We start from the raw sequence: 55915 nt of genomic DNA on the forward strand, positions 1-55915 counted from the left end.
CCGCGCCCCCTTGTCCGCACTCGGCCCCGCACGCCACCCCTCCATGACCGTGATCCGCCCGCCCTCCGCCTCGAAGACCCTGCCCGTCACCCCCGCACTCGCCGCCGAACCCAGCCACACGACCAGCGGGGAGACGTTCTCCGGCGCCATGGCGTCGAAGCCGGCTTCGGGGACCGCCATCGACTCCGCGAAGGTGCGTTCCGTCATGCGGGTACGGGCCGCAGGGGCGATCGCGTTGACCTGCACGCCATAGCGGGCCAGCTCGGCCGCCGCCACCAGGGTCAGGCCGACGACGCCCGCCTTCGCGGCGCTGTAGTTGCCCTGCCCGAGCGAGCCCAACAGCCCTGCCCCGCTGCTCGTGTTGACGATCCGGGCGCTCGGCGTACGCCCCGCCTTCGCCTCCGCTCGCCAGTGCGCGGCCGCATGCTTGAGAGGGAGGAAGTGCCCCTTGAGATGGACGCGTACGACGGCGTCCCAGTCGTCCTCGTCGAGGTTGACCAGCATCCGGTCACGCAGGAAGCCGGCGTTGTTGACGAGGGTGTCGAGCCGACCGTACGCCTCGAGCGCGGTCGCAATCAGGGACGCCGCCCCGGCACTGGTCGCGATGTCGCCCCCGTGCGCGACGGCCTCACCGCCCGCCGCACGGATCTCGTCGACCACTTGGTGGGCGGGGTTCCCGACGGCCCCCCGCCCGGCCTGACGTTCGGCACCCCCTTCCCGGGTCAGGCTGTCCCCGGCCCCCGGCCGAGCGCGGCCGCCCTCGCCCACCTGCCCAACCTCACGGACACCACCCACCGGCCCGCCCTCACCCACACCGGCCGCCTCCCCGGCCAGGCGGTCGTCGGCCGCCCTCCGCCCCGGGCCGTCGGCATCCACCCGCCGTACCGAGGCCTCCTCCCCCGACGTGCCGTCGAGCCCGACGCCGAGGTCGTTCACCACGACCTTCGCCCCCTCCGCCGCGAACGCGAGCGCATGCGCGCGTCCGAGCCCCCGGCCCCCGCCGGTGACGACGACGACCCGTCCCTCACAGATCCGGCTCATGTCATGCCTCCTTTCATGACTCCTTGTTGACCGTGGCGGCGTCCAGGAACGCGGGCCGCTCGCCCCCGCCGTGCACGAGCAGGCTCGCCCCGCTGATGTAGGCGGCGGCGTCGGAGGCGAGGAAGACGGCGGCCCCGCCGACGTCGGCGGGGTCGGCGAGGCGGCCGAGCGGGACGGTGCGGGAGACGGCCGCGATGCCGTCGTCACCTCCGTAGTGGAGAGACGACTGCTCCGTGCGGACCATGCCGACGATCAGTGTGTTGACGCGGACCTCCGGGGCCCACTCCACCGCCATCGAGCGGGCCAGGCTCTCCAGCCCGGCCTTCGCGGCCCCGTACGCCGCCGACCCGGGCGAGGGGCGGCCGCCGCTGACGCTGCCGATCATCACGACCGAGCCCCGCGCACGCTTCAGGTGTTCGTACGCGGCCAGGGACGCCGTCATCGGCGCGACGAGGTTCAGCTCGATCACGCGCGCGTGCCGCTCGGCACCCGTGTCCGTCAACCGCCGGTACGGTGTGCCACCCGCGTTGTTGACGAGCACGTCGAGGCGGGGCAGGGCCGCGAAGAAGGACCGTACGGCTTCCGGGTCGCGCAGATCCAGTGCCCTGAACTCGGTCCGGGCGACCGGGACTTCGGGCGGTCTGCGGGCGCAGACCACCACATGTGCGCCGGCCTCGGCGAAGGCCCGCGCTATCCCGGCACCGACACCCCGCGTGCCCCCTGTGACGACCACGACCTTCCCGTCCAGCCCCATGCACGGCTACCCTTCACCTAACAAACGTTTGGTGGAAAGGTAGCTGATGCGGCCATGGGTGTCTCCACCTCGTCCCCGGAAAAGGGGCCCGGAACAGACGGAATCGCCGTCATCACGGTCGACTTCCCGCCCGTGAACGCCCTTCCGGTGAAGGGCTGGTTCGCCCTGGCCGACGCCGTGCGCGCGGCGGGCCGTGACCCGGAGATCCGGTGTGTCGTCCTGACGGCCCAGGGGCGCGGGTTCAACGCGGGCGTGGACATCAAGGAGATACAGCGGGACGGGCCCAGCGCACTGATCGGCGCCAACCACGCCTGCGCGGAGGCCTTCGCCGCGGTGTACGACTGCGCGGTACCCGTCGTCGCGGCCGTGCAGGGCCACTGTCTGGGCGGCGGTATCGGCCTGGTGGGCAACGCGGACGCGATCGTGGCGAGCGACGACGCCACGTTCGGGCTGCCCGAGCTGGACCGCGGAGCGCTGGGCGCGGCCACCCATCTGTCCCGGCTCGTCCCCCACCATCTGATGCGCGCCCTGTACTACACCTCGCGCACGGCGACCGCGGCCGAGCTGCACGCGCACGGCTCGGTGTGGCGGGTCGTGCCGCGCGAGCGCCTGACCGCCGCCGCGCTCGGGTTGGCCCGCGAGATCGCCGCCAAGGACGGGCAGCTGCTGCGGCTGGCCAAGGCCGCGATCAACGGCATCGATCCGGTCGACGTGCGCCGCAGCTACCGCTTCGAGCAGGGCTTCACCTTCGAGGCCGACCTGAGCGGGGTGGCCGACCGGGTCCGTGGCAGGTTCGGAAGGGACGGTGGCTGAGTGAGCGACAAGACGACGACCGCGGAGCAGGTCGTGTCCCGGCTGCGCAGCGGCATGACCCTGGGCATCGGCGGCTGGGGCTCGCGCCGCAAGCCGATGGCCCTGGTGCGCGCCCTGCTGCGCTCCGACGTCACCGACCTCACGATCGTTTCCTACGGCGGCCCCGACGTCGGCATGCTCGCCGCCGCCGGACGTGTCCGGAAACTCGTCACCCCGTTCGTCACCCTCGACTCGATTCCGTTGGAACCGCACTACCGCGCGGCCCGCGAACGCGGCGCCTTCGACCTCATGGAGATCGACGAGGCCATGTTCATGTGGGGCCTGCACGCCGCGGCGAACCGGCTGCCGTTCCTGCCGGTGCGGGCCGGGATCGGTTCGGACGTCATGCGGGTCAACCCGGGCCTGCGGACGGTGACGTCGCCGTACGACGACGGCGAGACCTTCGTGGCCATGCCCGCCCTGCGACTGGACGCGGCCCTGGTCCACGTCAACCGCGCCGACCGGCAGGGCAACGGTCAGTACCTGGGCCCCGACCCCTACTTCGACGACCTTTTCTGCGAGGCCGCGGACACGGCGTACGTCTCGTGCGAACGGATCGTCGACACGGCCGAGCTGACGAAGGAGGCCGCGCCCCAGACCCTGCTGATCAAACGGCACACGGTGAGCGGTGTGGTCGAGGCCCCGGGGGGCGCGCACTTCACCTCCTGCGCGCCCGACTACGCCCGGGACGAGCACGTCCAGCGGGAGTACGCGACCACGCCCTGGGAGGACTTCAGGGCACGGTTCCTCGACGGGGACGAGCAGGCGTACCAGTCGGCCGTTCAGGCCTGGCACAAGGAGCAGCCATGAAAGGCGTCACCCGCGCCGAGTACTGCGTGATCGCCTGCGCGGAAGCCTGGCGGGGCAACGGAGAGGTGCTGGCCAGCCCCATGGGTGTCATACCGTCCATCGGTGCGCGGCTCGCCCGCCGTACCTTCTCGCCGGACCTGCTGCTGACGGACGGCGAGGCGACGCTCGTCCGCCCGGACGGGACGGCCGAGGGCTGGCTGCCGTACCGGCAACACCTCACCCTGGTCACCGGCGGCCGACGGCACGTCATGATGGGCGCGAGCCAGATCGACCGGTTCGGCAACCAGAACATCTCCTGCATCGGCGACTGGGAGCGGCCGGCACGGCAGCTGCTCGGGGTGCGGGGCTCGCCGGTCAACACGCTCAACAATCCGACCAGTTACTGGATCCCCAGGCACTCCCGACGGGTGTTCGTCGAGCGGGTCGACATGGTCTGCGGTGTCGGCTACGACCGCGCGGGCGACGCCCGCTACCATCGCATCCCCCGGGTCGTCTCCGACCTCGGCGTCTTCGACTTCGCCACGCCCGACCACTCGATGCGGCTGGTCTCGCTCCACCCGGGCGTCACGCCCGAGCAGGTCCGGGAGGCGACCGCCTTCGAGCTGTCCCTCCCGGACGAGGTGCCGCAGACCCGCGAACCCACCGCCGAGGAGCTGCGGCTCATCCGCGAGGTGATCGACCCGGGGAACACGCGCGCGCGAGAGGTCGGTGCGTGATGGAGACGGCACTGACCCGGCTGGTCGGGGTCCGCCATCCGATCGTGCAGACCGGGATGGGCTGGGTGGCGGGACCGCGGCTGGTCTCGGCGACGGCGAACGCGGGCGCGCTGGGCATCCTGGCGTCCGCGACGATGACGGTCGACCGGCTGCGTGCGGCGATACGCGAGGTCAGGTCCCGTACGGACGCGCCGTTCGGGGTGAATCTGCGGGCGGACGCCTCGGACGCCGGCGACCGGGTCCGCGTCATGATCGAGGAGGGTGTGCGCGTCGCCTCCTTCGCCCTCGCGCCGTCCCGGGAGCTGATCGCCGAGCTCAAGGACGCGGGTGTGGTCGTCATCCCCTCGATCGGCGCCCGGCGGCATGCCGAGAAGGTCGCGGCGTGGGGCGCGGACGCGGTGATCGTGCAGGGCGGGGAGGGCGGCGGCCACACCGGGGAGGTGGCGACGACCGTGCTGCTGCCGCAAGTGGTCGACGCCGTGGAGATACCGGTCGTGGCGGCCGGCGGCTTCTTCGACGGGCGGGGGCTGGTCGCGGCGCTCGCCTACGGGGCGGCGGGCGTCGCCATGGGCACGCGGTTCCTGCTCACCTCGGACTCGACGGTGCCGGATGCGGTGAAGGAGCGGTATCTGGCGGCGACCGTACGGGATGTCACGGTCACCCGGGCGGTCGACGGGCTGCCGCACCGCATGCTGCGTACGGAGCTGGTGGCCGAGCTGGAGAACGCCGGCCGCGTGAGCGCGCTGTTCCACGCCCTGCGGCGGGCGGCGGGCTTCCGCAGACTGTCCGGACTGACCTGGGCGCAACTGGTCCGAGACGGCCTGTCCCTGCGGCACGGCAAGGACCTGACCTGGAGCCGGCTCCTGCTCGCGGCCAACACCCCGATGCTGCTCAAGTCGGCGATGGTGGACGGCCGTACAGATCTCGGAGTGATGGCCTCCGGGCAGGTCGCCGGGCTGATCGACGACCTGCCGTCGTGCGCGGAGCTGGTGGAGCGGATCATGAAGGAGGCCGAGGAGGCGCGGCAACGACTGACTGGCCTCTGGACAGCACCCTAAGGGGCGCGGGGAACTGCGCGACCAGCCACAACGGCGCCGCAGACGACCAACGACACATCGCGGCACTTTCGTAGTCGCGGCCCTCCCAGTGGAGCGCCCGTCACAGCCTCTCAATGATCGTCACGTTGGCCTGTCCCCCGCCCTCGCACATCGTCTGCAACCCGAACCGCCCACCCGTGCGCTCCAGTTCGTGCAGCAAGGTCGTCATGAGCTTCACTCCCGTGGCCCCCAGCGGATGCCCCAGAGCGATCGCACCCCCGTTGACATTGACCTTCTCCGGATCCGCACCGGTCTCCTTCAGCCAGGCCAGCACCACCGGCGCGAAGGCCTCGTTGATCTCGACGAGATCGATGTCGTCGATCGACAGGCCGGTCTTCTTCAGGGCGTGGGCGGTGGCGGGAATCGGGGCGGTGAGCATGCGGATGGGATCCTCACCGCGCACCGAGAGGTGGTGCACCCGGGCCCGGGGCGTGAGCCCATGCTCGCGCACGGCCCGCTCCGAGGCCAGCAGCATCGCCGCCGCGCCGTCGGAGACCTGCGAGGAACAGGCGGCGGTGATCGTGCCGCCGTCGATGACCGGCTTCAGCCCGGCCATCTTCTCCAGTGAGGTGTCCCGGCGCGGCCCCTCGTCGACGGCGACCTGCCCGTACGGCACGAGTTCCCGCTCGAAGCGCCCCTCGTCGATGGCCCGCAGCGCCCGCCGGTGCGAGCGCAGCGCGAACTCCTCCTGGTCCTGCCGGCTGATCCCCCACTTCGCGGCGATCATCTCGGCGCCGGCGAACTGGTTCACCGGCTTCTCCCCGTACCGAGCCCGCCAGCCCTCGCTGCCCGCGAAGGGACCCGCAGTCAATCCGAGCGGCTCGGCGGCCTGCCGCGTGGCGAAGGCGATGGGGATCATCGACATGTTCTGCACGCCCCCCGCGACCACCAGGTCCTGGGTGCCGGACAGCACGCCCTGCGCCGCGAAGTGCACGGCCTGCTGCGAGGACCCGCACTGCCGGTCGACGGTCACGCCGGGCACCTCCTCGGGCAGCCCGGCGGCCAGCCAGCAGGTGCGCGCTATGTCCCCGGCCTGCGGCCCCACGGCGTCCAGGCAGCCGAAGACGACGTCCTCGACGGCGGCCGGATCCACGCCCGCGCGCGAGACGAGTTCCCTGAGCACATGTGCGCCCAGATCGGCCGGATGGGCCTGGCTGAGCCCTCCTCCGCGCCGACCCACGGGCGTACGGACCGCTTCGACGATGTAGGCCTCGGCCATGGCAACTCCCTCGCAGATAAGGGCACCTCAACGACTATTCACGTACGGCGATCCCGTCCAGCACCATCGACAGGTACTGCCGGGCGATCTCCTCGGGGCTGTGCTGTCCGCCGGGCCGGTACCAGGACGCGGCGACCCACACCGTGTCCCGCACGAACCGGTAGGTGAGCCGGACGTCGAGGTCGGACCGGAAGACCCCGGCCGCGACTCCGCGCTCCAGCGTGGACAGCCAGGCCTTCTCGAACCCGCGCTGTGACTCGGCGAGGAACGAGAACCGCTCCTGCGCCACCAGCTGTTTGTTCTCCTTCTGGTAGATCGCGACGGCGGCGCGGTGCCGGTCGATCTCCCGGAACGACTCCGTGACCAGGGCTTCGAGGGTCTCGCGGGGTCCCAGTTCGGCGCCCAGGACGGCGTCGTAGCCGCCCCAGAGCTCGTCGAGGAAGGTCCGCAGGATCTCCTCCAGCATCGACTCCTTGGAGTCGAAGTGGTAGTAGAGGCTGCCCGCGAGCATGCCCGCGTGGTCCGCGATCTTGCGTACGGTCGTGGCGTTGTAGCCCTGCTCGGCGAAGACCTCGGCGGCGGTGTCGAGGAGTTCGCGGCGCCTGGCGGCCTGAGCGGCGGCGGTCGCGGGCTTTCCGGCGGCGGTCACCTGGGGCTTCTTCTTGGTCGGCACGGGTCCATTGTCGTCCTAGGGGTGCCTGCTGCTGACGGAGACGATCTCTCCGGTCATGTACGACGAGTAGCCCGACGCCAGGAACACGATCACGTTGGCCACCTCCCAGGGCTCGGCGTACCGCCCGAAGGCCTCGCGGGCGGTGAGTTCCTCCAGCAGTTCCGGGGTCGTCACCTTGGCGAGGTGGGGGTGCATGGCCAGGCTCGGCGCCACGGCGTTCACCCGTACCCCGTACTCGGCGGCCTCCACCGCCGCGCACCGGGTCAGCGCCATCACCCCCGCCTTCGCGGCCGCGTAGTGCGCCTGCCCGGCCTGGGCGCGCCAGCCGGCGACGGAGGCGTTGTTGACGATCACGCCGCCGGTGTCCCGCATGCGGCGGAGGGCGGCGCGGGTGCACCGGAAGGTGCCGTTCAGGGTCACGTCGAGGACCTTCGACCACTGCTCGTCGGTCATGTCGACGAGCGGCGATGTCCCGCCGAGGCCCGCGTTGTTGACGACCACGTCGAGCCGGCCGTGCTCGTGCCGGGCCGTGTCGAACAGCGCCTGTACCTGCGTCTCGTCGGTGACATCGCACACCGCGGACGTCACCGCGCCCCCGAACTGCCGGGCCAGCTCCGCCTCGTACTCCTTCAGCCGCCGCGCGTGCGCATCGCTGATCAGCACGCGGGCGCCCTCCTCCAGCAGGCGGCGGGCGGTCGCGCCGCCGATGCCCGCGCCGGCCGCCGCGGTGATGACGGCGGTGCGTCCGGCGAGCAGCCCGTGACCGGGAACGTACGTCGGCGCCTCGACGTTTGTCATGGCAGCACGCTAACCTACCAAACACTTGTTAGGGAAGACCGTTCAGGGCCCCGTCAGGGAAGTTCAGGAAGTTCAGGGACCCGTCAGGGAGGGAGGGCGACCGTGGATCTGACCCACTCCGCCGCCGACGAGGCGTTCCGCGCCGAGGCCCGCGCCTGGCTCCACGCGCGTGTGCCGCCCGATCCGCTCCCTTCCCTGGAGACCGAGGAAGGCTTCGCGGCGCACCGGGCCTGGGAGGCCGAACTGGCCGCGGACCGCTGGTCGGTGGTGAACTGGCCGGCGCGGTACGGCGGCCGGGACGCCACGCCGGTGCAGTGGCTGCTGTTCGAGGAGGAGTACTACGCGGCCGGCGCGCCGGGACGCGTCAACCAGAACGGCATCAGCCTCCTCGCCCCCACCCTCGTCGAGCACGGGACGGAGGAGCAACGCGCGCGCGTGCTTCCGCCGATGGCCACCGGCGAGGTGATCTGGGCGCAGGCCTGGTCGGAGCCGGAGGCGGGCTCGGACCTGGCGTCCCTGCGGTCCAGGGCGGTGCGCGTGGACGGCGGCTGGCTGCTGAGCGGCCAGAAGACCTGGTCGTCCCGGGCCGCCTTCGCCGACCGTGCGTTCGGCCTGTTCCGCAGCGACCCGGACGCCCCGAAGGCCCACCAGGGCCTGACCTATCTGATGTTCGACCTGCGCGCCCCCGGCGTCACGGTCCGCCCCGTCGCCCGCCTCGACGGCAAGCCCGCCTTCGCCGAGCTGTTCCTGGACGAGGTGTTCGTGCCGGACACGGACGTGATCGGCGAACCGGGCCAGGGCTGGCGGATCGCGATGTCGACGGCGGGCAACGAACGCGGGCTGATGCTGCGCTCCCCCGGCCGTTTCCTCGCGAGCGCGGAGCGCCTGCTGGGCCTCTGGCAGGACCGGGGCAGCCCGCAGGACACGAGGAACCGCGTGGCGGACGCCCTGATCGGCGCCCGCGCCTACCAGCTCTTCACCTACGCCGCCGCCTCCCGCTTCCTCGACGGCGAGCCGATCGGCCCGGAGTCCAGCCTGAACAAGGTCTTCTGGTCGGAGTACGACATCGCCCTGCACGAGACGGCACTCGATCTCCTGGGCGGCGAAGGCGAGTTGGCGGACACCGACTGGTCCGAGCGGTACGTCTTCTCCCTGGCGGGTCCCATCTACGCCGGCACCAACGAGATCCAGCGCGACATCATCGCCGAGCGCCTGCTCGGCCTGCCGAAGGGGCGACGCTGATGAGGTTCCTCCTCGACGCCGAGCAGCGGGCCTTCGCCGGATCGCTGGACGCGATGCTGACGGCGGCGGACACACCGGCGGCCGTACGGGACTGGAGCCGGGGCGAGCATGCCAGGGGCCGTGCGCTGTGGTCCCGTATCGCCGACGCGGGCGTGTTCGCGCTGGCGGTTCCGGAGGCGTACGAGGGGCTGGGTCCCCGGCCCGTCGAACTCGCCGTCGCCTTCGTGGAGTTCGGGCGGCATGCGGTACCGGGCCCCTTGGTGGAGGCGGTCACGGCGGCGGCGCTGCTCGCCGGTCTACCGGACCCCGGTCCGGCCAAGCGGCTCCTGCCGGCGCTGGCCGCGGGCGAGACGATGACGACGCTGGCGTGGACGGCACCGTACGCCCCGGACGCCGCACCGTACGCCCTGGACGGCGACGCTGCCACCCACCACTTGGCTCTCTCCTCTCATGGCCTGCGCCTCTCCCCCGGTCATGGCCCCGTACGCCCCTCTCTCGACCCGGCCCGCCGCCTCACCCCCCTCGCGCCAGGCGGCGAGCTGCTCAGCCCGGACCCGCCCGCCGCCCGCGCCCTCGCGCTCGCCCGTCTCGCCACCGCCGCCCAGGCCCTCGGTGTCGGACTCGCGCTCCTGGACAGGACGGTGGCCTACGTCAAGCAACGCACCCAGTTCGGCGCCCCCATAGGCTCGTTCCAGGCGGTCAAGCACCGGCTGGCCGACGCGAAGGTGGCCCTGGAGTTCGCCCGGCCGCTCATCTTCGGGGCCGCGCTCACCATGGCCCCCGCCGATGTCGCCGCCGCCAAGGTCACGGCCTGCGAGGCCGCGTACACCACCGCCCGCACCGCGCTCCAGCTCCACGGCGCGATCGGCTACACGGCGGAGTACGACCTGTCGCTGTGGCTGACCAAGGCGCGGGCCCTGCGTACCGCCTGGGGCGGTCCGGACGTCTGCAGGGCCGACGTGCTCAGTGGTGATCGCCGCTGGTGAGCTCGCGGTACTCCTCCACCGTCGGCTTGGCGATCCGCGTCCGCGGCCCGAACATGGCCTGCGCCAGCCTGGCCCGCACCCGCTGCGCCGGGGCGACGCGGCGCCGGACACCGTTCGCGTCGACGCGCGGGCCGACCTCGTAGGGCGGAGGCTGCTCGTGCTGGGTGAGGGTGAACAGCGACGCCTGCGAGAGGGGTTCGTGGACCTCGGTGTACTCGCCGTGCGGGAGCCGTTTGATGGTGCCCGTCTCCCGGCCGTGCAGCACCTTGTTCCGGTCCCTGCGCTGCAGCCCGAGACAGACGCGCTTGGTCACCAGGAAGGTGACGACCGGCACGACGAAGACCGCGATCCGTACGAACCAGGTGATCACGTTGATCGACAGATGCAGATGCGTGGCCACGATGTCGTTGCCGCCGCCGATCAGCAGCACCGCGTACAGGCTCAGCCAGGCCGCGCCCAGTCCGGTGCGCACGGGCATGTTGCGCGGCCGGTCGAGGATGTGGTGCTCGCGTCTGTCGCCGGTGACCCACGCCTCCAGGAAGGGATACAGGCCGATCGCGAGCAGGATCAGCGGGAAGAGCGAGAAGGGGATGAAGACGCCCGGTACCAGGGTGTGGCCCCAGGCGCTGATCTCCCATCCCGGCATCACCCGGATCAGCCCCTCGGAGAAGCCCAGGTACCAGTCGGGCTGGGCGCCCGTGGTCACCAGGTCGGGGCGGTAGGGCCCGAACGCCCACACGGGGTTGATGCTGGCGACGCCGCCCATGATCGTCAGCACACCGAAGACGAGGAAGAAGAAGCCGCCCGCCTTGGCCATGTACACCGGCAGGAAGGGCATGCCGACGACCGTCTTCTGGTCGCGGCCGGGGCCCGGGTACTGCGTGTGCTTGTGGTAGAAGACCAGGATCAGATGGGCGACGACCAGGCCGAGCATGATCCCGGGCAGCAGCAGGATGTGGATCGGGTAGAGCCGCGCGATGAAGTCCTCCCCCGGGAACTCCCCGCCGAAGAGGAAGAAGGCGACATACGTCCCCACGACGGGGATGGACAGGATCGCGCCGTGAGCGAAGCGCAGGCCCGTGCCGGAGAGCAGGTCGTCGGGGAGGGAGTAGCCGGTCAGGCCGGTGATGATGCCGAGCATCAGCAGGGTCCAGCCGAACACCCAGTTGAGCTCGCGCGGCTTGCGGAAGGCGCCGGTGAAGAACACCCGCATCATGTGCACGAGCATGCCGGTGACGAAGACCAGCGCCGACCAGTGGTGGATCTGCCGGATGAGCAGCCCGCCGCGCACCTCGAAGCTGATGTCGAGCGTGGACTCGTAGGCCCTGGTCATGAGGACACCGTTGAGGGGCTCGTAGGACCCGTGGTAGACGACCTCGTTGGTGCTCGGGTCGAAGAACAGGGTCAGGTAGACGCCGGTCAGGATCAGGATGAGGAAGCTGTAGAGGCAGACCTCGCCCAGCATGAAGGACCAGTGGTCCGGGAAGACCTTGCGCATGTTGGCCTTGGCCAGCGCGAAGATCCCGAGCCGCCCGTCGGCCCAGACAGCGATCTTCTCGCCCTTGCCGGGAGCCTGGCTGCGCACGGCTCCCGCCCCGTCGTTCCCCGATCGTGCGCCGTCCATACGTCGTCGCCTCCCCGTCGGATCAACCACAGGGTGACATGGCCGTACGGGCCGAGCCAACGGTGCGGGCGACCGGGTGAGCGACTGCCGCGAGCGTGGCTGAGCCGCTAACCCCGCACGATTCCCTGCGCCCGAGCCGCCACCAGCCACTTCGGGAACTCGCCGACCAGGCGGTCGTACAACTCGGCGTCGGACACCTTCCGCGGCTCCGCACCGGCGTGGAAGAACCCGGCGTTGTCGACGACCCGCTTGTCCGGCACGGACAGCTCGTCGAGCTTGCGCAGGTAGTCGAACTGCCTGCTCGTCGGATCCCCGAACCCGATGAACTGCCAGAACAGCGGCAGCCGTGCGGCCTTGCACAGGTATCGTTCCGCGGCGAGCTTGTTGATCGGCCCGCCGTCGGTCTGGAAGACCACCAGGGCGGGATCCCGCGACCCGCTGTCCAGGTAGTGGTCGATGACGGCGTCCATCGCCAGGTGGTAGCTGGTCTTGCCCATGTGACCGAGTCCGGCCACGATCCGCTCGATCCGCCCCTGGTGGTCCGCCAGCGCGATCTCGGTCTCGGCGTCGACGTCGGTGGAGAAGAACACCACCGGCACGGTGCCGTCGTCGTCGAGGTGCGCCGACAGCCCGAGCACCCGGTCGGCGAGCGCCTGCACGCTGCCGTCCTTGTAGTACGGCTTCATCGAACCGGAGTAGTCGACCACCAGATAGACCGCGGCCCGCACCCCGTCCAGCCCGTGCCGGTGAAGCGAGACCCCGGCGCTCTTGTACAGGCTGACCAGCGCGGGCGCGGTCTCCTCGACCTTGCTGAGACTGATCGCGGCCATATGGTGTCCCCCTCGTGCTTCTGCTGGTCGCCGAGATTACGGCACCATTGGCCCCGCCTGTCCCTCCGTCCACCCGTGTTCGCTATTTTGTTCGCCGCCGTCCCCACCGGCTCACCGTCCGTCCAGTCCCCTTCGAGGAGCCGGCTGCCGTGGAACCCGAGTCCACCGAGTCCACCGTCACCACCTGCTATCGCCATCCCAAGGTGGAGTCCCACGTCCGCTGCACCCGCTGCGACCGGTACATCTGCCCGGACTGCATGCGGGAGGCGGCCGTCGGCCACCAGTGCGTGGAGTGCGTGAAGGAGGGCGCGCGGTCGGTGCGGCAGGCCCGTACGGTCGTCGGGGGCCGGATCTCGGCGACGCCGCTCGTGACCTCCGTGCTCATCGGGCTCAACATCCTCGCCTACGTGGCCGAGGTGGTGCGTCCGGAGATCCTGGACCGGTTCGCCATGCTGGGCGCCCGGCTGGTCGGGCCGGACGGCGCCTACTACGTCTACGCGGCGGGGTACCCGTCGGACTTCCACGCCGAGGGCGTCGTCGCCGGGCAGTGGGACCGGCTGCTGACCAGCGGCTTCCTCCACTCGCCGCCGACCGAGGGCACGTTCGGGCTGCTGCACATCGTGATGAACATGCTCTCGCTGTGGCAGCTCGGCCGGGTCGTGGAGCCCATGCTGGGCCGGGCCCGGTACCTCGCGCTCTACCTGCTGTCGATGCTGGGCGGCTCGGTGCTCATACTGCTGCTCACCGACCCGCACACGGAAACGGTCGGCGCGTCGGGCGCGATCTTCGGTCTCGGCGCCGCCTACTACGTCCTGGCCCGCCGGGTCGGCGCCGACATGCGCTCCGTCAACCGCTTCATGGCGTTCCTGCTTCTGTGGCTGTTGCTCTCCGCCGGCCTCACGTCCTGGCAGGGCCACCTCGGCGGCCTGCTGACGGGAGCCGCGGTGACGCTCGCCTACGCATACGTCCCGCGCGGCCCGCGCCAGGCCCTGGTCCAGGCGGCCGCCTGCGTGGGCGTGCTGCTGGTGCTGGCGATGGTCGCGTTCGCCAAAGTCTCGGAACTGACCGGCGCGGGGATGGGCCAGTGAGACGTAGACGTACCGGCATCCTGCTCTTCGCGGCCGTCCCCGTCGTCATCACGGCGGCGGCCTACTTCCTCGCTCCCACGGACTCCGCCGACAGCCCGGCGAAGCCACCCGTCTCCGCCGAACAGCAGGCCCGCCAGGACGCCAAGAGCCGGGCCGAGCAGGAGCGCGCCGAGGACGACAAGCTGATCGCGAGCCTGCCGCCGGGGCTCTCCGCGCCGGCCGCCAAGGAGCTGGCCCAGCAGATCGTGGCCAGCGCCGAGAACTCGACCCTGAACTGGCGCGGCGCCTACGGCTACATCGAGGACATCGGCGACGGCCAGGGCTACACGGCCGGCATCATCGGCTTCTGCTCCGGCACCCACGACATGCTCACCCTGGTCGAGAACTACACCAAGGCCCACCCGGACAACGGTCTCGCCAAGTACCTCCCCGCGCTGCGCAAGATCGACGGCACCGACTCCCACGAGGGCCTCGACCCCGGATTCACCGCCGCCTGGAAGGCCGAGGCGAAGGTCGCCGCATTCCGCGCGGCGCAGGACACCGAACGCGACCGCGTGTACTTCAACCCCGCGGTCCGGCTCGCCAAGCTCGACGGACTGGGCACACTGGGCCAGTTCGTCTACTACGACGCGATGGTCTTCCACGGCCCGGGCACCAACGCCACCAGCTTCTACGGCCTGCGCGAACGCGCCCTGCGCGAGGCGAACTCCCCGTCCGAGGGCGGCTCGGAGAAGGCGTACCTGGACGTCTTCCTCGACGTCCGCAAGAAGGCGATGCGGGAGAAGAAGAAGGACATCGACACCACACGCATCGACACCGCCCAGCGCCGTTTCCTCTACGACGGCAACCTCAAGCTCGCCACTCCCCTGGTGTGGCAGGTGTACGGGGAGACGTACAAGGTGCCCTAGTCGCCCTGAGTCAGACGTACGAGACAAAAGCCGCCTCCGCCCTCCATTGACGAAACATCGCGCCTCATCGACGTTAATCACCCCAAGGGGGAACAACGTCAATCAAGGGGGACGCCATGGCAACCGATACGGCCGAACCGGCCGCCGCCGGTTCGGGGTTCGGGCCCTACCAAGTCGGACCGGAGGTGCAGGCGGGCCTCGTCCAGCTGGCGGGCAAGGGGCCGAAGGCGGTGCAGTACACCGAGGTCGACGGACAGCCCGTGTTCGAGGGAGACATCATCCTCGACCTCATCGAGTCCAAGCAGGTCTCCGCCGAGCACGCGGTGGCGCTCGAGGAGAACGGGGTCATCATCCCCGGCCAGCAGTTCCGCTGGGTGAACGGCCTCGTGCCCTACGAGATCGACCCCACCCTGCCCGACCAGGCCCGCGTCACCGGCGCCATCGACCACTGGCAGCGCAACACCCGCATCCGCTTCGTGCAGCGCACAGCCCAGAACCAGGCTCAGTTCCCGGACTTCATCCGGTTCGTCCCCGGCGGCGGCTGCAGTTCGGCCGTGGGCCGGCGGGGCAACGTCCAGCAGATCACGCTGGGCCAGGGCTGCGAACTCGGCGCCGCCATCCATGAGATCGGGCACGCCGTCGGGCTCTGGCACGAGCAGAGCCGGGAGGACCGGGACCAGTTCGTCACCATCAACTGGGCCAACATCCAGCAGGGCATGGCCCACAACTTCAACCAGCACATCACCGACGGCGACGACGTCGGCGCGTACGACTACCACTCGATCATGCACTATCCGCGCTGGGCGTTCTCCAACAACGGCCAGGACACCATCGTGCCCCGGCAGAACGTCGAGATCGGCCAGCGGGTGGGGCTCAGCCCCGGCGACTGTCTCGCCGTACGCACGATGTACGCGAACCTGGAGTCGCCGGCACGCTTCTCCGGTGTGCAGTTCACCGGACGGGTCGCGGCCGGGCAGATCGGGCGCTGGTTCACGCACAGCTGGCCGGCGCACTGGTACGTCCACTGGACGGTCGTGCCGACCGCGCCCGTGGTGGACGGGGACGCGCAGATCGAGTCATGGGTCCAGGTGACCCGGCAGTCGGGTGGACTGCTCAAGTACTTCCTCAACATCCGCAATCTGACCGGCTCTCCGGTCGACATCCAGGCCCGCTACGACGTGCTGGGCTGGGGCGCCAACGCGACCTGACGGGTCCGGGAAACAGGGGGAACCATGCAATCGATGGGAATGCCGGGCGAGTCCGTGCCGGCAGGGTGGGCCGACGCGGTGGACGCCGGTCCGGCACCGAGCCTGAGCGGGGCGCCGGGCGCGCCGGCGGGAACGGTCGTCACCGGGACCGGCAGCGGCATCGGCGGGCCCGAGTTCGCCGGCGCCGGGTACGCGCCGCTGGGCGCCGCACAGAACGGCGGGGGCGTCGCGGGCGTCCCGGCCGCGGAGAGTCTGCAGGACGGCGGGGTCGCACCCGAGGCTCCGAAGGGGGAGGAATCGTGATTCTGGGAGTGCAGTTCCGCGGACAGGTACCGGCGAACACCAGCCGCCGGTGGTTCACCCACAGCTGGCCGGAGGCCTGGCGGGTCGACTGGACGGTCGTCCCGACGTGGCCCATGGTGGACGGCATCGCCCAGGTGGAGTGGAAGGTCCAGGTGGACCGTCAGGCGAGCAACCTGATCAAGTACTTCATCGAGATCCGCAACCTCACGGGCGGGCCGGTCGACATCGAGGCGCGGTACGCCGTGCTCAACTCCTAGCAAACGGGCGTGACATGGCCACTGTCTCCGGGCGGGTGCTCCTCACCCCCGACCTCGGCGCCTTCGAACAGGCGCTGCTGCGGGTGCGGGTGCTCGATGTGACAGTGGCCGACGCTCCCTCGCGGGAACTCGCGGGCACGGTCCAGGACGTCTCGTACGACGGACAGGACACGGTCAGCGTGCCCTTCGAGTTGGCGGCACGCTGGGGGCCAGGGCAACGGGTCGTGGTCGACGCCCACCTCGACCGGTCCGGCAGCGGAGTGGTGGAGAGCGGGGACGCCCTGACCGTGGAGTCGCTGCCGGTGCCGGAGGAACCGGCTCCGGTGACCGTGCGGCTGCGAGCCGTCTGAGAAGGCGACGGCGCCTGCCCATTGTCCGGTCGGGGACTGTGGGCAGGCGCCGTCAGTGTTCCGTACGCCTTTGTACGGGACGTTCTTGAGTGACCGTCAGGCCATCAGCGCGCGGTCGGTCGGCCGGATCGGGGCCGGCAGGTCGCTCGCCCCGGTCAGGAAGCGGTCGGCGCCGCGGGCGGCCGAGCGGCCCTCCGCGATCGCCCACACGATGAGCGACTGGCCGCGGCCGGCGTCACCGGCGACGAACACGCCGGGCACGTTGGTCTGGAAGTCGGCGTCGCGGGCGATGTTGCCGCGCTCGTCGAGGTCCAGGCCGAACTGCTCGACCAGGCCGTTCTCGCGGTCGGTGCCGGTGAAGCCCATGGCGAGGGTGACCAGCTGGGCGGGGATCTTGCGCTCCGTGCCCGGCTTCGGGGTCAGCTTGCCGTCGATGAACTCGACCTCGGTGAGGTGCAGCCACTGGACGTTGCCGTCCTCGTCGCCCTCGAAGTGGGTGGTGGAGACGGAGTAGACCCGCTCGCCGCCCTCCTCGTGCGCGGACGTGACCTTGTACAGCATCGGGAAGGTCGGCCACGGCTGGGCGACCGGGTTCCGCTCGTCGTTCGGGCGGGGCATGATCTCCAGCTGCGTCACCGAGGCCGCGCCCTGGCGGTGGGCGGTGCCCACGCAGTCGGCGCCGGTGTCGCCACCGCCGATGACGACGACGTGCTTGCCCTCGGCCGAGATGGGGGGCGCCACGAAGTCGCCCTCCTGGACCTTGTTGGCCAGCGGCAGGTACTCCATGGCCTGGTGGATGCCCTTGAGCTCACGGCCGGGGACCGGAAGGTCGCGCGCGGTCGTGGCACCGACGGCCAGGACGACCGCGTCGTACCGCTTCTTCAGGTCGGTCGCCTTGAGGTCGCGGCCGATCTCGATGCCGGTGCGGAAGCGGGTGCCCTCCGCGCGCATCTGCTCGATACGGCGGTTGATGTGCCGCTTCTCCATCTTGAACTCGGGGATGCCGTACCGGAGAAGGCCTCCGATGCGGTCCGCGCGCTCGTAGACGGCGACGGTGTGGCCGGCCCGGGTCAGCTGCTGGGCGGCGGCCAGGCCCGCGGGGCCCGAGCCGACGACCGCGACGGTCTTGCCGGACAGGCGCTCGGGGGCCTGCGGCGCGACGTCACCGCTGTCCCACGCCTTGTCGATGATCGAGACCTCGACGTTCTTGATGGTGACGGCCGGCTGGTTGATGCCGAGCACACACGCCGACTCGCAAGGAGCGGGGCAGAGGCGACCGGTGAACTCCGGGAAGTTGTTGGTCGCGTGCAGGCGCTCGGAGGCGGCCGCCCAGTCCTCGCGGTAGGCGTAGTCGTTCCACTCGGGGATCAGGTTCCCCAGCGGACAGCCGTTGTGGCAGAACGGGATGCCGCAGTCCATGCACCGGCTGGCCTGCTTGCTGATGATCGGCAGCAGGGAGCCGGGAACGTAGACCTCGTTCCAGTCCTTCAGGCGCTCCTCGACCGGGCGGGACTTGGCGACCTCACGGCCGTGGTTCAGAAAGCCCTTCGGGTCAGCCATTGATCGCCGCCTCCATCATCTTCTCGGTGATCTCGGACTCGGAGAGTCCCGCCTGCTCGGCGGCGTCCTTGGCGGCGAGCACTGCCTTGTACGTGCTGGGGATGATCTTGCTGAAGCGCTCGACCGCGGTGTCCCACTCGGCCAGCAGCTTCTCGGCGACCGTGGAGCCGGTCTCCTCCTGGTGCCGGCGCACGACATCGTGCAGCCACTGCTTGTCGGTGTCGTCGAGGGCCTCGATGGCGCTGACATTGCCGACGTTGACGTTGTCGACGTTCAGGTCGATCACGTAGGCGATGCCGCCCGACATACCGGCCGCGAAGTTACGGCCCGTCTCGCCGAGGACCACCGCGTGACCGCCGGTCATGTACTCGCAGCCGTGGTCGCCCACGCCCTCGGAGACGACCAGCGCACCGGAGTTGCGGACACAGAACCGCTCGCCCGTACGGCCGCGCAGGTACAGCTCGCCGCCGGTCGCGCCGTACGCGATGGTGTTGCCCGCGATCGTCGAGTACTCGGCGAGGTGGTCGGCGCCCCGGTCCGGGCGGACGATGACGCGGCCACCGGAGAGGCCCTTGCCGACGTAGTCGTTGGCGTCGCCCTCCAGGCGCAGCGTGACACCGCGCGGCAGGAAGGCGCCGAAGGACTGGCCGGCGGAGCCGGTGAAGGTGATGTCGATGGTGTCGTCGGGCAGACCGGCACCGCCGAACTTCTTCGTCACCTCGTGGCCGAGCATGGTGCCGACCGTGCGGTTGATGTTGCGGATCGAGACCTGGGCGCGCACCGGCTGGGCGTCGGTCGCGGAGTCCGCGGCCAGGGCGTCGGCGGCGAGCTTGATCAGCTCGTTGTCGAGCGCCTTCTCCAGGCCGTGGTCCTGGGTGATCAGCTGGTGGCGCACCGCGCCCTCGGGCAGCTCGGGCACGTGGAACAGCGGGGCCAGGTCCAGGCCCTGCGCCTTCCAGTGGTCCACCGCGCGGGTCACGTCGAGCGCCTCGGCGTGGCCGACGGCCTCCTCGATGGAGCGGAAGCCCAGCTCGGCGAGGATCTCGCGGACCTCTTCGGCGATGTACTGGAAGAAGTTGACGACGTACTCGGCCTTGCCGGAGAAGCGGTCGCGCAGGACCGGGTTCTGGGTGGCGATGCCGACCGGGCAGGTGTCCAGGTGGCAGACGCGCATCATGACGCAGCCGGAGACGACGAGCGGCGCGGTCGCGAAACCGAACTCCTCGGCACCGAGCAGCGCGGCGATGACGACGTCACGGCCGGTCTTCAGCTGGCCGTCGGTCTGCACGACGATGCGGTCGCGCAGGCCGTTGAGCAGCAGGGTCTGCTGGGTCTCGGCGAGACCGAGCTCCCAGGGACCGCCCGCGTGCTTCAGCGAGGTGAGCGGGGAGGCACCCGTGCCGCCGTCGTGGCCGGAGATGAGCACCACGTCCGCGTGCGCCTTGGACACACCCGCCGCGACCGTGCCGACGCCGACCTCCGAGACCAGCTTGACGTGAATCCGCGCCTGCGGGTTCGCGTTCTTCAGGTCGTGGATCAGCTGGGCCAGGTCCTCGATGGAGTAGATGTCGTGGTGCGGCGGCGGCGAGATCAGACCGACACCCGGCGTCGAGTGACGGGTCTTGGCGACCCACGGGTAGACCTTGTGGCCGGGCAGCTGGCCGCCCTCGCCGGGCTTGGCGCCCTGGGCCATCTTGATCTGGATGTCGTCCGCGTTGACCAGGTACTCGGAGGTCACACCGAAGCGGCCGGAGGCGACCTGCTTGATGGACGACCGGCGCGCCGGGTCGTACAGGCGCTCCGGGTCCTCGCCGCCCTCACCGGTGTTGGACTTGCCGCCCAGCTGGTTCATGGCGATGGCGAGGGTCTCGTGCGCCTCCTTGGAGATGGAGCCGTACGACATGGCGCCCGTGGAGAAGCGCTTGACGATCTCGCTGGCCGGCTCGACCTCGTCGATGGAGATCGGCTGCCGGTCGGACTTGAAGCCGAACAGGCCGCGCAGCGTCATCAGGCGCTCGGACTGCTCGTTCACGCGCTCGGTGTACTTCTTGAAGACGTCGTAGCGACCGGTGCGCGTGGAGTGCTGGAGGCGGAAGACCGTCTCCGGGTCGAACAGGTGCGGCTCGCCCTCGCGGCGCCACTGGTACTCGCCGCCGATCTCCAGCGCGCGGTGCGCGGGAGCGATGCCGGAGGCCGGGTAGGCCTTGGCGTGGCGGGCGGCGACCTCCTTGGCGATGACGTCGATGCCGACGCCGCCGATCTTGGTGGCCGTGCCGTTGAAGTACTTCTCGACGAAGGCCTCGTCGAGACCGACGGCCTCGAAGACCTGGGCGCCGCGGTAGGAGGCGACGGTCGAGATGCCCATCTTGGACATGACCTTCAGCACGCCCTTGCCGAGGGCGTAGATCAGGTTCTTGATGGCCTGCTCGGGCTCCAGGCCGCCCAGGAAGGTGCCCGCGCGCAGCAGGTCCTCGACGGACTCCATCGCCAGGTACGGGTTGACGGCGGCGGCGCCGTAGCCGATGAGCAGGGCGACGTGGTGGACCTCGCGGACGTCACCGGCCTCGACCAGCAGGCCCACGTGGGTGCGCTGCTTGGTGCGGATGAGGTGGTGGTGGACGGCCGCGGTGAGCAGCAGCGACGGGATCGGCGCGTGCTCGGCGTCGGAGTGGCGGTCCGACAGGACGATCAGACGGGCGCCGTTCTCGATGGCCGCGTCGGCCTCGGCGCAGATCTCCTCTATGCGCGCGGCGAGGGCGTCACCGCCGCCGTGCACCCGGTACAGACCGGACAGGGTCGCGGCCTTGAAGCCGGGCATGTCGCCGTCGGCGTTGATGTGGATGAGCTTGGCCAGCTCGTCGTTGTCGATCACCGGGAAGGGCAGGGTGACCGAGCGGCAGGAGGCGGCCGTCGGGTCGAGCAGGTTGCCCTGCGGGCCCAGCGAGGAGCGCAGGCTGGTGACGAGCTCCTCGCGGATGGCGTCCAGCGGCGGGTTGGTGACCTGCGCGAACAGCTGGGTGAAGTAGTCGAAGAGCAGACGCGGGCGCTCGCTCAGCGCGGCGATCGGCGAGTCGGTGCCCATCGAACCGATCGGCTCGGCGGCCGACTTGGCCATCGGCGCGAGGATGACGCGCAGCTCCTCCTCGGTGTAACCGAAGGTCTGCTGGCGCCGGGTGACCGAGGCGTGGGTGTGCACGATGTGCTCGCGCTCGGGCAGGTCCGACAGCTCGATCTCGCCGGCCTCCAGCCACTCCGCGTAGGGGGCCTCGGCGGCGAGCTCCGCCTTGATCTCGTCGTCCTCGATGATGCGGTGCTCGGCGGTGTCGACGAGGAACATCCGGCCGGGCTGCAGGCGGCCCTTGCGGACGACCTTGGCCGGGTCGATGTCGAGGACGCCGACCTCGGAGCCGAGGACGACGAGGCCTTCGTCGGTGACCCAGTAGCGGCCGGGGCGCAGACCGTTGCGGTCGAGGACCGCGCCGACCTGGGTGCCGTCGGTGAAGGTGACACAGGCCGGGCCGTCCCAGGGCTCCATCATCGTGGAGTGGTACTGGTAGAAGGCGCGCCGGGCCGGGTCCATGGAGTCGTGGTTCTCCCACGCCTCCGGGATCATCATCAGCACGGAGTGCGGCAGCGAACGGCCGCCCAGGTGCAGGAGCTCCAGCACCTCGTCGAAGGAGGCGGAGTCGGAGGCGTCCGGCGTGCACACCGGGAAGATGCGCTCCAGCTCCTTCTCGCCGAACAGGTCGGAGACCAGCTGCGACTCGCGGGCGCGCATCCAGTTGCGGTTGCCCTTGACGGTGTTGATCTCACCGTTGTGCGCGACGAAGCGGTACGGGTGGGCGAGGGGCCACGACGGGAAGGTGTTCGTGGAGAACCGGGAGTGCACGAGCGCGATCGCGGAGGCGAAGCGGCGGTCGGACAGGTCCGGGAAGAAGGGCTCCAGCTGGCCGGTGGTCAGCATGCCCTTGTAGACGATCGTGCGGGCCGACAGCGACGGGAAGTAGACACCGGCCTCGCGCTCGGCGCGCTTGCGCAGCACAAAGGCGCGGCGGTCGAGGGCGATGCCCTCCGACTGGCCGTCGCTGACGAAGATCTGCCGGAAGGCCGGCATCGTCGAGCGGGCGGTGGCACCGAGCAGCTCGGGCGCGACCGGCACCTCGCGCCAGCCGAGGACCGTCAGGCCCTCCTCGCCGGCGATCGTCTCGATCTGCGAGACGGCCTCGGCCGTCCCGTCCTCCGGCAGGAAGGCGATACCGACGGCGTAGGCACCGGCCTGGGGCAGCTCGAATCCGGCCACCTCACGGAAGAAGGCGTCCGGCACCTGGGAAAGGATGCCCGCGCCGTCACCCGAGTCGGGCTCGGAGCCGGTGGCGCCGCGGTGTTCGAGGTTGCGCAGAACGGTCAGCGCCTGCTCGACCAGCGCGTGGCTCGCCTCGCCGGTGAGGGTGGCCACGAAGCCGACGCCACAGGCGTCGCGCTCGTTGCGGGGGTCGTACATACCCTGCGCAGCAGGGCGAGCATCCATGAACGACCAGTTCTGGCCATTCGCGGAGTGCTGGGACGGCTGGCGCGGCGTACGCATCGGCTCTCCCGTCGTCGTCTATCTGGCATATGCAAGTGCCGAGGGACGACGTTGGCCCTCTGCGTGATCGCAAAATTTCGTGCAGGTTACATGATGGAGCGGTTCTCGGGAATCGGGATAGTCCGTTCCAGCATGCGGACGCCACGGCTTGCGGCGGGGGTACCGCGCACATGGCTTGAAGTATGTGGGGACCGAGCGGGACAGGTCGATGTCCGTCGATCCAAGGGGCGGAGGGGGCGCCGTCGCCCACCCCGCGAGTGCGCCGCAGGCGTCATTGCCCACAGCGCTTACGGCTCATGCCCGGTGGTTAAGCATTCGAAACCAGCGAGTAACGGCTACTTATGCGGCCCATCGCATAAGTGCCAGCCGAACTATCCTACGGCCGTCCCGAAGAAGCTGCCCAGGGCGTACGTCACACCGGCCGCGGCACCACCGAGCGCGAGCTGCCGCAAGCCGCTGAACCACCAAGTCCGCGCCGTCACCTTGGCCACGATGGCACCGCACAGGAACAGCCCGGCCAGCGCGACCAGCACGGCCGGCCACAGCGCGGTCGCACCGAGCAGATACGGCAGTACGGGCAGCAGGGCGCCCAGCGCGAACGAACCGAACGACGACACGGCCGCGACCAGCGGCGACGGCAGATCGCCGGGGTCGATGCCGAGCTCCTCGCGGGCGTGGATCTCCAGGGCCAGCTCGGGATCGCGGGAGAGCTGCGCGGCCACGGCCCGGGCGAGGGCCGGCTCGACACCCCGGGCCTCGTAGAGCGCCGCCAGCTCGGCCTCCTCGTCCTCCGGGTGCTTTCTCAGCTCCCGCCGCTCGACGTCCAGCTCGGCCTCGACGAGTTCGCGCTGCGAGGCCACGGAGGTGTACTCACCGGCGGCCATGGAGAAGGCGCCGGCGGCCAGCCCGGCGAGTCCGCTCAGCACGATGGTCTGATGACTCACCGCCCCGCCCGCGACACCGGTCATCAGGGCGAGGTTGGAGACCAGGCCGTCCATCGCCCCGAACACGGCGGGGCGCAGCCAGCCGCCGTTCACATCCCGGTGCGTGTGGTTGTCGCGGTGCGCCACATGCAGCGCCGCCTCGGTCTCGATGATGGCCATTCGGGTCCCCCAGGAAGCTAAGCCAAAGCTAAGTTTGGACGAGTTCTACTCTTCGACAACACGCAATCTACGCCCCCCATTCCCCTTCCGCCAGCAAGGAAAGGCTGGGCTAACCTGCAGCTTTACCTTCTTTGCTCATCCGTGAGTGGTGGTGCACATATGTCGACCGGGTGACACTGACGCCCGCCACGCACCCCTGAACCCCTCTCGTGGGACACATCCGCAAAGGGTTCCGCGCTCTCGCTGGAACCCCCGGAGGAAGAGGCCGCGTATGGCATCGATCGCCTGCACTCCCTCGGCCCCACCGCCCGGGCAGGCCGCCGAACTCCGCGAACGGGCACGCGGAGCGCTGCTCGGCCTCGCCGTCGGGGACGCCCTGGGGGCGCCCGCGGAGAACATGAAGCCCTCCGAGATCCGCGCCCGCTGGGGCCGTATCACCGGCTACGTCGCCGAGAAGCCGGCCGGTACGGACGACACCGAGTACGCGATCTTCTCCGCCCTGCTGCTCGCCCGGCACGGCTCGGCCCTCACCCCGGCCCATGTCGAGGCGGCCTGGCACGAGTGGATCGCGGACCGCGACGAGGGCCCGTTCCGGGGCGCCGGCTTCAGCGAGCGCGGCACGCTGGAGAACCTCCGCCGCGGCCTCGCGGCCCCCATCTCGGCCCAGCACCGCCACGCCTGGAGCGACGGCCTCGCCATGCGGGCGGCCCCCTTCGGCGTCTTCGCGGCGGGCCGCCCGGCGGAGGCGGCCCGTCTGGTGGCCATCGACGGCTCGGTCAGCCACGAGGGCGAGGGCATCTACGGCGGCCAGGCGGTGGCGGCGGGCGTGGCGGCGGCGATGGCGGGGGCGCCGACGATCGCGGTGGTGGCCTCGGCACTGGCCGTCGTCCCCGAGGACTCCTGGACGGCCCGCTCGCTGAGGCGCGCCGTGGCGGTGGCCCACCGGGGCGAGCGCGCCGTCCGCTCGGCGGTCGTCGTCGGCGGCTACCCCTGGACCGACCTGGCCCCCGAGGCGGTCGCCCTGGCCTTCGGCGCCTACGCGGCAGCGGACGGCGACTTCGTCCAGGCAGTGCTGACGGCCGTCAACATGGGCCGCGACGCCGACACGACGGCGGCCGTGGCGGGCGCCCTGGCCGGCGCGACACAGGGAGAGTCGGCGATCCCGACGGAGTGGGCGGCGGCGATCGCCCCGGCGCGGGGGAGCTGCCTGCCGTCGATGGCCGGCCATCACGTGCTGGACGTGGCGGAGTTGCTGGTGCCGGGGGAGGGCGGGAAGTGGGGGGTCGGGAGATTCGTACCGGGTGAGGCCCCGGCGCCGCGCGAGGGGGTACGCCGATGAGACCGCCCACCCCGTGGGACGAGGGCACGCCGACTGCGGCACCGCCGGACGCCGATCCCCTGCCCCTCACCCAGCCGACCGCACCCGGGGCCGCCGACGGCGAGGAACCCCCACAAGGGCCATCCACACCCCCCAACGGCGAAGACACCGCACCCACCCCCGACAACCAACCCGCACCCGCCAACGGCGAGAACGCCCCACTGGGGCCACCCGCACCCGACGACGGAAGTCGCACGGGTGGTGCGGGTGGGAACGACCGGGCCGATGGCGAAGCCGAGGCCGTTGACGCCGCACCCCTGCCGCAGGCGCCCCGCGAAGCCGAGGCCGGTCAACGAGTCCTCGGCCTCCTGCTCGGCCTGGCCGCAGGCGACGCCGCCGGCTGGCCCGCCGCCCGCCACCGAGCCGCCCGCATGCCCGACTGGACCCGCCGCCTCACCCGCGAACTCGACACCTTCGCCGAACACAACGCGACCACCACCCTCCCCGTCCCCATCGCCCTGAACCAGCCCCCCGAACCCCTCCGCCTGGGCCCCTCCGACGACGCCGAATGGGCGGCCTTCGCCGCAGAGGCCGTACTCCGCGCCGGAGACGACTCCGCCCTCGGCGACCTGAGCCGAGAACGCCGCACCCGAGCCGCGATCGACCTGACCTGGACCGCCGTCGCCGACGAAGTCGCCGCCGCGGCGGACCGCGCCCCCGAGGTCGAGTCGGCGATCATCCCCCTGCGCGCCCGCATCTCCGTCCGCGCCGGCCTCGGCAACCTCGCCACCGGCCTGCGCCCACCCGCCACCGGCCACGACAACCCGCACTACTTCGACGACGCGGCCTGCGTACGGGCCTGCGTCCTGGCCGTCGCCCACCCCGGCGATCCCAAAGGCGCCGCCGACCTCGCCGAGTTCGACGCCCGCTACACGCAGGACGGCGACGGCGTCCACGGCGCGAGGGCGATGGCGGCGGCCCTCGCCCTCGCCCTGACCGGCGCCGACACCGAGGCCTGCGTACGAGCCGCGCTCACCGAGCTGCCCGAGGAGACGGAGATCGGCCGCAACGCCCGCCACGCACTGGAGCTCGCACGCGGCGCCGACAGCGCCTTCGCCCTGATCCCCCTCCTCGAACACCAGATCGTCGACCACGTCTACAGCTACGGCATCGCCGCGGCCGAAACGGTCCCGGTGGCCCTGGCCCTCGCGGTCGCCGCGGACGGCCGTATCGCCGAGGCGGTCCCCGCCGCCGCATGTCTCTCCCGGGTCGCGGACTCGGCACCGGCCCTGGCCGGCGCGCTGACGGGCGCGCTGGGCGGCGGTACGTCGATCCCGGCGTCCTGGCGCGACACCTGCCGCACCCTCTCGGGCTGCGTACTCCCCCGGCTCACCGGCACGGACCTGGTGGAACTCGCCGAACTCCTGGAAGCCGCACAACCGGCCCGACCAGGAGGATGATTCGGGGCATGACGCCCAAAGCAGAAGAAAGCAGTGGCCCGCGTCTCGACGAGCGGATCACCGGCGCCCTGGTCGGCGCGGCGGTCGGCGACGCCCTCGGCGGCCCGGTGGAGGGCTACTCCCCCGACCAGATCCTTCAGCGCCACGGCGGCCGCGTCCACGGCATCGTGGGCCCCTGGAACGGCGACGCCTGGCGCACGGCCCGTCCCATCGCGCCGTACCACAAGGGCGACGGCCACGTCACCGACGACACCCTGCTGACCCATGCGCTGGTCCGTGTCTACGCGGCGGTCCGCGACCACCTCGACGCGTACGCGATCGCCGACCACCTGGTCCCGGACCTGATGACGAACCCGCGCTGGATCCCGGAACTGGAGACGGAGGCCCTCCCCCTCCACCGCGTCTTCCTGGCGGAGAAATGGCTGGTGGCCCGCCTCCACTACGGCCACGTGGACCCCCGCGAGGCGGGCGTCGGCAACATCGTCAACTGCGGTGCGGCGATGTACATGGCCCCGGTCGGCCTGGTCAACGCGGCCGACCCGAGGGCCGCGTACGCCGAAGCACTGGACATCGCGGGTGCCCACCAGTCGTCGTACGGCCGTGAGGCGGCGGGCGTCTTCGCGGCGGCGGTGGCGGCCGCGTGCGCCCCCGGGGCGACCCCGGACTCGGTCGTCTCGGCCTGTCTGTCGCTGGCGAAGGACGGCACGAGGGCGGCGATCGAGCAGGTCTGCGAGACGGCAGGCCGCTGCTCGGACGTCGAGTCGGCACTGGCCGCGCTCCGTACGGCGGTCACCCCGTACGACACGGTGGGCCCCGACTACCGCCGCCCCTCCCTCGGCGCCCGCCGCCCCTCCCGCCTGCACGCCATCGAGGAACTCCCCGTCGCACTGGGGATGCTGGTGGTGGCGAACGGCGACTGCCGCACAGCGGTCCTGGGCGCGGTGAACTACGGCCGCGACTGCGACTCGATCGCCACGATGGCAGGCGCCCTGGCCGGCGCCCTGGGCTCACCGGTCCCCGAGGACTGGTCGAAGACGGTCGCGGAGGCCAGCCGCCTGGACCTGTGGGAACCGCCCCGCACGCTCACCGAGGTGACGAGGGAGATCCACGCCCGCGACGTACAACGACGCCGCGCCCACGAGGCGGCCTTCACCACCCTGGAAGGCCGAGGATGCTCCGACTGACCTGGGTCCAGCCGGAGGACCTCCTGGGCCACGAACTCCGCCAGGCGACCCTGGACGGCCGCGAGCCGTCGAGGATCGCGGAGAGATGGAGAGCGGCGGGCGGCTCGGAGGCACCCCTGCGCGCGGGCGCATCACCGGAACCGGCGTCACGCTATCTGCGCCAACTGGCAGAGGACTTGCTGGACGAACTGGCGGACCTGCCTAGTAAGTTGGCGGACCAGGAACCCACCGACCTGGCCCGGATCAAGGCCAACTCCCCAGCCTGGTCAGCCCTAACTGCGGGCAGTCGTGCCGCTGGGGCGGCACGGGTGGGCGCAGGCGGCACCCCGCAAGCGCGGGCGAGCGTCCCCACCCCCACAGCAACCCCCGCCCAGGCCCGCCTGGAAGCCGCCTGGCTGGGCCGGGCAGTCGGCTGTCTCCTCGGCAAACCCGTCGAAAAGCTCCCCCTCGAAGCCATCCGCCAACTGGCCAGATCGACCGGCAACTGGCCCCTGACCACGTACTTCACAGCCAAGGGAGTCCCTGAGGAACTCACCTCGAAATACCCCTGGAACCGCCGCTCGGCCACCACCTCCCTCGCCGAGAACATCGACGGCATGCCCGAGGACGACGACCTCAACTACCCCCTCCTCAACCTCCTCCTGCTCCAACGCCACGGCAAAGCCTTCACCACCACCGACGTAGCCCGCCTCTGGCTCGACGAACTCCCTCCCGGCCGCACCTTCACAGCGGAACGCATCGCCCACCGCAACCTCCTCCTCGGCATCGAACCCCCGCACACGGCCCGCCACCGCAACCCCTTCCGCGAATGGATCGGCGCCCTCATCCGCGCGGACGTCCACGGCTGGACCAACCCCGGCGACCCGGCCGCCGCAGCCGAACAGGCCCACCGCGACGCCACCCTCACCCACACCGCCAACGGCGTCTACGCGGCGATGTTCACGGCGGCGGTCATCGCCCAGGCGGCGACAGCGACCGGCCCCCACGCCATCCACACCTGCCTGAGCACCGGCCTCACGGTGATCCCCCCGGACTCCCGCCTGTCCCGCGCCGTCCGCCACGCCATCCAACTGGCCCGGGCCCACGAGGACTTCGACACGGTCGTCGACACACTCCACGCCCTCTACTCCCCCACCCACCACTGGGTCCACGCCATCCCCAACACGGCCCTGATCACCGCCGCCCTCACCCACGCGAACGGCGACTTCACCGGCTCCATCTGCCGTGCCGTGTCGGGCGGCTGGGACACCGACTCCAACGGCGCGACCGCAGGCAGCGTCGCCGCCCTCCTCGCCGGCACCCCCACCGCCCTCCCCGACCGCTGGACGGCCCCGCTCAAGAACCGCCTCACCACCTCCATCGCCGACTTCAACGGCACCGGCTTCGACACGCTGGCCCACCTCACCCAGGAACTCACCGAAGAAGTCACCACCCGACTCACCCACTTGGAGGCCACTCGCCCATGACCGGCATCGTCGTGCTCGGCAGTACGAACATGGACCTCGTCACCTACGTCGAAAAGGCCCCACAGCGCGGCGAGACCGTGACGGGACGGGAGTTCCGTACGATCCCCGGCGGCAAGGGCGCCAACCAGGCGATCGCGGCGGCCCGCGCGGGCGGCGACGTCATGATGATCGGCGCCGTCGGCAACGACGCCTTCGGCACCCACCTGCGCTCCACCCTCGAACACTCCGGCGTGGACACCGACGACCTCCGCACGGTCGAGGGCCCCTCCGGCACCGCGCACATCGTCGTGGACGACGAGGGAGGCAACGCGATCGTCGTGATCCCCGGCGCGAACGGCACGGTCGACCACCTGAGCCCCGGCGACGAAGGCGTCATCGCCTCCGCCGACACCCTGCTGCTCCAACTGGAGATCCCGCTGCCCGCGGTCGTCGCCGGCGCCGAGGCGGCCCGCCGCCACGGCGTCCGTACGGTGCTCACCCCGTCCCCCGCGCAGCCGCTCCCGGACGAACTCCTGGTCGCCGTCGACCTGTTGGTCCCCAACGAGCGCGAGGCCACCACCCTCACCGGCCGCACCGATCCCCGCGAGGCGGCCATCGGCCTCCTCGACCTGGTGCCGGAGGTGGTCGTCACCCTGGGGGCGGCCGGCAGCCTGTACGTCGCCCGCGGTGCCGATCCCGTGACCGTACCCGCCCCGGAGGTGACCCCCGTCGACACCACCGGCGCCGGCGACACCTTCGTGGGCGCCCTCGCGGTGGCCCTGGGCGAGGGCCGGCCGATGCGGGAGGCGCTGGCCTGGGCGGCGGCTGCGGCCGCGCTGTCGGTCCAGCGCGAGGGCGCCTCGGCGTCGATGCCGTACCGCCCCGAGATCGAGGAACGGTACGCCTCATGACCGAGCCCGACACCGAACCCCGCACCGCGCCCGACACCCGCTCCCGTCCCCCCGTTCCCCTGACCGGCCTCCGCGTCCTCGACCTGGCCACCCTCTTCGCCGGCCCCCTCGCCGCCACGATGCTCGGCGACTTCGGCGCGGAGGTCATCAAGGTCGAGCACCCCGAGAAACCGGACCCCTCCCGCGGCCACGGCCCGTCGAAGGACGGCGTGGGCCTGTGGTGGAAGGTCCTGGGCCGCAACAAGCGCACGATGACCCTGAACCTCTCCAAGCCCGGCGGCCGCGCCACCCTGCTCCGCCTGGCCGCGACCGCGGACGTCGTCATCGAGAACTTCCGCCCGGGCACCCTGGAGAAATGGGACCTCGGCTGGCCCGAGCTCTCCGCCGCCAACCCCCGCCTGGTCCTCACCCGGGTCACCGGCTTCGGCCAGTTCGGCCCCTACGCCCACCGCCCCGGCTTCGGCACCCTCGCCGAGGCGATGAGCGGCTTCGCCGCGCTCACCGGCGAACCGGACGCGCCCCCGACGCTCCCGCCCTTCGGCCTGGCCGACTCGATCGCCGCCCTCGCGACCGCGTACGCGGTGCTGACGGCACTGGCCGCCCGCGAGCGCACCGGCGAGGGCCAGGTCGTCGACATGGCCCTCATCGAGCCGATGCTGCTGGCCCTCGGCCCCCAGCCGACCTGGTACGACCAGCTGGGCTACGTCCAGCAGCGCACCGGAAACCGCTCCGCCAACAACGCCCCGCGCAACACCTACCGCACCGCGGACGGCACCTGGGTCGCCGTCTCCACCTCCGCCCAGTCGATCGCCGAGCGCGTGATGCGCCTGGTGGGACGCCCGGACCTGATCGACGAACCCTGGTTCGCGACGGGCGCGGACCGGGCCCGCCACGCCGACGTCCTCGACCGGGCGGTCGGCGACTGGATCGCCCGCCACACCCGCGCCGACGTCCTCGCGGCCTTCGAGAAAGCGGAGGCGGCGGTCGCCCCGATCCAGGACGTCCGCGACGTGATGACGGACCCCCAGTACGCGGCCCTCGACACGGTCACCACGGTCGACGACCCCGAACTCGGCCCCCTGCGCATGCAGAACGTCCTCTTCCGGCTCTCCGCCACCCCCGGCACGATCCGCTGGGCGGGCCGCCCGCACGGCGCGGACACCGACGAGATCCTCACCGGCCTGGGCCTGACCCCCGGCGAACTTGTGGCCCTGCGCGAGGAGGGCGCCCTGTGACGGTCTGCCCCCTCACCTGGCTGTACGCGCCGGGCGACCGGCCCCGGGTGGTGGCGAAGGCGCTGGTCTCCGGAGCGGACGTCGTCGTGATCGACCTGGAGGACGCGGTCGCCCCCGAGCGCAAGGACTACGCCCGTGAGGCCACCGCCGAGCTTCTCTCCCAGCCGCAGCCGGTGCCCGTCCACGTCCGGGTGAACGCCCTGGACGGTCCGCTGGCACCGGCGGACCTGTGGGCGGTGGCCCACCTGCCGGGCGTCTCGGGCCTCCGCCTCCCGAAGGTGACATCGGCCGAGCAGATCACCGGCATCGTGGAGACCCTCGGCAGGACACCCCCGCTGTACGCCCTCCTCGAAACAGCCGTCGGCATCGAACACGCCTACGCGATCGCCTCCGCCCATCCCTCCCTGCGCGGTGTCTCCCTGGGCGAGGCGGATCTACGGGCCGACCTGGGCGTACGGGAGGACGCGGGCCTCGACTGGTCCCGGTCGCGCGTCGTCGTGGCGGCCAGGGCAGCCGGACTGCCCCCTCCACCGCAGTCCGTCCACCCGGACATCCGAGACCTGGAGGGCCTGGCGGCGTCCTGCGCCCGCGGCCGCACCCTCGGCTTCCTGGGCCGAGCGGCCATCCACCCCCGCCAGCTCCCGGTGATCGAACGCGCCTACCTGCCCACGGAGGAGGAACTGCAGCAGGCGGAAAGAATCATCAAGGCAGCCGCAACAGAACACGGCGCCCAGGCGCTGCAGGACGGAACCTTCATCGACGCGGCGGTGGTGACAGCAGCGCACAGAACCTTGTCCTTGGCCCGTCGACGCTGACCCCCCTCTTTACACAACGAGGGCGCCCGGACAATTCCGAGCGCCCTCATCGCCGTAGAACCAAGCCTCACGTCTTCTTCGAAGACCCGGCCTCGTCCTTGGCGTCGTCCTTCACGTCGTCCTTCACCTCGGCATCGGCCTCACCGTCGGCAGCGTCGGAAGCCTTGTCCGCGTCGGAAGCCTCACCCTCGCCGTCGGCTCCACCGCCGGAGGCACCCGGCTCCACGACGGCTTCCCGGCCCGGCCGCGTCCTCGCCGACACGATGAGGTAGATCACCGCCAGCAGGAACACGATCAGCGCGGTCCAGACGTTCAGCCGCACGCCCAGGATGTGGTGGGCGTCGTCGACCCGCATGTACTCGATCCAGGCCCGGCCCGCGCAGTACGCGGCGACGTACAGCGCGAACGCCCGCCCGTGCCCCAGCTTGAAGCGGCGGTCGGCCCAGATCACCAGCAGCGCGACCCCGATGCACCACAGCGACTCGTACAGGAACGTCGGGTGGTAGTACCCCGGCTCCCGGCCGTCCACCGAGGACGTGATGTGCAGGGCCCACGGAAGATCCGTCTCCCTCCCGTACAGCTCCTGGTTGAACCAGTTGCCCCAGCGTCCGATCGCCTGCGCGAAGGCGATGCCGGGCGCCACGGCGTCGGCGTACGCCGGCAGCGGGATGCCACGGCGCCGGCAGCCGATCCAGGCGCCCAGCGCACCGAGCGCGATCGCGCCCCAGATGCCGAGGCCGCCCTCCCAGATCTTGAAGGCGCCCACCCAGTCACGGCCCTCGCTGAAGTACAGCTCGTAGTCCGTGACGACGTGGTAGAGCCGGCCGCCGATGAGGCCGAACGGCACGGCCCAGACCGCGATGTCGGCCACCGTGCCGGCCCGCCCGCCCCGGGCGATCCAGCGTTTGTTGCCGAGCCAGACGGCTACGAAGACACCGATGATGATGCAGAAGGCGTAGCCGCGCAGCGGAATGGGACCGAGGTGGATCACCCCGCGCGACGGGCTGGGAATGTAGGCAAGTTCCATGGCAAGGTCGACGCTACCCTGCCGGGCGGGGCCGATGGCAGGCAGCCCGGCTACGGGTCCATAACGGGCAGCTCCCCGGGCAGGATCTGCCCGCCGGAGCTCATCCCTTGGCGGCCTCCTCCACCATCTGCTTCAGCTTCGCCGGCGTCATCGTCTGGTCCTGGTAGATGTTCTTGCCGTTCAGCAGCACCGTCGGCGTCCCGCTGAAACCGCCCTTCTGGAATGCCTCGTTGGACTTGCTGACCCAACTGTTGTGCGTGCCGTCCTCGACGCAGGTGCGGAAGGCGGGCGTGTCCAGGCCCTTCACCTTGGCCGCGAGCTCCAGCAGCTTGCTGTTCTTGGCGAAGGCGTCGTCGACCTCCGGCGGCTGGTTCTGGTACAGCACGTCGTGGTACGGCGTGAACTTCCCGGCGTCCTGGGCGCAGGCCGCGGCATTGGCGGCGTTGCGGGAGCCGGTGCCGCCCATGTTGCCGTCGATGAGCGTCGCCAGGTGGTACTCGACCTTGAGCTTGCCGGAGTCCGTCAGCTCGTGGATGGTCGTCCGGTACGCGTCCTCGAAGGACTTGCAGGCCGGGCAGCGGAAGTCCTCCCAGACCGTGAGCGTCGACTTGGCGCTCGCCTGGCCCACCGGGATCGCGAGGCCGTCCTTGCCCTGCGCCCCCGAGGGTCCCACGACCGGCCCCGCGGAGTCACTGCCGCTGTCCTTGCCGGCGTTCGCCGCCACGACTCCGATCACCGCCGCGAGTCCCAGGACGCAGACCACGCTCGTGCCGACGATCAGCGCACGGCGCCGCTTGTCGGCGGCCTTCTGCTTCTCACGCTCGACCGCCAGCCGCTCCCGGGCGGTCCGCTTTCCCTCACGATTCTTTTCGCTCACACCCGCAGAACGAACCGGGGAGGCGCAGCGCGCCTCCCCGGCCTGAGGTCCACCCGTTCGAGTGACCGGTAGAAAACATCCGATATGTACGGATGTGATGTGCGGATGTGTTACGCCTGCCCGCGCACGCCCTTCGCCAGCTCACCGGCGAGTGCGCGGACGGCCTCGACACCGGCCGCGTCGTCCGGCGCGTCCAGCATCCGCTTGACGAAGGCCGAGCCGACGATCACGCCGTCGGCGAAGCCGGCCACCTCCGCCGCCTGCTCGGCGTTGGAGACGCCGAGGCCGACGCAGACGGGCAGCTCGGTGCCGGTGGCCCGGGTGCGCTCGACCAGGTCCTGGGCCTGCGCGCCCACGGACTCACGGGTTCCCGTGACGCCCATCAGCGAGGCGGCGTAGACGAAGCCGCTGCCGGCCGCGGTGATCTGCGCGAGCCGCTCGTCCTTGCTGCTCGGCGCCACGACGAAGACCGTCGCGAGGCCGTGCTTCTCGGCGTGCTCCCTCCACAGGGCCGACTCCTGGACCGGCAGGTCGGGCAGGATGCACCCGGCGCCGCCCGCCTCGGCGAGCTCGGCGGTGAAGCGCTCGACGCCGTAGCGGTCGATGGGGTTCCAGTACGTCATGACGAGGATCGGCTTGCCGGTGGCCTCGTACGCCGCACGGACCGTACGCATCACGTCCGCGATCTTGACGCCGCCGCGCAGGGCGATGTCGTCGGCGGTCTGGATGACGGGGCCGTCGAGGACGGGGTCGCTGTGCGGCAGGCCCACCTCCACGACGTCGGCGCCGCCGTCGAGTGCGGCCTTGACCGCCTCGATGCCGCCGTCCACGGTCGGGAACCCGGCCGGGAGGTAGGCGATGAGCGCGGAGCGTCCCTCGGCCTTGGCAGCGGCGAGGGTGTCGGACAGCAGCTGAATGTTCCCGCTCACTTGGCGTCCCCCTCGATCTCGGCGGTGGCGGCGGCGTTGGCGGCGACCTCGGCGTCGGTGTCGTACAGGCCGAAGTAACGGGCGGCCGTGTCCATGTCCTTGTCACCGCGGCCGGACAGGTTGACGACGATCAGGCCGTCCTTGCCCAGCTCCCGGCCGACCTCCAGCGCACCCGCGAGGGCGTGCGCGCTCTCGATCGCCGGGATGATGCCCTCGGTCCGCGACAGCAGGCGCAGCGCCTGCATGGCGGCGTCGTCGGTGATCGCGCGGTACTCGCCGCGGCCGCTGTCCTTGAGGTAGGAGTGCTCGGGGCCGATGCCGGGGTAGTCAAGACCGGCCGAGATCGAGTACGGCTCGGTGATCTGGCCCTCCTCGTCCTGGAGGACGTAGGAGCGGGAACCGTGCAGGATGCCGGGCTCACCGGCGGTCAGGGTGGCCGCGTGCTCGCCGGTCTCGACGCCGTGCCCGGCGGGTTCGCAGCCGATGAGGCGTACGTCGGTGTCGGGGATGAAGGCGTGGAAGAGGCCGATGGCGTTGGAGCCGCCGCCGACGCAGGCGACGGCCGCGTCGGGAAGCCGCCCCGCCCGCTCCAGGAGCTGGCGGCGGGCCTCGACGCCGATCACGCGGTGGAAGTCGCGGACCATGGCCGGGAAGGGGTGCGGGCCGGCCACCGTGCCGAAGAGGTAGTGGGTGTGGTCGACGTTGGCCACCCAGTCGCGGAACGCCTCGTTGATGGCGTCCTTCAGGGTGCGGCTGCCCGACTTCACGGCGATGACCTCGGCGCCGAGCATGCGCATCCGGGCCACGTTGAGGGCCTGGCGCTGGGTGTCGATCTCGCCCATGTAGATCGTGCACTCGAGGCCGAACAGCGCGCAGGCCGTCGCCGTCGCGACGCCGTGCTGGCCGGCGCCGGTCTCGGCGATGACGCGGGTCTTGCCCATGCGCTTGGTGAGCAGGGCCTGGCCGAGCACGTTGTTGATCTTGTGCGAGCCGGTGTGGTTGAGGTCCTCGCGCTTGAGGAAGACGCGGGCGCCTCCGGCGTGTTCGGCGAAGCGGGGCACCTCGGTGAGGGAGCTGGGGCGGCCGGTGTAGTTGACCAGCAGGTCGTCGAGCTCTCGGGCGAACTCGGGGTCGTGCTTGGCCTTGTCGTACTCGACGGCCACCTCGTCGACGGCGGCGACGAGGGCCTCCGGGATGAACTTGCCGCCGAATGCGCCGAAGTAGCCTTCGGCGTTGGGGACTTGACCCTGCGGGTCGGGGATGAAGAAGTCGCTGGGCATGCGGAAACCTCACGGTGAGTTTGTGGAAAAACACTAATCGCCGTGGGGGCGGGGCTATGTCTGTCGGCTGCCGGCCGACTGTGGCTTGTCGCGCTCGCGCGGCGGTAGCCGCAAATCGAAAAGAGCCCCGCGCCCCTATGGGGCGCGCTGCCATCGACGGCCGTTGACCTGCCCAGGTTCGTCACCGATGACGTAGCGGACTCGGCGGCCGTGTACCCGACGTGCGGGGGCGCGGCAGCCTCGGGGACGGCAGCCGCGCGCAAGGCGGGCGTGCCGGTCCACGGTCGTCACGGTGAGAGTCATCGGTGTAAGCCTAGCGGGTGATCAGCCCCGGCCGTGGCGCAGTGCGGGGTGCTCGCCCGCTGCCACCAGGTCGGCGACCGCCGTCTTCGGGTCCTTGCCGGTGACCAGGGACTCGCCCACCAGGACCGCGTCGGCGCCGGCGTTGGCGTAGGCGATGAGGTCGTGCGGGCCGCGGACGCCGGACTCGGCGATCTTGACGATGTGGGCGGGGATCTCGGGCGCGACGCGCTCGAACGTCCCGCGGTCGACCTCCAGGGTCTTCAGGTTGCGCGCGTTGACGCCGATGATCTTCGCGCCCGCGTCCACGGCACGCTCGACCTCGTCCTCGTCGTGCACCTCGACCAGCGGGGTCAGGCCGATGGACACCGCGCGCTCGATCAGCGACTCCAGCGCCGACTGGTCGAGGGCCGCGACGATCAGCAGGGCGAGGTCGGCGCCGTACGCCCGTGCCTCCCACAGCTGGTACGACGTGACGATGAAGTCCTTGCGCAGGACCGGGATGTCCACGCGGGCGCGGACCGCCTCCAGATCGTCCAGCGAGCCGCCGAAGCGCCGCTGTTCCGTCAGCACGGAGATGACGGCCGCGCCGCCCGCCTCGTAGTCCGCGGCGAGGCCGGCCGGGTCGGCGATCGCGGCCAGCGCGCCCTTGGAGGGGCTGGACCGCTTGACCTCGCAGATGACCTTGACGCCGTCGCCCTTCAGCGCGGCGACCCCGTCCTTGGCGGCGGGAGCCTTCGCCGCGCGCTCCTTGAGCTCGTCGAGGCTGACGCGCGCCTGCCGCTCCGCGAGGTCGGCACGGACTCCGTCGATGATCTCGTCGAGCACACTCACGCGAGCGGCCCCCTTCCAGACGGTCGGCTGTGAAAGCGGTGATGAAGAAAGCGGTACGAAACCTATGGTCACTGCGATGGTATCCGGAGGAAGGCGTAGGCCTCGCATCCGGTTGACGCCGGTCCCACTACCTGGACGTTCCGTAGTTGTTCAAGGATGCAGCCAGCCACCGAACGGCAGGTTCCGGACAACGGTGAAGACCAGCAGCAATGCCCCCGCGGCCCACAGCTGCGCCGCCGGGAGATCGAGCCTGAACGGCCGCCCCCGTACCGCCCGGACCACCCAGACGGTCCACACCACGGCGAAGAGCGCATAGCCGACGACAGCGAGCGCGTTGTCCTGGAGTGCCGCCGCGACGTCCCCGTGGACGACGGCGTGCGCGCTGCGCAGTCCGCCGCAGCCGGGGCAGTAGAGGCCGGTGAACCGCAGGAGCGGACAGACGGGGTAGTGGCCGGGCTCGTTCGGGTCCACGGCCCCCACGTACGCGAAGGCGCCGGCGACGGCCGCCAGCACGCCCGCCGGAACGGCCAGTCGTCCCAGCACCGTGCCGGTGCCGGACTGCGTCGTCCAGCGGCTGTCGGTCGCCCCCCGGTTGTCGGCGTTCACGTCTCGCATTGTGCCCCCGTACGCGCGTGAGGGGCGTCCCCTGGCACCCATCGGCACCGGTCCGCCCCTCAGCGAGGTTCTCCGCGGCTCAGCTCTTGGCGGTCGCCGTCTCGCGCTCCTGGGTCGTCAGCAGCGCCTTGTGCGCGTCCTTCGGCTGACCCATGCCCATCGCGCTCATGACCCAGCCGATGACGCCGCCGAGGACCACGAGGCCCATGCCGGCCCAGAAGCCCGCGGGCTGGTCCATCACCATGAAGGCGCCCGCCACGCAGAAACCGATGAAGGCGATCGTGACACCGGTCCAGGCGGCCGGGGTGTGACCGTGGCTGCTGCCCGCCATTGCTTGCTCCTCGTTGCTGTGTACGTGTTGTACGTGGGTGAGCCGGTCGCTCGCTGTCATTGTCCCGCACGCGTGCGCGTGCGGTGATCGGGGGTCACGACGCGGAGGTCAGGGCTAGACGCCGGTGGGGTCCTCGCCGCGGTCGAGGGCCTTCCAGAGTTCCTCGGGGCGGTCGGGGTCGGTGGCCGGGGCCTCGCGGCGCGGCCGGGGTGTGCCGCCGCGCTCGTAGCGGCCGGACATGCCGGGCCACAGGCGGCCGTAGCGCAGGGCCAGCAGTCCGGCGAGCAGGATCAGGACGCCGCCCACGGCCGCGACGTACGGCCACGCGGTGTGGGTGAGGGCCTGGACGGTGGCCGAGGTGTCGCCGGAGGCCTGCGCGGCCTTCTCGTCGAGCGCGGAGCTGTCGGAGGCGCCGAGCAGGGCGGCTGCGACGGTGCCGGCGCCGGAGAGCGCGAGCAGGGCGGCGACCATGAAGCGGCCGGCGCGGCGGACGGCGAAGACGGCGACCAGTGCGGCGAGCCCCACTATGGCCAGGGCCGCGGGGACGCCCGTGACGTCGCTGCCCTTGGCGATCAGGGGGAACGGGCCGCCGGCCACCGTCACGGTGCCCTCCGACCAGCGCTGCCGGGTGGCGAGCAGCGCGACGGCCGAGCCGAGCGCCCCGCACAGCAGGGCGACGGCAAGGCTCATACGGCCGGCCCGGGCGGAACCGGGGGCTTCGGAACGGGGGTGAGGTACAGCAGTCACGTAGTCCACTATCACCCGAACCCGGAACGATCAGTCACCCGGGGTTCGGTGAGAACCGCCACGCGGGTTCACCTGAACCGGGCCGCCCGCGTTCACCCGAGCCGGTTCGCCGTGTGCACCGCCCGGAGGACCGCGGCCGCCTTGTTCCGGCACTCGGTGTCCTCGGCGACCGGGTCCGAGTCGGCGACGACGCCCGCGCCGGCCTGGACGTACGCCGTGCCGTCCCGCAGCAGGGCCGTACGGATGGCGATGGCGGTGTCGGAGTCGCCCGCGAAGTCGAGATAGCCGACGCAGCCGCCGTACAACCCGCGCCGGGACGGCTCCAGTTCGTCGATGATCTGCATCGCGCGGGGCTTGGGGGCGCCGGAGAGGGTGCCGGCCGGGAAGCAGGCCGTCAGGACGTCGAAGGCCGTGCGGCCGGGCGCGACCCGTCCCGTCACCGTCGAGACGATGTGCATGACGTGGGAGTACCGCTCGATGGACATGAAGTCGACGACCTCGACCGAACCCGGCTCGCAGACCCGCCCCAGGTCGTTGCGGCCCAGGTCGACCAGCATGAGGTGCTCGGCGCGCTCCTTGGGGTCGGCGAGCAGCTCGTCGGCGAGGGCCTGGTCCTCCTGCGGGGTGGCGCCCCGCCACCTGGTCCCGGCGATGGGGTGCACCATCGCCTGCCCGTCCTCGACCTTCACCAGGGCCTCGGGGGACGAGCCGACGACGTCGAAGCCGTCGAAGCGGAACAGGTACATGTACGGGGAGGGATTGGTCGCCCTGAGGACCCGGTAGACGTCCAACGCGCTTGCCGTGCAGGAGGTTTCGAAGCGCTGGGAGGGGACCACCTGGAAGGCCTCCCCGGCCCGGATGCGCTCCTTGATGTCCTCGACCGCCTCCTGGAAGTCCTCGCCGCCCCACAGTGCGGTGTACTCCGGGAGTTCGGAGGGCGGCAGCACGGCCGGCGGCTGGGCGACCGGGCGTGAGAGGTCGGCCTCCATGGCGTCGAGGCGGGCCACCGCGTCCGCGTAGGCCTCGTCGACGCCGGTGTCGAGGTCGTTGTGGTTGATCGCGTTGGCGATCAGCAGGACCGAGCCCTCCCAGTGGTCCATGACGGCCAGGTCACTGGTGAGCAGCATGGTCAGCTCGGGCAGCTTCAGGTCGTCCCGCTCGCCGGGGCCGATCTTCTCCAGGCGGCGCACGATGTCGTAGCCGAGGTAGCCGACCATGCCGCCGGTGAAGGGCGGCAGGTTCAGGTCGTGGGCGAGGTCGCGGGGGGTGTGCAGGGCCTCGATGGTGGCGCGCAGGGCGGCGAGCGGGTCGCCCTCGACGGGGACGCCGACCGGCGGGGTGCCGAGCCAGTGGGCCTGGCCGTCGCGCTCGGTGAGGGTCGCGGCGGAGCGTACGCCCACGAAGGAGTACCGGGACCAGGACCGGCCGTTCTCCGCGGACTCCAGCAGGAAGGTGCCGGGGCGCTCGGCGGCGAGCTTGCGGTAGAGCGCGACCGGGGTGTCGCCGTCGGCGAGGAGCTTGCGGGTGACCGGAATGACGCGGCGGTCGGTGGCCAGCTTGCGGAACGTCTCGAGGTCCATGGCGGCTGACCTTACTGATCCGAGGCGGGTACGCCGGAATCGGCACCGATGGTGCCGCCGTCGCCGTCCTTGAGCAGCACATCCACGTCGAAGCAGGTGCGCGCGCCCGTGTGGCAGGCCGCGCCGACCTGGTCGACCTTGACGAGCACGGTGTCGGCGTCGCAGTCCAGGGCCACCGACTTGACCCACTGGAAGTGGCCGGACGTGTCGCCCTTGACCCAGTACTCCCGACGGCTGCGCGACCAGTAGGTGCAGCGGCCGGTGGTGAGCGTGCGATGCAGGGCCTCGTCGTCCATCCAGCCGAGCATCAGCACCTCTCCGGTGTCGTACTGCTGGGCGATGGCGGGGAGGAGCCCGTCCGCACTGCGCTTCAGGCGCGCGGCGATCTCGGGGTCCAGCCGGCTGGGCTGACGGGGCGTACTGGTGGTCATGCCTGCCATTGTGCCGCGCTCCACTGACAACGCTGCGTGACTGTCCATTGGGCGGACCTGATACGTGGTCGTAGGCTGACTCCATGTCGACCTTCGCCAAGCGTGAACGACTTCTCCTGGCCGACCTCTTGGAGGCCGAGGGCCCCGACGCCCCCACCCTCTGCGAGGGCTGGACGACCCGCGATCTCGCCGCGCACGTCGTCGTGCGCGAGCGTCGCCCCGACGCCGCGGCCGGCCTGCTGATCAAGCAGCTCGCGCCGCGCCTGGACAAGGCGATGGAGGAGTTCGCGGCGAAGCCGTACGAGGAGCTGATCCAGCTCATCCGCACCGGCCCGCCGCGCTTCTCGCCGTTCCAGCTCAAGCAGATCGACGAGGCGTCGAACACGATCGAGTTCTACATCCACACCGAGGACGTCCGCCGCGCCCAGCCGGACTGGACGCCGCGCGAACTCGACCCGGTGTTCCAGGACGCCCTGTGGTCCCGTTTCGAGCGGTCCGCCCGTCTGGTGGGCCGCAGCGCCCCCACGGGCCTGGTGCTGCGGCGCCCCAACGGCCAGACGGCGGTCGCCCACCGCGGCACGCCGGTCGTGACGGTGACCGGCGAACCGTCGGAGCTGCTGCTGTTCGCCTACGGACGGCAGAGCGCCGCCAAGGTGGAGCTGGACGGCGACAAGGACGCGATCGCCAAGCTGCACGAGACGAAGCAGTTGGGGATCTGACCGGCGTCAGCGGGGGAGTTCGGCGCGGCGGAGGGGGCGGGAGCACAGGGCGAGCAGCGCGCCCCCGGCCCAGATCGCGGCGCAGGCCGCGAAGACCGGGCCGATTCCCCAGCGACCGGCCGCCGCACCGACCAGCGGGAAGGTGAGCGGGGCGACGCCGAAGCCGACCAGGGTGGAGACCGCGGTGACGCGGCCGGCGTAGGCGGGACCCGCCTGCGCCAGCGTCAGGGCCCCGCTCAGCGCACCGCCGAGCCCGGCCAGGAGGCCGATGAGCAGGGCGACGCCGGTCGCCGCGATGACCGACGGAGCGTGGGCGAGCCATGCCACCGCCACGCAGGCGCCGAGTTCCGCCAGCGCCATGACGAGCCCGGCGCGGGGCACCCGGCCGCGCAGGGTGAGCAGCAGCGACACGGTCCCGGCGCCGGTGCCGAATCCGGCGAGCAACCAGCCCATGCCGAGCGATCCCCAGCCGCGTTCCTGGGCCAGCAGGGTCAGCCCCAGGTTCATCGGCCCGACGAAACCCAGGTCGACGACGGCCATGGCCAGCACGAGCGGGCGCAGTACCCGGTCCTGGCCGATGTGCCGCAGTCCGTCCCGCAACTCGGCCAGGAGGGCGCCCCTCGCCCGGTCGTGGTCCGGCGGCAGATGCCCGACCCGCACGACCCAGAGCAACGGCAGGGACACCCCGATCAGCAGCGCGGCCAGCCCGAACGCCCCGGCTGTGCCGCCCAGCGCGACCCCGAGGCCGCCGAGAGGGCCGCCGAGCACATTGGCGAGCCGGGTCGCAAGCCCGCGCATGCCCTGTACCCGGGTGATCTGGCCCGGGCCGGTGATCCGGGCGGGCAAGGCACCCGCGGCGGGCAGGAAGACGGCGTCGACGACCCCGAAGAGCACCGCCACCGCGCCCAGTGCCCATAGCCCGGGCCTGGCCGCCAACAGGAGCACGGCCGCCATGACGACCAGCAGACAGCGCACCGCACTGCTGCCGAGCACGACCCGCCGCGGCCCGTACCGGTCGACGACGACTCCCCCGCCCAGCATCAGCAAGGCGCGGGGGACGGCGCTGACCGCCGTCACGAGCCCGGCCTGCGCGGGCGTCCCGGCCTGGACGGCCGCCCAGGACAGGGCGATGTAGTACACGTTGTCGCCGACCGCGGAGGAGGCGTAGGCGCCGAGCCACCGCAGGACGTTGGGGTCCCGGTGAGCGGGTCTGTCGTCCGGACCCGCGGTGGGCGCGAGCGTGGTGGTCACCCGGACCGTCCTCTCAGAAGCGGAAGGGGAAGCCGTACGTGTGCACCGCGACGTTCTCGCGGCCCTCGGTGTCGCCTGCGGCGTCGGCGGCCCGGCCGAGCTCCTCGTACTTGTGGACGACGGCGTACATCTCCTTGGACAGCTCGGAGAGTTCGGCGGCGGTGAGCTTCAGCAGCCACTCGGAGGAGTCGGAGGCCGTGGTCCACGCATCGCTCCAGTGGGCGCGCTCGTCGAGGTAGCGCCGGTACATCTCGGCGCGCTGCTCGAAGAAGAGGCGGCTGGCCGCCGAGTGCGCGGCTGCCTTCTCCGGCGCGTCCCGGAAGTCCTCGTCGCGGATGGAGATCCCCTCGGAGGCCAGCTGCCACCAGCGCTCCCGGCCGTCCGCGCTCTGCGGCTCGGCCTCCTCGATCAGCCCGTGCTCGGCGAGCTTGCGCAGGTGGTAGCTGACCAGGGAGACGGCCTCGTCGACCTGGTCGGCCAGCTGGGACGCGGTCGCCGAGCGCGCGATGGTCAGCCGCCGGTACAACTGCGCCCGCAGCGGGTGCGCGAGCGCCTTGAGCGTGCCCACGTCCTGGATGCGGCGGTCTCTCTCCCTGTCTGACATGCCGCCACCGTAGATACGAAAGGAAAATTGCACAACTGATTTTGCGCAACTTTCCTTTCCTATCTGTCCAAGAGAAAGCCCCGGCCAGGATCGACCGGGGCACCCTCGTCAAGGGCTCCCGCTAGCGGACCGCGTGCCCCGCGGCCCGCAGCGTCTCCTTCACCTCGCCGATCCGCAGATCACCGAAGTGGAACACGGACGCCGCGAGCACCGCGTCCGCCCCCGCGCCCACGGCCGGCGGGAAGTCGTCGAGCTTGCCTGCGCCGCCGGAGGCGATCACCGGGATCGTCACGTGCCCCCGCACCGCCCGGATCATCTCCAGGTCGTAGCCGTCCTTGGTGCCGTCCGCGTCCATCGAGTTGAGCAGGATCTCGCCCGCGCCCAGCTCGGCGGCCCGGTGGGCCCACTCGACGGCGTCGATGCCGGTGCCTTTGCGGCCGCCGTGGGTCGTCACCTCGAAGGACCCGGTCGGCGTGCGCCGCGCGTCGACCGACAGCACCAGCACCTGCCGCCCGAACCGCTCCGCGATCTCGCGGATCAGGTCGGGGCGGGCGATGGCGGCGGTGTTGACGCCCACCTTGTCCGCGCCCGCCCGCAGCAGCCGGTCCACGTCCTCGGCCGTGCGGACACCGCCGCCGACCGTCAACGGGATGAAGACCTGCTCGGCGGTGCGGCGCACCACGTCGTACGTCGTCTCGCGGTTGCCCGACGAGGCGGTGATGTCCAGGAACGTCAGCTCGTCGGCACCCTCGGCGTCGTACACCTTGGCCATCTCGACGGGGTCGCCCGCGTCCCGCAGGTTCTGGAAGTTGACGCCCTTGACGACCCGGCCGTTGTCCACGTCCAGGCAGGGGATGACTCGGACCGCCAGGGTCATGAATCCACGGCTCCTCTGAGTTGCCTTGAAAGTTCCTCTAGCCTCGGAAGGCTTCTATTTCCACTTCGACCAGGATGCGCGGGTCGACGAACCCCTCGACGACCAGCAGGGTCGACACCGGCCGCACCGCGTCGAAGAGGTCCTTGTGGGCCCGGCCCACCTCGTCCACGTCGCGCGCGTGGGTCAGGTACATCCTCGTACGGACCACGGACTCGACGCCGAGCCCGAACTCGGCGATGGCCTCCAGCGCGCCGGTGAAGGCCACCTTGGCCTGCTCGTACGGGTCGCCCTCGCCGTACAGCACCTGCCCCTTGAAGGACGTGGTGCCCGCCACCAGCACGCGGTCGCCCGCCGCGACGGCGCGTGCGAAACCGAAGGACTCTTCCCAGGGACTTCCGCTCTGCACGCGCCGTACGGCATCGGACGTCATGACGACACAGCCTCCAAGGCCTCTTCCAGGGTGAACGCCTTCGCGTACAGGGCCTTCCCGACGATGGAGCCCTCGACACCGAGGGGCACCAGCTCGGCGATGGCCCGCAGGTCGTCCAGGGACGAGACGCCGCCGGAGGCGACGACCGGGCGGTCCGTCGCCGCGCAGACGTTCTTCAGCAGCTCCAGGTTCGGGCCCTGGAGCGTGCCGTCCTTGGCGATGTCCGTGACGACGTAACGGGCACAGCCCTCGCTGTTGAGGCGCTCCATCGTCTCGTAGAGGTCGCCGCCGTCACGGGTCCAGCCGCGGCCGCGCAGGGTCGTGCCGCGTACGTCGAGGCCGACGGCGATCTTGTCGCCGTGCTCGGCGATGACCTTGGCGACCCACTCGGGGGTCTCCAGGGCGGCCGTGCCGAGGTTCACGCGCGTGCAGCCCGTGGCGAGCGCGGCGGCCAGGGAGGCGTCGTCGCGGATGCCGCCGGACAGCTCGACCTTGATGTCCATGGCCTTCGCGACCTCGGCGATCAGCTCCCGGTTGTCGCCGGTGCCGAAGGCGGCGTCCAGGTCGACCAGGTGCAGCCACTCGGCGCCGGAGCGCTGCCAGGCGAGGGCGGCCTCCAGCGGGGAGCCGTAGGAGGTCTCGGTGCCGGACTCGCCGTGCACGAGGCGGACGGCCTGGCCGTCGCGGACGTCGACGGCGGGGAGGAGTTCGAGCTTGGCCATGTCTCTACAGGGTTCCGATCCAGTTGGTGAGCAGCTGCGCTCCGGCGTCGCCGGACTTCTCGGGGTGGAACTGGGTGGCCCACAGGGCGCCGTTCTCCACGGCGGCCACGAAGGGCTTGCCGTGCGTCGACCAGGTGACCTTGGGAGCGGTCATCACCGGGTTCTCCGTCTCCAGGGTCCAGTCGTGGACGGCGTAGGAGTGCACGAAGTAGAAGCGGGCGTCCGCGTCCAGGCCGGCGAACAGCTCGGAGCCGGCCGCCACGTCCACGGTGTTCCAGCCCATGTGGGGCACGATGTCGGCCTGCAACGGCTCGACCGAGCCGGGCCACTCGCCGAGGCCCTCGGTCTCGACGCCGTGCTCGATGCCGCGCGCGAACAGGATCTGCATGCCGACGCAGATGCCCATCACGGGACGGCCGCCGGCCAGGCGCCGCTCGACGATCCAGTCGCCGCGCGCCTCCTTCAGCCCGTGCATACAGGCGGCGAAGGCGCCGACGCCCGGCACCAGCAGCCCGTCGGCGTTCATGGCCTTGTCGAAGTCACGGGTGATCTCGACGTCGGCTCCCGCGCGCGCGAGGGCACGCTCGGCGGAGCGGACGTTGCCGAAGCCGTAGTCGAAGACCACGACCTTCTTGGGGTTGGTCAATTCCACACCTCCAGCCTCAGGACGCCCGCGACGAGACACATGGCGGCGCCTATCGAGAGCAGCACGATGAGGCTCTTGGGCATCTGCTGCTTGACGAAGGAGTAGATGCCGCCGACCAGGAAGAGGCCGACGACGATCAGCAGGGTCGACAGACCGTTCATGGCTTTACAGCGCACCCTTCGTGGAGGGAAGGATGCCGGCCGCGCGCGGGTCCCGCTCGGACGCGTACCGCAGGGCCCGCGCCAGCGCCTTGAACTGGCACTCCACGATGTGGTGGGCGTTGCGCCCGTACGGCACGTGCACGTGCAGCGCGATCTGCGCCTGGGCGACGAAGGACTCCAGGATGTGCCGGGTCATCGTGGTGTCGTACTCGCCGATCATCGGCGCCATGTTCTCGGGCTCGGTGTGCACGAGGTAGGGACGGCCGGACAGGTCGACGGTGACCTGGGCGAGCGACTCGTCCAGCGGGACCGTGCAGTTGCCGAAGCGGTAGATCCCCACCTTGTCGCCGAGGGCCTGCTTGAAGGCGGCGCCGAGCGCGAGGGCGGTGTCCTCGATGGTGTGGTGCGAGTCGATGTGCAGGTCGCCCTCGGTCTTGACGGTCAGGTCGAACAGACCGTGCCGGCCGAGCTGGTCGAGCATGTGGTCGTAGAAGCCGACGCCGGTCGACACATCGACCTGGCCCGTGCCGTCCAGGTTTATCTCGACGAGGACCGAGGTCTCCTTGGTCACCCGCTCCACGCGTCCTACGCGGTTCATGCGCTCTGCTCCTTCTTCAGTTCACGTACCGCGTCGAGGAACGCGTCGTTCTCTTCGGGGGTTCCGGCGGTGACCCGCAGCCAGCCCGGCACGCCGTTGTCCCGGACCAGGACGCCCCGGTCGAGGATCTTCTGCCAGGCGGCGTGCGCGCCCCCCTCGCCGTCGAACCGGCCGAACTGCACGAAGTTGGCGTCCGACGCCGTGACCTCGTAGCCGATGGCGAGCAGTTCGCTCACCAGCCGGTCCCGTTCCGACTTCAGCTGCTCGACGTACTTGAGCAGTGTGTCGGTGTGTTCGAGGGCGGCCAGGGCGGTCGCCTGGGTGACGGCCGACAGGTGGTACGGCAGCCGTACGAGCTGGACGGCGTCCACCACCGCCGGGTGCGCGGCGAGATAGCCGAGACGCAGGCCCGCGGCGCCGAAGGCCTTCGACATCGTCCGGGAGACGACGAGATGCGGCCGGCCTTCGAGCAGCGGCAGCAGCGAGTCGCCGTGGCTGAACTCGATGTACGCCTCGTCCACGACCACCATCGACGGCTTCGCGGCCTGCGCGGCCTCGTACAGCGCGCGGACCGTCTCGGGCGGGACGGCGTTGCCCGTGGGGTTGTTGGGGGTGGTGATGAAGACGACGTCCGGCCGGTTCTCGGCGATCGCCTTCTCGGCGGCGGCGAGGTCGATCGTGAAGTCGTCGTTCCGGGGGCCGGAGATCCATCCGGTGCCGGTGCCGCGCGCGATGAGGGCGTGCATCGAGTACGACGGCTCGAAGCCGATGGCCGTACGGCCGGGTCCGCCGAAGGTCTGCAGCAGCTGCTGGATGACCTCGTTGGAGCCGTTGGCCGCCCAGACGTTGGCGAGACCGACCTCGTGGCCGGACGTGTCCGTCAGGTACTTGGCGAGCTGGGTGCGCAGCTCCACCGCGTCCCGGTCCGGGTAGCGGTTGAGGTTGCGGGCCGCCTCGCGGACGCGCTCGGTGATCCGCTCGACGAGGGGCTCGGGCAGCGGGTAGGGGTTCTCGTTGGTGTTCAGCCGTACGGGGACGTCGAGTTGGGGCGCGCCATAGGGGGACTTGCCGCGCAGTTCGTCCCGTACGGGGAGATCGTCGATCCTCACGTCGCTCACTTGCTCTCGGGCACCTTCCAACCGAACCTCGCCTTGATCGCCGCGCCGTGTGCCGGCAGGTCCTCCGCCTCCGCCAGCGTGACCACGTGATGCGCGACCTCGGCCAGCGCGTCCTTCGTGTAGTCGACGATGTGGATGCCGCGGAGGAAGGACTGCACGGACAGCCCGGAGGAGTGGCAGGCGCAGCCGCCGGTCGGGAGCACGTGGTTGGAGCCCGCGGCGTAGTCGCCGAGCGAGACCGGCGCCCAGGGGCCGATGAAGATCGCCCCGGCGTTGCGCACCCGCTCGGCCACGGTGGCCGCGTCGGCCGTCTGGATCTCCAGGTGCTCGGCGCCGTACGCGTCGACGACCCTCAGGCCCTCGTCGACGCCGTCGACCAGGACGATCGCGGACTGCTTGCCCTTGAGGGCCGGGACGATCCGGTCGTCGATGTGCCTGGTGGCCGCGACCTGCGGCTCCAGCTCCTTCTCCACCGCGTCCGCGAGCTCCACGGAGTCGGTGACGAGGACGGCGGCGGCGAGCGGGTCGTGCTCGGCCTGGCTGATCAGGTCGGAGGCGACGTGCACCGGGTCGGCGGTGGAGTCGGCCAGGACGGCGATCTCGGTCGGGCCGGCCTCGGCGTCGATGCCGATCTTGCCGGTGAAGTAGCGCTTGGCGGCGGCGACCCAGATGTTGCCGGGGCCGGTGACCATGTTGGCGGGCGCGCAGGACTCGGTGCCGTACGCGAACATCGCGACGGCCGTCGCACCGCCGGCCGCGTACACCTCGTCGACGCCGAGCAGCGCGCACGCGGCGAGGATCGTCGGGTGCGGCAGGCCGCCGAACTCGGCCTGGGCCGGGGAGGCGAGCGCGATCGACTCGACGCCGGCCTCCTGGGCGGGCACGACGTTCATGACCACGGAGGACGGGTAGACGGATCGGCCGCCGGGCGCGTAGAGCCCGACCCGGTCGACCGGCACCCACTTCTCGGTGACCGAGCCGCCGGGCACGACCTGGGTGGTGTGCGTCGTGCGGCGCTGCGCGCGGTGGACGAGCCGGGCGCGGCGGATGGACTCCTCCAGGGCCGCGCGCACGGCCGGGTCCAGCTCGTCCAGCGCGCGCGTGAGCGCCGCCGGGGCCACCCGCACCTGGTCGAGCCTGACCCCGTCGAACTTCTCGGCGAAGTCGATCAGCGCCGCGTCGCCCCGATGATGCACGGCCTCGCAGATCGGACGCACCTTCTCCAGGGCGGCCTGAACGTCGAACTCGGCTCGGGGCAGCAGGTCGCGCAGGGCGGGGCCCTCGGGAAGGGCATCGCCGCGCAGATCGATTCGGGAGATCACGGGCTCAATTCTCTCAGACCCGGGTCGCGGGCCGTCCGCGCATTCCAATGGCTGATACGCGCGCCCTGAGGAACCCGGAAGATCCCCTTCACGTCTTGCGTTCGGGGCGTTACCCAGCGGGCATGAACGGTTGTACGAGGACAAACGACCCGCGAGTAGACGGGGAGGAAGGAAAAGCTGTGACTGAGGGGGCCGTCACCCCGGACGGGGACCTGCCCGACGGACTGACCGCGGCCGAGGCCGGCATGTGGCAGGCCTTCCGCAACGGCACCGTGTACGACCTGAGCAGCGGGGACACGGCCGTGGACGATCCGCACGGCGGACATCCCTGGGGAGACGAGCGGACCGTACGCGCGCGGATCGTCTGCTGGCTGCTGCTGGACGGACCGCCCGCCCTCGCGGGCCGGGTGTCGGCGCTGAAGCTGGTCGGCGTCCGGATCAGCGACACCATGGACCTCGCGGGCGGCACGGTCGTGCCGTACGTCGAGATGCGCGGCTGCCGCTTCGACCAGGAGATCCGGCTGCCGGAGGCCCACTTCACCACCGTGCGGCTGGTGGGCTGCTCGGTGCCGCGCCTGGAGGCCGCCCGGGTGCACACCGAGGGCGACCTGCACCTGCCGCGCTGCCGCTTCCACAACGGGGTACGGCTCACGGACGCGCAGATCGGCACGGATCTGCTGCTCAACCAGGCGATCGTCTACCGCGACCGCAGCGGCCGCTCGATCGCCGCGGACGGCATCAACGTCGGCCAGGACCTCCAGGCCGAGATGCTGGAGTCGCACGGCGAGATGAGCCTGCGCGGCGCCAGCATCGGCGTGTCGCTCAGCCTGCGGGGCGCGCGGCTGGTCAACCCGTACACGCGGCTCGCGCTGAACGCCCCCCAGCTGACCGTCGGGCGCACCCTGTATCTGACCCCGGCGGGCGTCGGCAGTCCGCTGCTGAGCGGCCGCACACCCGCACGCGGGACGCGCATCCAGCGGTTCGCGTGCCAGGGCGGAGTGCGGCTGGACGACGGGCGGTTCGGGGACGCGGTCGACCTGGAGCGGGCCCGGTTCGCCTTCACCGACGAGCAGGAGCTGTCGCTGCGCCGCATCCAGACGCCCGAGCTGCGCTTCCTCGGTGAGCGGCCGGAGCGCGGCGGGGTCGTGCTGTCCGGGGCGCGGATCGTCAACCTCATGGACCGGGCGGACGCCTGGCCGGGTCCGGGCCTGCTGCACATGGGCGGCTTCACCTACGAGAACCTCGTGCCGCGCGGCCCGTTCCCGCTGGAGCGGCGGCTGGAGTGGGTGGCCGCGGCGACCGCCGAGTACAACCCGGAGCCGTACGAGCTGCTGGCCTCCGTGCTGCGGGCGGGCGGTGAGGACGAGGATGCGCGGGAGGTGCTGCTCGCCAAGCAGCGCCGCCGTCGCGAGACCCTGCCGCCCGCGGCCAAGCTGTGGGGTTACGCGCAGGACTGGACGGTCGCCTACGGGTACCGGCCCGGCCGGGCCGCCGTATGGATGGCGGTGCTCTGGGCGGCGAGTTCGGTGGCCTTCGCACACGCCGACCATCCCCCGCTGAAGGGCGGCGAGCATCCGACCTGGAATCCGGCGCTGTTCGCCCTCGATCTGCTGCTGCCGGTCATCGATCTGGGCCAGGTCGGTTTCTGGCAGCTGAGCGGCGGCTGGCAGTGGCTGGCCGCGGCGATGATCCTGCTGGGCTGGATCCTGGCGACGACGGTGGCGGCGGGGGCCACGCGGCTGCTGCGGCGGAATTGAACCCGGCTGAGTTTCACTGATTTTCGTTGAGTTTCGCTGAGAATTGTGAGGTCAGTGGGGTTCCTGAGGAGAACATACGAATGTCGGACACTTGTTGAACCCTTGACCTTTACCGGTTCTTGACCCATCCGCGTACAACTTTCCACTGGTTGTCCGTTCCCTCTGGCGCGGGTACGGCCGGCGGTCTTTCAATGGTCGACACCATGGCTTTGCTGCTCCCGTTCGGCCGTGCGTCCCGGACGGCAAGGAACGTAGAACGCCCCGCCGTCGGGCTCCCCACCGATGCCGAGGTGCTCCTCGACGCGCCCGACGACCACCTCGGACCCGCGCTGGTCGCGGCCGGGCAGGGCGCGTACGAACCGGCCGCCGAACTGCTCGCCGCCACCCGGCTCGGGGCGCGCTGGGAGTCCCGCGACGGGTATGTGTTGCGTCTGGCCGCCTTCGCGCGCTCGCGGCCCGAGTGGCTGCAGGCCTGGTGCGCGGCCGCCCCGCACGATCCGGACGCCCTGCTGGTCAAGGCCCAGCTCGCGGTGGACCGCGCCTGGCAGTCACCGGCCCGGGCCGAGCTGCTGCGCGGGGTCAGCCCGCTGATCACGGCCGCCGCCCGCGCCGACGACCGCGACCCGGTGCCGTGGCGGATCGCGCTGGACCACGCGCGCGGCTCCCGCGCCGGGCACACCTACTTCGGGGAGGTGTGGGAAGCGGCGCTGCGCCGCGCCCCGCTCCACTACGGCTGCCATGTGGCCGCCCTGCGCTACCTGGCCACGTCCTGGCACGGCTCCCACCGTGAGTGCTTCGACTTCGCCGACCGTGCGGCCCAGGACGCCCCGGCCGACTCCCTCGTGCAGGCACTGCCGACCCGGGCCGCCTTCGCCTACCTGACCGACGGCTGCGGTCCGGGCGTGCCGCCCGAGCGGCTGGACGCGGCGGCCGACCGGGCCGTCGCGCTCTCGTCCCGGTTTCCCGCAACCGACCTCTGGGCGGCCGGGATGCGCAACAAGCTGACGTACGTCCTGGTGCGGCTGGGCCGCTGGGAGGACGCCCTGGAGCAGCTGCGCCTGATCGGCCCGTACGCCACCTCCTTCCCGTGGAGCCGGTTCTCGGAGGATCCGCTGGGCCGGTTCCTGGAGGTGCGCGAGGAGGTCCGGACGCGGGCGGCGACCGCTGCTCCGCGCGACGCACGCGCCGGTCGTCCCCAGACCGGTCATGCAGGGGCCGGTCCTGCAGGCGCCGGTCCTGAAGGGGCCGGTCCTGAAGGGGCCGGTCATCCACGGAGTGGGCGCGCCGGACGTGTTCACTCCGGCGACCACTAGGCTTTGGCGCCGTGACCGTCCGCCTTCCGCTCTTCCCCCTGAACTCGGTGCTGTTCCCGGGGCTCGTGCTGCCGCTGAACGTCTTCGAGGAGCGCTACCGCGCCATGATGCGCGAACTCCTGAAAACCCCCGAGGAGGAACCGCGCCGCTTCGCCGTCGTGGCGATCCGCGACGGCCACGAGGTGGCCCAGAGCGCCCCCGGCATGCCGGACCCCACAGCGATCCCCGAACGCGGCCCGGCGGCGGGCTTCGGCCCGGATCCGCTCAAGGCGTTCCACGGGGTGGGCTGTGTGGCGGACGCGGCGACCGTCCGGGAGCGGGCCGACGGCACCTTCGAGGTGCTGGCGACGGGGACGACCCGGGTACGCCTGCTCTCCGTGGACGCGTCCGGTCCGTTCCTGACGGCCGAACTGGAGGAACTCCCGGAGGAGCCGGGCGACGAGGCCGGGGCGCTGGCGGAAGGGGTCCTGCGTGCCTTCCGCCAGTACCAGAAGCGCCTGGCGGGCGCCCGTGAACGCTCCCTGTCGACGGCGGCCGACCTTCCGGACCAGCCCTCGGTCGTCTCCTACCTGGTGGCGGCCGCGATGATGCTGGACACCCCGACCAAGCAGCGCCTGCTCCAGTCCCCCGACACGGCGTCCCGCCTGCGCGACGAACTGAAACTCCTTCGCACCGAGACCTCGATCATCCGTACCCTGCCGTCGCTGCCGGCGTCGGACCTGACGCGCGGCCCGACGAGTCTCAACTGACGCACGACCTCTGGGGAACCGGCCACATGGCGAAGAAGTCGAAGAAGCAACAGCAGCAGACGGGCGGCACGCCCGCGACGGTGGCACTGACCGCAGCCGGCGTCTCGTACACGGTCCACTCCTACGACCACGACCCCTCCCACCCCTCCTACGGCGAGGAGGCGGCAGAGGCGATGGGCGTCTCCCCGGACCGGGTCTTCAAGACGCTGGTGGCGGACGTGGACGGCAACCTCACCGTCGCGGTGGTCCCGGTGGCGGGCCAGCTGGACCTCAAAGCCCTGGCGTCGGCGGTCGGCGGCAAGCGCGCGACCATGGCCGACCCGGCCCTGGCGGAACGCACCACCGGCTACGTCCGGGGCGGCATCTCCCCGCTGGGCCAGCGCAAGAAGCTCCCGACGGTCCTGGACGCGTCGGCCTCCGGCCACACCACGATCTGCGTCTCCGCGGGCCGCCGCGGCCTGGAAGTCGAACTCTCCCCCGACGACCTCACCGACCTCACGAACGCGACCCTGGCCCCCATCGGGCGTGCGTGACCCCTCGACGACCCAGGTGTCCTCGGCTAATTACGGAGGACATGTCGAAGAAAACGCGAAAGCGCAAGTGGCGCACCAAGAAGGGCCGCTCGAACCACGGCCACCGTCCGGCGTAGACACCGGCACCTCCAGGGGGCGCACGTCCCCTGGCAGTGGCCCGGTCCACGTCAGCCGAACCGGGCCGGTTCTCCCTCGTAGTGCCGCAGTGCCTGCTCGGTGCCTGCGGCCACCTCGTCGCTGGGTGAGATGCGGTGCAGTTCCAGCAGCGGGGGGCACGGTCGACTCGGCGATCGCCGCGGCGAGTCGCGCATGCCCGGCCGGGATCGGATGGCAGTCCGGGCCGCTGACCCACCACAGCAGGACGGGCGGGAGCGTCCCGTCACGGGCCTGCTCGATGCACCCGACAGCCCGCTGCCGCACTGGAACCACGGCCACCTGCCGCATTCCCTGCGCCGCATGCCCTACACCGGCGGCGTCCCGTACGGCCCCTGCTGCGGATGCCCCTCCGCCTGCTGCTGATACGGCTCCCCGTCCCGAGGCCCGAACAACGCCATCAGCCCCAGATGCACCAGCAGCGCGGCCAGCGGCCACACCAGCCACACTCCCTTGGCCCCCAGCTTCAGCGGCGCGGAGAAGGCGACGCCCTTCCCCACATCCTTCGCATGGGCGATCACGTCCTGCGTGGGCCCGAGCCACACGCCGACCCGCCAGGCCAGCAGCGACCCGAGAAACCCCCCGACAGCCAGCGCCACCACCAACGGCACGCCTCCGCGCCGCCGTATGAGAAAGACGGCCACCGCACTCACCAGCCCGAACGCAAGCGCAAGCAGAGTGAACGTTCCGTCCACCCCGACCGCCTGCTCGCCCTCGGTGTCCTTGAAGTAGACGACCCAGTTCTTGTCGACGATGTCCCCGACCAGCGGCACGCTGGGCGCCAGCCACCACCACAGCACCCCGAGCAGCGCCCCACTCAGCGCCACGACCACCGCGACCACGGCGGCCTCCCGCACTTCGGTCTTCATTCCGGGACCGTCCTGTCCGTACGAGGCCTGAACTCCGTACATGCCGTACCCGCCGTGAGGACCCTGAGGGCCCTGGGGACCCTGGGAGCTCTGGGAGCCGGAGGAACCGGACGGGGCGCCGTGCCCGGCGTCTGGCGGCGTGGAGGCCGCGTGCCCGGCAGCGGGCGGCTGCCACGCGTTGTTCGGGGACTGGTCACGCGGCGGCGGTGGTGGAGTCAGCGGAGCGGTCACCCTGCCATCGTGCCAGGCCGACCTGTGCGGCGCGTCACCGGACGGCCGCCCGGCGGTACGCCCAGGTGGCGACGGCCAGCGAGACGACCCCGACCATCCCGCACACGGCGAGGTCACCGAGCACGAACGCCCAGTCGGGATGCGGCCCGAACGTCCGCGCAAAGGCCTCCACGCCGTACGTCGACGGCAGCAGATCCCGCGCGAGCCGCACCACCTCCGGCATCCGGTCGGCCGGCAGCACGCCCAGCAGCAGCGCCGCCGACATCCCCAACTGCCCGAGCAGTGTGGCCAGTTCGGGACGTGGGGCGAGCAGCCCGAGGGCCGCCCCCAGCCCCGCCAGCGCCGCTCCCGCCAACGGGATCACCGCCGCCAGCACCCACAGATGCGCCACCGGCAACCCGAACAGCACGCACCCGAAGACGGCCGTCACCACGGTCCCCGGCACGGTGAAGGAGGCGTACGCCCCCGCCGCACCCAGCACCACCGCGGCCGGCGGCACCGGCAGCGTGGCGTAGTGGTCGAGCCCGCCGCTGGCCCGC

General features: G+C 71.4%; 57 protein-coding genes (2 of these 57 cut by a window edge). 24 read left to right on the forward strand and 33 right to left on the reverse strand.

Annotation, left to right across the window (positions count from 1 at the left end):
- Together ACIBU0_RS23620 and ACIBU0_RS23625 are read right to left on the reverse strand one after the other, a co-directional pair.
- Window positions 1-1041, reverse strand: the 5' portion of a protein-coding gene (locus ACIBU0_RS23620; RefSeq protein ID WP_398821425.1) for an SDR family oxidoreductase. The gene continues 81 nt to the left of window position 1, outside the view; the window shows 1041 of its 1122 coding nt (coding positions 1-1041); the start codon lies at window positions 1039-1041; its stop codon lies off the left edge, out of view.
- Between the two features lie 13 nt (window positions 1042-1054).
- Complete coding sequence (locus tag ACIBU0_RS23625) at window positions 1055-1795, reverse strand: SDR family oxidoreductase (protein WP_398821427.1); 741 nt, start codon at window positions 1793-1795, stop codon at window positions 1055-1057.
- A 54-nt stretch (window positions 1796-1849) separates the two neighbouring features.
- On the opposite strand from ACIBU0_RS23625, the gene ACIBU0_RS23630 reads away from it, so the two are divergent.
- The 4 genes from ACIBU0_RS23630 to ACIBU0_RS23645 are packed head-to-tail and all read left to right on the forward strand — an operon-like array spanning window position 1850 to window position 5231.
- Window positions 1850-2608 carry an enoyl-CoA hydratase family protein gene (locus tag ACIBU0_RS23630; protein WP_398821429.1) on the forward strand — a complete coding sequence of 253 codons (759 nt, stop codon included), beginning with the start codon at window positions 1850-1852 and terminating at the stop codon, window positions 2606-2608.
- Window positions 2609-3457, forward strand: a complete 849-nt coding sequence (locus tag ACIBU0_RS23635; RefSeq protein WP_398821431.1) for a CoA transferase subunit A — start codon at window positions 2609-2611, stop codon at window positions 3455-3457.
- On the forward strand, window positions 3454-4173 hold the full coding sequence (locus tag ACIBU0_RS23640) for a CoA-transferase subunit beta (RefSeq protein WP_398821433.1): 720 nt from the start codon (window positions 3454-3456) through the stop codon (window positions 4171-4173). The genes ACIBU0_RS23635 and ACIBU0_RS23640 overlap by 4 nt, the downstream gene beginning before the upstream one ends.
- Window positions 4173-5231 (forward strand): NAD(P)H-dependent flavin oxidoreductase, encoded by a 1059-nt coding sequence (locus tag ACIBU0_RS23645; protein WP_398821435.1) that lies wholly within the window; start codon window positions 4173-4175, stop codon window positions 5229-5231. Before ACIBU0_RS23640 ends, ACIBU0_RS23645 begins: the two co-directional genes overlap by 1 nt.
- A gap of 100 nt (window positions 5232-5331) precedes the next feature.
- Here the strand turns inward: ACIBU0_RS23645 and ACIBU0_RS23650 are convergent, their stop codons facing one another.
- Genes ACIBU0_RS23650 through ACIBU0_RS23660 form a run of 3 tightly spaced genes read right to left on the reverse strand, consistent with a single transcriptional unit; the run spans window position 5332 to window position 7960 of the window.
- The gene (locus tag ACIBU0_RS23650; RefSeq protein WP_398821437.1) at window positions 5332-6489 is read right to left on the reverse strand and encodes an acetyl-CoA C-acetyltransferase; all 1158 of its coding nucleotides are present in this window, start codon (window positions 6487-6489) and stop codon (window positions 5332-5334) included.
- A 34-nt stretch (window positions 6490-6523) separates the two neighbouring features.
- On the reverse strand, window positions 6524-7162 hold the full coding sequence (locus tag ACIBU0_RS23655; RefSeq protein ID WP_398821439.1) for a TetR/AcrR family transcriptional regulator: 639 nt from the start codon (window positions 7160-7162) through the stop codon (window positions 6524-6526).
- Between the two features lie 15 nt (window positions 7163-7177).
- The gene (locus ACIBU0_RS23660; protein WP_398821441.1) at window positions 7178-7960 is read right to left on the reverse strand and encodes an SDR family oxidoreductase; all 783 of its coding nucleotides are present in this window, start codon (window positions 7958-7960) and stop codon (window positions 7178-7180) included.
- A gap of 102 nt (window positions 7961-8062) precedes the next feature.
- On the opposite strand from ACIBU0_RS23660, the gene ACIBU0_RS23665 reads away from it, so the two are divergent.
- On the forward strand, window positions 8063-9202 hold the full coding sequence (locus ACIBU0_RS23665; RefSeq protein ID WP_398821443.1) for an acyl-CoA dehydrogenase family protein: 1140 nt from the start codon (window positions 8063-8065) through the stop codon (window positions 9200-9202).
- Entirely contained in the window at window positions 9202-10188 is a 987-nt protein-coding gene (locus tag ACIBU0_RS23670; protein ID WP_398821445.1) for an acyl-CoA dehydrogenase family protein, read from the forward strand. Before ACIBU0_RS23665 ends, ACIBU0_RS23670 begins: the two co-directional genes overlap by 1 nt.
- Here ACIBU0_RS23670 and ACIBU0_RS23675 read toward each other — a convergent pair.
- Both ACIBU0_RS23675 and ACIBU0_RS23680 read right to left on the reverse strand, forming a co-directional pair.
- The gene (locus ACIBU0_RS23675) at window positions 10166-11812 is read right to left on the reverse strand and encodes a cytochrome bc complex cytochrome b subunit (protein ID WP_398821447.1); all 1647 of its coding nucleotides are present in this window, start codon (window positions 11810-11812) and stop codon (window positions 10166-10168) included. The genes ACIBU0_RS23670 and ACIBU0_RS23675 overlap by 23 nt on opposite strands.
- A 107-nt stretch (window positions 11813-11919) precedes the next feature.
- On the reverse strand, window positions 11920-12642 hold the full coding sequence (locus ACIBU0_RS23680) for a vWA domain-containing protein (RefSeq protein ID WP_398821449.1): 723 nt from the start codon (window positions 12640-12642) through the stop codon (window positions 11920-11922).
- A gap of 149 nt (window positions 12643-12791) precedes the next feature.
- On the opposite strand from ACIBU0_RS23680, the gene ACIBU0_RS23685 reads away from it, so the two are divergent.
- The 6 genes from ACIBU0_RS23685 to ACIBU0_RS23710 all read left to right on the forward strand — a co-directional run bounded on the left by ACIBU0_RS23685 (window position 12792) and on the right by ACIBU0_RS23710 (window position 16756).
- Window positions 12792-13730 carry a rhomboid family intramembrane serine protease gene (locus ACIBU0_RS23685; protein ID WP_398821451.1) on the forward strand — a complete coding sequence of 313 codons (939 nt, stop codon included), beginning with the start codon at window positions 12792-12794 and terminating at the stop codon, window positions 13728-13730.
- Entirely contained in the window at window positions 13727-14638 is a 912-nt protein-coding gene (locus ACIBU0_RS23690) for a chitosanase (protein WP_398821453.1), read from the forward strand. The genes ACIBU0_RS23685 and ACIBU0_RS23690 overlap by 4 nt, the downstream gene beginning before the upstream one ends.
- Before the next feature lie 116 nt (window positions 14639-14754).
- Window positions 14755-15846, forward strand: a complete 1092-nt coding sequence (gene legP / locus ACIBU0_RS23695; RefSeq protein WP_398821455.1) for a Dot/Icm T4SS effector Zinc-dependent metalloprotease LegP — start codon at window positions 14755-14757, stop codon at window positions 15844-15846.
- Window positions 15847-15870: 24 nt separating this feature from the next.
- Window positions 15871-16149 carry a hypothetical protein gene (locus ACIBU0_RS23700; protein WP_398821457.1) on the forward strand — a complete coding sequence of 93 codons (279 nt, stop codon included), beginning with the start codon at window positions 15871-15873 and terminating at the stop codon, window positions 16147-16149.
- Window positions 16146-16406 (forward strand): hypothetical protein, encoded by a 261-nt coding sequence (locus ACIBU0_RS23705; protein WP_398821459.1) that lies wholly within the window; start codon window positions 16146-16148, stop codon window positions 16404-16406. The genes ACIBU0_RS23700 and ACIBU0_RS23705 overlap by 4 nt, the downstream gene beginning before the upstream one ends.
- Before the next feature lie 14 nt (window positions 16407-16420).
- Entirely contained in the window at window positions 16421-16756 is a 336-nt protein-coding gene (locus tag ACIBU0_RS23710) for a YbaY family lipoprotein (RefSeq protein WP_398821461.1), read from the forward strand.
- Window positions 16757-16852: 96 nt separating this feature from the next.
- On the opposite strand, the gene ACIBU0_RS23715 is transcribed toward ACIBU0_RS23710, so the two are convergent.
- The 3 genes from ACIBU0_RS23715 to ACIBU0_RS23725 all read right to left on the reverse strand — a co-directional run bounded on the left by ACIBU0_RS23715 (window position 16853) and on the right by ACIBU0_RS23725 (window position 24004).
- Entirely contained in the window at window positions 16853-18316 is a 1464-nt protein-coding gene (locus ACIBU0_RS23715; RefSeq protein WP_398821463.1) for a glutamate synthase subunit beta, read from the reverse strand.
- Window positions 18309-22901 (reverse strand): glutamate synthase large subunit, encoded by a 4593-nt coding sequence (gene gltB / locus ACIBU0_RS23720; RefSeq protein WP_398821465.1) that lies wholly within the window; start codon window positions 22899-22901, stop codon window positions 18309-18311. Before gltB ends, ACIBU0_RS23715 begins: the two co-directional genes overlap by 8 nt.
- Window positions 22902-23272: 371 nt before the next feature.
- Entirely contained in the window at window positions 23273-24004 is a 732-nt protein-coding gene (locus ACIBU0_RS23725; protein ID WP_398821467.1) for a VIT1/CCC1 transporter family protein, read from the reverse strand.
- 271 nt (window positions 24005-24275) lie between these two features.
- Between ACIBU0_RS23725 and ACIBU0_RS23730 the strand changes: the two genes are divergently transcribed.
- From ACIBU0_RS23730 to ACIBU0_RS23760, 7 genes are read left to right on the forward strand one after another with little or no spacing between them, the layout of a single operon-like run.
- Entirely contained in the window at window positions 24276-25343 is a 1068-nt protein-coding gene (locus ACIBU0_RS23730; RefSeq protein WP_398821469.1) for an ADP-ribosylglycohydrolase family protein, read from the forward strand.
- The gene (locus tag ACIBU0_RS23735) at window positions 25340-26782 is read left to right on the forward strand and encodes an ADP-ribosylglycohydrolase family protein (protein WP_398821471.1); all 1443 of its coding nucleotides are present in this window, start codon (window positions 25340-25342) and stop codon (window positions 26780-26782) included. Before ACIBU0_RS23730 ends, ACIBU0_RS23735 begins: the two co-directional genes overlap by 4 nt.
- An 8-nt stretch (window positions 26783-26790) precedes the next feature.
- On the forward strand, window positions 26791-27966 hold the full coding sequence (locus ACIBU0_RS23740; RefSeq protein WP_398821473.1) for an ADP-ribosylglycohydrolase family protein: 1176 nt from the start codon (window positions 26791-26793) through the stop codon (window positions 27964-27966).
- Window positions 27954-29432, forward strand: coding sequence for an ADP-ribosylglycohydrolase family protein (locus tag ACIBU0_RS23745; RefSeq protein ID WP_398821475.1), 1479 nt, complete (start codon window positions 27954-27956; stop codon window positions 29430-29432). The genes ACIBU0_RS23740 and ACIBU0_RS23745 overlap by 13 nt, the downstream gene beginning before the upstream one ends.
- Window positions 29429-30322 (forward strand): ribokinase, encoded by an 894-nt coding sequence (gene rbsK / locus ACIBU0_RS23750; RefSeq protein ID WP_398821477.1) that lies wholly within the window; start codon window positions 29429-29431, stop codon window positions 30320-30322. The genes ACIBU0_RS23745 and rbsK overlap by 4 nt, the downstream gene beginning before the upstream one ends.
- Window positions 30319-31557: a CaiB/BaiF CoA transferase family protein gene (locus tag ACIBU0_RS23755; RefSeq protein ID WP_398821479.1), complete on the forward strand. Its 1239-nt coding sequence runs from the start codon at window positions 30319-30321 to the stop codon at window positions 31555-31557. Before rbsK ends, ACIBU0_RS23755 begins: the two co-directional genes overlap by 4 nt.
- Window positions 31554-32372 carry an HpcH/HpaI aldolase/citrate lyase family protein gene (locus tag ACIBU0_RS23760; protein ID WP_398821481.1) on the forward strand — a complete coding sequence of 273 codons (819 nt, stop codon included), beginning with the start codon at window positions 31554-31556 and terminating at the stop codon, window positions 32370-32372. Before ACIBU0_RS23755 ends, ACIBU0_RS23760 begins: the two co-directional genes overlap by 4 nt.
- Window positions 32373-32439: 67 nt before the next feature.
- On the opposite strand, the gene lgt is transcribed toward ACIBU0_RS23760, so the two are convergent.
- From lgt to hisI, 11 genes are all read right to left on the reverse strand, one after another.
- Entirely contained in the window at window positions 32440-33399 is a 960-nt protein-coding gene (gene lgt, locus ACIBU0_RS23765) for a prolipoprotein diacylglyceryl transferase (RefSeq protein ID WP_398821483.1), read from the reverse strand.
- 100 nt (window positions 33400-33499) lie between these two features.
- Window positions 33500-34276, reverse strand: a complete 777-nt coding sequence (locus ACIBU0_RS23770; protein WP_398821485.1) for a DsbA family protein — start codon at window positions 34274-34276, stop codon at window positions 33500-33502.
- A 110-nt stretch (window positions 34277-34386) separates the two neighbouring features.
- Window positions 34387-35205, reverse strand: a complete 819-nt coding sequence (trpA, locus tag ACIBU0_RS23775; protein ID WP_398821487.1) for a tryptophan synthase subunit alpha — start codon at window positions 35203-35205, stop codon at window positions 34387-34389.
- Window positions 35202-36485, reverse strand: coding sequence for a tryptophan synthase subunit beta (gene trpB / locus ACIBU0_RS23780; RefSeq protein WP_398821489.1), 1284 nt, complete (start codon window positions 36483-36485; stop codon window positions 35202-35204). The genes trpA and trpB overlap by 4 nt, the downstream gene beginning before the upstream one ends.
- Window positions 36486-36620: 135 nt before the next feature.
- Window positions 36621-36788 (reverse strand): tryptophan biosynthesis modulator TrpM, encoded by a 168-nt coding sequence (gene trpM / locus ACIBU0_RS23785; RefSeq protein WP_398821491.1) that lies wholly within the window; start codon window positions 36786-36788, stop codon window positions 36621-36623.
- Between the two features lie 21 nt (window positions 36789-36809).
- Window positions 36810-37619 (reverse strand): indole-3-glycerol phosphate synthase TrpC, encoded by an 810-nt coding sequence (gene trpC, locus ACIBU0_RS23790; protein ID WP_398821493.1) that lies wholly within the window; start codon window positions 37617-37619, stop codon window positions 36810-36812.
- 150 nt (window positions 37620-37769) lie between these two features.
- Entirely contained in the window at window positions 37770-38234 is a 465-nt protein-coding gene (locus ACIBU0_RS23795; RefSeq protein WP_398821495.1) for a DUF2752 domain-containing protein, read from the reverse strand.
- A gap of 79 nt (window positions 38235-38313) precedes the next feature.
- A complete protein-coding gene (locus ACIBU0_RS23800; RefSeq protein WP_398821497.1) occupies window positions 38314-38565 on the reverse strand; it encodes an HGxxPAAW family protein in 252 nt (83 codons plus the stop codon).
- Between the two features lie 114 nt (window positions 38566-38679).
- A complete protein-coding gene (locus ACIBU0_RS23805) occupies window positions 38680-39321 on the reverse strand; it encodes a TIGR02234 family membrane protein (protein WP_398821499.1) in 642 nt (213 codons plus the stop codon).
- Window positions 39322-39404: 83 nt separating this feature from the next.
- Window positions 39405-40892, reverse strand: coding sequence for an anthranilate synthase component I (locus ACIBU0_RS23810; RefSeq protein ID WP_398821502.1), 1488 nt, complete (start codon window positions 40890-40892; stop codon window positions 39405-39407).
- Window positions 40893-40903: 11 nt separating this feature from the next.
- Window positions 40904-41332 (reverse strand): phosphoribosyl-AMP cyclohydrolase, encoded by a 429-nt coding sequence (gene hisI / locus ACIBU0_RS23815; RefSeq protein WP_398821504.1) that lies wholly within the window; start codon window positions 41330-41332, stop codon window positions 40904-40906.
- Window positions 41333-41406: 74 nt separating this feature from the next.
- On the opposite strand from hisI, the gene ACIBU0_RS23820 reads away from it, so the two are divergent.
- Window positions 41407-42042, forward strand: a complete 636-nt coding sequence (locus ACIBU0_RS23820; RefSeq protein ID WP_398821506.1) for a TIGR03085 family metal-binding protein — start codon at window positions 41407-41409, stop codon at window positions 42040-42042.
- A 6-nt stretch (window positions 42043-42048) separates the two neighbouring features.
- On the opposite strand, the gene ACIBU0_RS23825 is transcribed toward ACIBU0_RS23820, so the two are convergent.
- From ACIBU0_RS23825 to hisD, 10 genes are all read right to left on the reverse strand, one after another.
- Window positions 42049-43293, reverse strand: coding sequence for an MFS transporter (locus tag ACIBU0_RS23825; RefSeq protein WP_398821508.1), 1245 nt, complete (start codon window positions 43291-43293; stop codon window positions 42049-42051).
- 13 nt (window positions 43294-43306) lie between these two features.
- A complete protein-coding gene (locus ACIBU0_RS23830) occupies window positions 43307-43897 on the reverse strand; it encodes an ArsR/SmtB family transcription factor (RefSeq protein ID WP_398821510.1) in 591 nt (196 codons plus the stop codon).
- A 121-nt stretch (window positions 43898-44018) separates the two neighbouring features.
- Window positions 44019-44774 (reverse strand): imidazole glycerol phosphate synthase subunit HisF, encoded by a 756-nt coding sequence (gene hisF, locus ACIBU0_RS23835; RefSeq protein ID WP_398821512.1) that lies wholly within the window; start codon window positions 44772-44774, stop codon window positions 44019-44021.
- A 37-nt stretch (window positions 44775-44811) separates the two neighbouring features.
- On the reverse strand, window positions 44812-45204 hold the full coding sequence (locus ACIBU0_RS23840) for a RidA family protein (protein WP_398821514.1): 393 nt from the start codon (window positions 45202-45204) through the stop codon (window positions 44812-44814).
- On the reverse strand, window positions 45201-45926 hold the full coding sequence (gene priA / locus ACIBU0_RS23845; protein ID WP_398821516.1) for a bifunctional 1-(5-phosphoribosyl)-5-((5-phosphoribosylamino)methylideneamino)imidazole-4-carboxamide isomerase/phosphoribosylanthranilate isomerase PriA: 726 nt from the start codon (window positions 45924-45926) through the stop codon (window positions 45201-45203). Before priA ends, ACIBU0_RS23840 begins: the two co-directional genes overlap by 4 nt.
- A gap of 4 nt (window positions 45927-45930) precedes the next feature.
- A complete protein-coding gene (gene hisH, locus ACIBU0_RS23850; protein ID WP_398821518.1) occupies window positions 45931-46572 on the reverse strand; it encodes an imidazole glycerol phosphate synthase subunit HisH in 642 nt (213 codons plus the stop codon).
- A complete protein-coding gene (locus tag ACIBU0_RS23855; protein WP_398821521.1) occupies window positions 46569-46733 on the reverse strand; it encodes a hypothetical protein in 165 nt (54 codons plus the stop codon). The genes hisH and ACIBU0_RS23855 overlap by 4 nt, the downstream gene beginning before the upstream one ends.
- Window positions 46734-46737: 4 nt before the next feature.
- A complete protein-coding gene (gene hisB / locus ACIBU0_RS23860; RefSeq protein WP_037889654.1) occupies window positions 46738-47331 on the reverse strand; it encodes an imidazoleglycerol-phosphate dehydratase HisB in 594 nt (197 codons plus the stop codon).
- The gene (locus tag ACIBU0_RS23865; RefSeq protein WP_398821523.1) at window positions 47328-48449 is read right to left on the reverse strand and encodes a histidinol-phosphate transaminase; all 1122 of its coding nucleotides are present in this window, start codon (window positions 48447-48449) and stop codon (window positions 47328-47330) included. Before ACIBU0_RS23865 ends, hisB begins: the two co-directional genes overlap by 4 nt.
- Window positions 48446-49771, reverse strand: a complete 1326-nt coding sequence (hisD, locus tag ACIBU0_RS23870) for a histidinol dehydrogenase (RefSeq protein WP_398821525.1) — start codon at window positions 49769-49771, stop codon at window positions 48446-48448. The genes ACIBU0_RS23865 and hisD overlap by 4 nt, the downstream gene beginning before the upstream one ends.
- A 179-nt stretch (window positions 49772-49950) precedes the next feature.
- On the opposite strand from hisD, the gene ACIBU0_RS23875 reads away from it, so the two are divergent.
- The 4 genes from ACIBU0_RS23875 (at window position 49951) to ybaK (ending at window position 54123) form a co-directional block, all read left to right on the forward strand.
- Window positions 49951-51528, forward strand: a complete 1578-nt coding sequence (locus ACIBU0_RS23875; RefSeq protein WP_398821527.1) for an oxidoreductase — start codon at window positions 49951-49953, stop codon at window positions 51526-51528.
- Between the two features lie 191 nt (window positions 51529-51719).
- A complete protein-coding gene (locus tag ACIBU0_RS23880; RefSeq protein ID WP_398821529.1) occupies window positions 51720-52841 on the forward strand; it encodes a hypothetical protein in 1122 nt (373 codons plus the stop codon).
- An 11-nt stretch (window positions 52842-52852) separates the two neighbouring features.
- Window positions 52853-53590 (forward strand): LON peptidase substrate-binding domain-containing protein, encoded by a 738-nt coding sequence (locus ACIBU0_RS23885; RefSeq protein WP_398821531.1) that lies wholly within the window; start codon window positions 52853-52855, stop codon window positions 53588-53590.
- Window positions 53591-53616: 26 nt separating this feature from the next.
- Window positions 53617-54123 (forward strand): Cys-tRNA(Pro) deacylase, encoded by a 507-nt coding sequence (gene ybaK, locus ACIBU0_RS23890; RefSeq protein ID WP_398821533.1) that lies wholly within the window; start codon window positions 53617-53619, stop codon window positions 54121-54123.
- 461 nt (window positions 54124-54584) lie between these two features.
- Here the strand turns inward: ybaK and ACIBU0_RS23895 are convergent, their stop codons facing one another.
- Window positions 54585-55187, reverse strand: coding sequence for a DUF2567 domain-containing protein (locus tag ACIBU0_RS23895; RefSeq protein ID WP_398821535.1), 603 nt, complete (start codon window positions 55185-55187; stop codon window positions 54585-54587).
- Window positions 55188-55410: 223 nt separating this feature from the next.
- Window positions 55411-55915: the 3' portion of an ABC transporter permease gene (locus ACIBU0_RS23900; RefSeq protein ID WP_398821537.1), read on the reverse strand. The gene runs 320 nt beyond the window's last position; the window shows 505 of its 825 coding nt (coding positions 321-825); the start codon falls outside the window, past its right edge; the stop codon is at window positions 55411-55413.

It is taken from the genome of Streptomyces sp. NPDC049627 (assembly GCF_044465645.1).
GTDB lineage: Bacteria > Actinomycetota > Actinomycetes > Streptomycetales > Streptomycetaceae > Streptomyces.

Excerpts from the sequence above, each read along its gene's own strand:
- ACIBU0_RS23810 (WP_398821502.1), bottom strand. The coding sequence starts at position 40,892 with ATGGACCTCGAGACGTTCCGCAAGCTGGCCACCGACCGCCGCGTCATT.
- ACIBU0_RS23895 (WP_398821535.1), bottom strand. The coding sequence starts at position 55,187 with ATGTACGGAGTTCAGGCCTCGTACGGACAGGACGGTCCCGGAATGAAG.
- ACIBU0_RS23700 (WP_398821457.1), top strand. The coding sequence starts at position 15,871 with ATGCAATCGATGGGAATGCCGGGCGAGTCCGTGCCGGCAGGGTGGGCC.
- ACIBU0_RS23660 (WP_398821441.1), bottom strand. The coding sequence starts at position 7,960 with ATGACAAACGTCGAGGCGCCGACGTACGTTCCCGGTCACGGGCTGCTC.
- trpM (WP_398821491.1), bottom strand. The coding sequence starts at position 36,788 with ATGACTCTCACCGTGACGACCGTGGACCGGCACGCCCGCCTTGCGCGC.
- ACIBU0_RS23630 (WP_398821429.1), top strand. The coding sequence starts at position 1,850 with ATGGGTGTCTCCACCTCGTCCCCGGAAAAGGGGCCCGGAACAGACGGA.
- ACIBU0_RS23725 (WP_398821467.1), bottom strand. The coding sequence starts at position 24,004 with ATGGCCATCATCGAGACCGAGGCGGCGCTGCATGTGGCGCACCGCGAC.
- ACIBU0_RS23625 (WP_398821427.1), bottom strand. The coding sequence starts at position 1,795 with ATGGGGCTGGACGGGAAGGTCGTGGTCGTCACAGGGGGCACGCGGGGT.
- ACIBU0_RS23640 (WP_398821433.1), top strand. The coding sequence starts at position 3,454 with ATGAAAGGCGTCACCCGCGCCGAGTACTGCGTGATCGCCTGCGCGGAA.
- ACIBU0_RS23880 (WP_398821529.1), top strand. The coding sequence starts at position 51,720 with ATGGTCGACACCATGGCTTTGCTGCTCCCGTTCGGCCGTGCGTCCCGG.
- hisI (WP_398821504.1), bottom strand. The coding sequence starts at position 41,332 with ATGGCAGGCATGACCACCAGTACGCCCCGTCAGCCCAGCCGGCTGGAC.
- ACIBU0_RS23715 (WP_398821463.1), bottom strand. The coding sequence starts at position 18,316 with ATGGCTGACCCGAAGGGCTTTCTGAACCACGGCCGTGAGGTCGCCAAG.
- ACIBU0_RS23740 (WP_398821473.1), top strand. The coding sequence starts at position 26,791 with ATGACGCCCAAAGCAGAAGAAAGCAGTGGCCCGCGTCTCGACGAGCGG.
- lgt (WP_398821483.1), bottom strand. The coding sequence starts at position 33,399 with ATGGAACTTGCCTACATTCCCAGCCCGTCGCGCGGGGTGATCCACCTC.
- ACIBU0_RS23675 (WP_398821447.1), bottom strand. The coding sequence starts at position 11,812 with ATGGACGGCGCACGATCGGGGAACGACGGGGCGGGAGCCGTGCGCAGC.
- hisF (WP_398821512.1), bottom strand. The coding sequence starts at position 44,774 with ATGACCCTGGCGGTCCGAGTCATCCCCTGCCTGGACGTGGACAACGGC.
- rbsK (WP_398821477.1), top strand. The coding sequence starts at position 29,429 with ATGACCGGCATCGTCGTGCTCGGCAGTACGAACATGGACCTCGTCACC.
- priA (WP_398821516.1), bottom strand. The coding sequence starts at position 45,926 with ATGGCCAAGCTCGAACTCCTCCCCGCCGTCGACGTCCGCGACGGCCAG.
- hisB (WP_037889654.1), bottom strand. The coding sequence starts at position 47,331 with ATGAACCGCGTAGGACGCGTGGAGCGGGTGACCAAGGAGACCTCGGTC.
- ACIBU0_RS23680 (WP_398821449.1), bottom strand. The coding sequence starts at position 12,642 with ATGGCCGCGATCAGTCTCAGCAAGGTCGAGGAGACCGCGCCCGCGCTG.
- ACIBU0_RS23855 (WP_398821521.1), bottom strand. The coding sequence starts at position 46,733 with ATGAACGGTCTGTCGACCCTGCTGATCGTCGTCGGCCTCTTCCTGGTC.
- ybaK (WP_398821533.1), top strand. The coding sequence starts at position 53,617 with ATGGCGAAGAAGTCGAAGAAGCAACAGCAGCAGACGGGCGGCACGCCC.
- ACIBU0_RS23800 (WP_398821497.1), bottom strand. The coding sequence starts at position 38,565 with ATGGCGGGCAGCAGCCACGGTCACACCCCGGCCGCCTGGACCGGTGTC.
- ACIBU0_RS23710 (WP_398821461.1), top strand. The coding sequence starts at position 16,421 with ATGGCCACTGTCTCCGGGCGGGTGCTCCTCACCCCCGACCTCGGCGCC.
- ACIBU0_RS23670 (WP_398821445.1), top strand. The coding sequence starts at position 9,202 with ATGAGGTTCCTCCTCGACGCCGAGCAGCGGGCCTTCGCCGGATCGCTG.
- ACIBU0_RS23795 (WP_398821495.1), bottom strand. The coding sequence starts at position 38,234 with ATGCGAGACGTGAACGCCGACAACCGGGGGGCGACCGACAGCCGCTGG.
- trpB (WP_398821489.1), bottom strand. The coding sequence starts at position 36,485 with ATGCCCAGCGACTTCTTCATCCCCGACCCGCAGGGTCAAGTCCCCAAC.
- gltB (WP_398821465.1), bottom strand. The coding sequence starts at position 22,901 with ATGCGTACGCCGCGCCAGCCGTCCCAGCACTCCGCGAATGGCCAGAAC.
- ACIBU0_RS23755 (WP_398821479.1), top strand. The coding sequence starts at position 30,319 with ATGACCGAGCCCGACACCGAACCCCGCACCGCGCCCGACACCCGCTCC.
- legP (WP_398821455.1), top strand. The coding sequence starts at position 14,755 with ATGGCAACCGATACGGCCGAACCGGCCGCCGCCGGTTCGGGGTTCGGG.
- ACIBU0_RS23840 (WP_398821514.1), bottom strand. The coding sequence starts at position 45,204 with ATGACGTCCGATGCCGTACGGCGCGTGCAGAGCGGAAGTCCCTGGGAA.
- ACIBU0_RS23645 (WP_398821435.1), top strand. The coding sequence starts at position 4,173 with ATGGAGACGGCACTGACCCGGCTGGTCGGGGTCCGCCATCCGATCGTG.
- ACIBU0_RS23735 (WP_398821471.1), top strand. The coding sequence starts at position 25,340 with ATGAGACCGCCCACCCCGTGGGACGAGGGCACGCCGACTGCGGCACCG.
- ACIBU0_RS23745 (WP_398821475.1), top strand. The coding sequence starts at position 27,954 with ATGCTCCGACTGACCTGGGTCCAGCCGGAGGACCTCCTGGGCCACGAA.
- ACIBU0_RS23730 (WP_398821469.1), top strand. The coding sequence starts at position 24,276 with ATGGCATCGATCGCCTGCACTCCCTCGGCCCCACCGCCCGGGCAGGCC.
- ACIBU0_RS23830 (WP_398821510.1), bottom strand. The coding sequence starts at position 43,897 with ATGTCAGACAGGGAGAGAGACCGCCGCATCCAGGACGTGGGCACGCTC.
- ACIBU0_RS23650 (WP_398821437.1), bottom strand. The coding sequence starts at position 6,489 with ATGGCCGAGGCCTACATCGTCGAAGCGGTCCGTACGCCCGTGGGTCGG.
- ACIBU0_RS23820 (WP_398821506.1), top strand. The coding sequence starts at position 41,407 with ATGTCGACCTTCGCCAAGCGTGAACGACTTCTCCTGGCCGACCTCTTG.